Below are 57,671 nucleotides of genomic sequence, written 5' to 3' on the forward strand. Positions count from 1 at the left end.
CATAACAACTATAAGTAGCGTGAATACAACCATAAGTTTCTTCGTTTTTTTGATTCTGGAAATCTATCCGGATATCTTTGTCCTGTCGAAATAAGCAATAAGGAGACCCGATGATGTTAAACACTAAAATGATTGGCAATAGAATTGCCGATGCTAGAAAGAAAATAAATATCTCCCAGGCACAGCTTGGCCAACGCCTGTTCATCAGTCCGCAGGCAGTTGGAAAGTGGGAACGTGGAGAATCCATGCCAGACATCACCACTTTTAACCGTCTCGCAGAAATTCTAAATGTCGACCTTAACTATTTTTCGGACAGTTTACAGTCTGAGTCCCTTGAACTGAGCGCCACCGAACCTCTACTTGAACAATCCGATGAACTGAAATCCGTTAAGCAGGAAAAAAAACCTGCCTGGAATATGTCTTATGGAAACTGGGTGGATGCCGATTTTTCCGGCTTGAAAAATCTGAATGAGAAATTCAGTTCTTCCAATATGCAGCGCTGCAAGTTTACCGGTTCAGATTTATCAGGACTTTTGCTTAAAAGCAACAACCTGGATAGCTGTGACTTCTCCAATTCCGACATCAGTGGCAGCAACATCCAGACTTCCAGCCTGGACAACAATCTATTTAAGGGCAGTTCCCTGAAACAAGCCAGGTTTTTAAGAAGCCATGTCAGAAGCTGTGACTTTTCCGGTTCTGATATTAGCAGCAGCGATATTCAAAGTTCTCACCTGGGCAACAGCCTCTTTAAGGACAGTTCTCTGAAAGAGGCAGAATTTTTAAAAAGCCATATTAAAAGCTGTGATTTCTCCGGTGCTGATTTCAGCGGTGCGGGTTTTAAGTCCAGTGCCTTTCAGCAAAACACAGTAGCCAATGCAGTTTGGAACCGAAGTTCTTTCATTGATGTGCAAATTGACGACATCGTCTTTGAAGGCCTGTTGGAAGATTGTTATTTTGAAAACTGCGTCTTTAACTGGGTAAAGTTCCAGCATACAACGCTGACCAATACTTTCTTTAAAAACAACAGGTTTAAAAGGATAAAATTTATTGACTGTCAGGCAGACCGGATCACCTACGAATTTTTGAGAACTGGAAAAGCAGATTTAACCGGTATCACCTTGTTAACACCGTAGAGGAGCCCCACTATTTTTTGTGGCCTTGCTGATACTCCTCAAAAGCGGCCTTTGTTACCTTTTCTCCCAGGAGGTAATAGCTTTCGAAGAGAATACTTCCATCGGGTTTATACATGTGCGAAACGCCATGTCTTTTCCCGTTTTCATAGGTTGCATCCATACTCTTTCTGCCCAAAGCGTAAGAAGTTGACAAGCCGTTTTGCAAATCGTCCTTGTAATTGTTCTCTGTTATGATTTTACCATTATTAAAAACACGATAAGGACCATTTCGTAAATCATTTTCATAATAAGCCTCGGTACTTAGCTGATCCCCGGAATAAGTTAAAGACAGGCCATGTTTTTTACCTGCTTTATAGACCGATTTATTTAGGATCTTTTCCCCTTTATACATCTCGCTTAAGCCCTCTTGCCTGCCGTCTTTATATTCCTGACGCAACCAAACCTTATTCTCACTGTCGTAATTTTCTTTTAAACCGTTGCGTACTCCATTTTTATAATGAAGTTTACATTCCATTCTTCCTCCCGGGGAGTACCAGAAAGCTTCACCCGTGATCCATCCTTTTTGAATGGTGTATAAAGCAAAACCACCTTCGTCAAAAGGAACTTTATATTGTCCCTGCAAGAGTTTGCCATTTAAAGACAAGACCATTTCAGTGCTGTCCCTATGATAGGTTTTCAGCAAATGATCCCATTTAATTTCCTCCGGCAGCTGCGCAAAAAGAGAAGTTCCCAGGCAAAGAAAAATAAGGGTATAGCCGAGCTTTTTAATCATTTTCTGATGGATTTTCATGTTTGTATATTTACAGAACCAATAAGCCGAAATCTCTTAAATTATAAATTGGTTCTGAATACCAAAACAATTCAAAATGTTCCATGCTGCTTTCAAAATCAGCTTTAATATCCTGGAAGGTGTACACCTGGGGGTTGGAAACCGCTATTTTCTCTAAAATGGAACTGAGCCATTCCCCTTCATTTTTATTGGTCTGAATGTCGAAGCTTTCCTTTTTATCATGAAAAGTTAAAATCGTCATTTCCAGAGGCTTGTTCTTTTTGTACTTGGTAAAACTTTCTGCTTCCGGCTTCCCTCCCAGCCAAACCACTTTAGCCGTTGGTTTAGTATTGAATTTACTTTCTTCCCTGATTGCTTTTTCAATAAAATCAGGAGCAATCGTGGTCTTTGGAATCTTAAAATCAAACCAGTCCTGCAGTTTATAATCGAAGCAAATGCCATGCATAAAATTGAAAAGCGATTTCTTCAGGCCAAAACTAAATTTATTGTGATCTATTCCTGTTTTATCAATGTAATTGATGTCGTTATTGGCAAAGGTCCCAATGGCTTCGGTTTCTTTGACCACCCCGAATTTTTCCGGATACATGCCAACCGGACTGTGTGCGGTCATCGCAAACTGGTGCCAGAAGCCAGATTGAAGCACCCCTGCTTCAAACAATTGCCGTACCATTTCCAGGCTGTCTACCGTCTCCTGAATGGTCTGTGTCGGATAGCCGTACATCAGATAGGCATGAACCAGGACCCCTGCTTCGGTAAAGTTCCGGGTAACCTGGGCAACCTGTTCAACGGTTACGCCTTTATCGATTAGCTTTAACAGGCGATCTGACGCTACTTCTAAGCCGCCGGAAACGGCAATACAACCCGATGCTTTAAGCAGCAGGCATAAATCTCTGGTAAAGCTTTTCTCAAACCGGATATTTGTCCACCAGGTGACAGAAATTTTTCTTCTTAAAATTTCCAGGGCCACTTCCCGCATCAGAGCTGGTGGTGCTGCCTCGTCCACAAAATGAAAACCATTCTGACCCGTTTTTTCACTTAGGTCTTCAATCCGGTCTACAATCAGTTTAGCGGCAACAGGTTCATATACTCTGATATAGTCCAAAGAAATATCACAAAAGGTGCATTTCCCCCAGTAACAACCATGCGCCATGGTCAGCTTATTCCAGCGCCCATCGCTCCACATCCGGTGCATTGGGTTTACAATTTCTATGACTGAAATGTATTGTTCCAGTTTCAAATCGCTATAATCCGGCGTTCCTACATCAACCTGCTTATAATCGCTTCTTAAAGTGTCATTTTTATAAGCAACCTCTCCGTTTTCCAGTAAAAAAGTTCTTTTATACAGGTTAAATTCTCCGGCTTTTACGATCGAGTTATAGATCAGTTCCACAGGTAATTCCCCATCATCCAGAGAGATGTAATCGAAAAATTCAAAGACCCTTTTATCGGAAAGAGAACGTAGTTCTGTATTTGGAAAACCGCCACCCATGGAGGTCTTAATCCCAGGATACGTTTTTTTTACATATTGCGCGCATCGGAAAGCGGCATACAAATTCCCCGGAAAGGGAACCGAAATCAGGAACAACTTTGGCTGAACAACCGCAATTTTCGCTTCTAAAATTTCAACCAGGATCTTATCCATATAGGTATATTCCTGGTTTAAAGCTTCATAAAGCTCATCAAAAGAGTTTGCACTCCTGCCTAACCTTTCGGCATAACGGCTAAAGCCAAAATTCGGATCTATACATTCGATAATAAAGTCCGAAATGTCCTCCAGGTATAAAGTGGCCAGGTGTTTGGCCTTATCCTGCGTCCCCATGACACCAAATGCCCAATCCAGCTCTTCCAATTCCGCAAACCGCGATGCTTCCGGCAAAAAGTCCTCCTGACAGATCTGCAAAGCCAGAGTTGGGTTTTTGCCTTGCAAAAAGGCGATAACGGCATCAATAGTTTTGATGTATTCGTTTTTTAAAGCAAGAATCCGCTTCGCATTTAAACTCCTTTGCTGAGGACTTAATCCTTCAGCATGGCTGAACAGATTTTCCAGGCCCTTCCTGCAAAACAAGGCCAGAATGACCTCAATACCCAAATCAGCCTGCGTTGAAGAAATATCTTTGGTGTTCAAAAAACCTTTGATATAGGCAGTTGCAGGATACGGGGTATTCAGTTGGGTAAAAGGAGGCGTAACAAGGAAAAGATCTGTCTTCAAAATGGAATTGTATTTCCTGACAAAAATATCCATAATTATTTTAGTATCGGTCTTTCTCAAATGATAAAATTCACCTGCGCCCTAACGGACCAATAGTATTGACCTCAGAATTAATTGCATTGTTACAATTCAGACGATGGGGAATGCCATTCATATTCCTTTTTTTATGTCAGAAGGATTGGTCATTAAAGCAGGTCATCTTTACATCACTCTATTTCTCCCAAAAATGTCTGCCAGACCTCTTTTGAGTTCCCTCCAAATGTTTTAACATCTTTGGTCAGGTACACCCTTTGCGCCAAATTTAACGTTTTCCTTTTACCATCATTTAAAACCGCAACGGTATACGTGGTTTGCCAGCTGTCCGGCCCTACCTGCTGACTGGTAATTTCTCCCAGTTCAAACTTTAAAGAAGGGGTATTTGCTATTTCAAGCACAAACAATGCTAGTGACAGGCTATTTTTGCCATTTGAGACGATGTCCTGCATTAAAACCTCTTTATTTTTAAACAAGGAAAACACGTTTGCGCTGATCTCATTTTTCAGCTCTTTTGAAACGGAAACATCCGATAGCAGCTGCAGGTATTGATAGAAATCTTCGATTTTAGTTTTTGCATTTTCCTGATAAGCTGCCAATACCGGGGCAGAAAAATTAGCTTTTAATCCCCTGGTGTTTTTCGTCGTATGCGCCTGTTGCGCTGTAGCAAATAAGCCCCCAGACAACAATATGATCAATAGAATTATTTTGTTCACCTTATTATTGTTTAATTCTTATAAAATAAATCTCTCCCGTATCCCTGCGCTTAATTTCGATTATTTTCATTTGTTTCAAGCTGGCTGTTGGTACGATCAGTTTCCGGGAAAACTCTTTTTTGTTAAAATATTCAGCACCCAAATCATCTCTCAGCATGATGAGTACCTCCAGATCATCTGAAAGGATTTTGTTGAGCTGTGCTTTTCGGGTTTCCCAGTCTTTGATGTCCGACAGCATAAATGCCTTCAGCATCATTGCATAGTCATCTGGCTTTAAATCCACTGTTGCCGGAACTGTATCTTTAACTTTCGCGGCTGCAAAACTGATGACCTTCTTTTTATAAAAGGGACTGGTAATTTCTATGTTGTAATTTTTACCAGAGGAATTGTCGACATGAACCCTGCCATCTTTTACAGTTAAAACCTGCTTCGCCGTACCCTGAACTTTAAAAACCTTTACTTCATCGCTCTTCACCTTTTTATTGGTAAATTCATTTTTCAGCTCGATCGTTTGTTGTCCGGAAGCTGCTTTCTCATAAAATTTCAGGTACCAAACAGCAGCAAGTACCATAATGACCAGCAAAGCGATTCCGCAGATCATCTTAAAATTAACTTTAGCTGGAGGTATTTCTTCCTCAGGCTGCTTATCCCGAAACAAGAGCTCATCCCAGCTGGAAAGACCTACAAATATGGCAAGGATATCTAACATCCCTTTCCTGGGAATTTTCTCATTTACATCAGGTTTCAAATGGGTGTAAATCCATTTCTCACTGATAGATTGCTTGCATTCCTGTTCAATTAAGCCAATCAGATTTTGGATATCCTGCGAACTAAAGCTACTCCAGGTTCCCCGAAAAAAAGGATAGTGTTCCTGGTATTTCAAAAGCACCATTTCTTTCAATCGCTTAAAAGTATCTAGTTCGGTCATATATCGATAGCGTCAAAATTAGGGGAATGCAGCTATAAACCACAGCAAATGTGCTGTAAAAGCACTGTAAATTTACTTAAAATATTTACAGTAAACTGCCAGTTAGTTTGCTAAAGCTATGTTTAAACGCAAATGTAATATTGCCTCAGAAAATTAAACATACAGCAATGAGAACATTCATGTTAACAACCACAACATTGGTTACCGCATTTTTCAATTGTGCACTGGCACAACACAGTGGCAATGCCAACTATGGCAGCAACGATTACAAAAGCAAACGGATCAGCGCCATTCAAACCACAACCAGCAATCCTGAAGAAATGACCATTACCATTAAAGGCATTTACAACGAGAAGGCTACTTCGCAAATTGCCACATTTAGTGTTTTACAATTGGGCAAAACCGCCGAAGAGGCAACCGGTTTAATCCAGGAAAGAATTAAAAACGTGACAAATGAACTGAAGACGATAAATCAACAGATCAGTATAGCCATTGACATGATTTCTTTTGTACCAACCTATGGCTATACCGTAGAAAAAAAGATTTTTAATCCGAAAACGTACAACGAAACACCCAGCGGATTCGAATTGAGAAAGAACATCATCGTGAAATATAACAACAACAGTGATTTAGACCTGATCCTCGCAATTTGTAGTAAATATGAAATTTACGACCTCGTAAAGGTAAATTACATCAGCAGTAATTACGACCTGATTAGAACGCAAATGCAGAAAAGAGCATTGGAACAGCTTAAAGTGCAACTGGGCAGTTATTCGCTGATGATGAATACAGACCTGAACAAAAAAGAGAAAACGCTGCAGGAAGGATTCAGTACCTCCTATCCGATGGAAAATTATAGAAATTACCAGGCCTATGCTAAAGCAAGTATCAACCCGGGCCAGAAAGATGAAGTAAACGATCTTGCAAAAAACACCACTCAATATTATAACAGCGTAGTGCCAAACGAGCATCAGTTTATCTTCAATGCCGATGTGGTTGAACCAACCATCCAGCTCTTTTACGAACTTAGGGTTAACATCAAACTGAAAGAAGACCAATTGCCAAAAAACACCATTGTTAAGAACAACAGATACTATATTATTACCGCCAAAGGTGACATCAAACCCTTAAACTTATAATACAATCAATTCCCCTCAGCGGCCCCTGCAATCAACGGTTAGCAGGGGTTTTGCTTTCCTTTCAAATCAGATAATTTTGCTGTTCACCGCATAAGAGAGTGCTTCGACAATATTGTCTACCCCCAGACGCTCAAAGATTCGCCTTCTGTAGTATTTAACCGTATCAGGAGCGACAAATATTTTATCCGCAACCTCTTTGATCGTCAGCCCTTGTGCATACAACAGCAATATTTCCGTCTCCCTTTTTGTGAGTCTTGGTTTCTCCGACTTGCGCCAGATATGGCTTGTCAGATCCAGCTCCCAAATTTCATTAGTGCCCTGTTTATAGATACGAATATTGCCCGCATTTTTATGATGCGAAATAGAAACGACACACATCGCCTTCCACATCTTTCCCTCGCTGGTCAGAAACAAGGGGGTAAGTTTATGATTGATCAGCACAGGAATCCCATCTTTACGCACCAAATGGAAATCATAGGTGATGCTATACTGCTTTTTCTCTTCTGCCGGCAACTTTTCGAAAAAGTCAAATCCTGCATTATTGATCAGACTCAACAATTCCAAATCCTCTTGAAGTACATTCCTGAAATAGAACTCATAACCCAGTTTCAATACGGTCTGAGCAGAATATCCACCTAAAAACAATGGATTTTCTGAAACGTACTCAAAAGCCATCTTCTCATAATCAATCACATATACGCTTTCGTACGTTAACCGCGCAAAAGATTTTACGGCTTCTAAATAGTCCTTCTGAAGAAGGCGGTCTTCGTCTGAAATTTTCCCTACGTTATTCTTAGTAAGCAGGCTTGAATTGATGTTGTTCTTCATTTGCCAGGATGATCAGGAAGTAAATTTACACTAAAGTGTAGTCTTTGAGAATATTTTTGTTTTGACTTTTGCAAAAACCAATCCTTGTATGATGATGAACCCTGATCTGGTCATGACCACAACGAATTGCCTAAACTGCAAAAAGCCTGTCGATGGTAATTTTTGCTGCAATTGCGGTCAGCCGCTAAAGACTAAAAGAGTTGACAAACATTATATCCTGCACGAAATTCAGCACATCCTACATTTTGAAAAGGGCATCTTATATACCGTAAAAGAGCTACTCATCAGACCCGGGCAAAGCATAAAAGAATTCATTACAGCGAACAGAAGCCGGTTGGTAAAGCCAATTATATTTATCATCGTCTGCTCTTTAATATACAGCATGATCGATCATTTCTTTCATATTGAAGAAGGATACGTTGGCCATCAGTACACACAAAAAGGCGCAACAGCTTACATTTCCCACTGGATTCAAAATCATTATGGTTATGCAAATATCATCATGGGCCTGTTTATCGCCTTTTGGCTAAAACTGTTTTTCGGAAAGAGCGGCTATAATTTTTTCGAAATACTAATCCTCCTGTGTTTTGTGATGGGGATGGGAATGCTGGTATCTTCTGTTTTTGCAGTTTTCGAAGGATTGACCAAATTAAAAGTGAAGGCCATTTCGGACCTAACAAGCGTCCTCTATTGCGTATGGGCAATCGGACGGTTTTTCGATCAAAAGAAAGTAAAAAGCTATCTAAAAGTACTGCTTTGCTACCTGTTAGGAATGTCCGTTTTTATTATTTTAGCGAAGCTTTTGGGTTTCATCATTGACAGCGTCCCTGCTTACATTGGTTTGATCAATTACATTACATTTTAATAAAGGCAATACTGACCATTGCCTTTATCATCCTGATTTATTCAAGAGGTCAGTTCTTCAGCTTGCGTAAATCCCCCGTTAATTTCCGGCACCGAAATTCGGACTGTTTTTATCAAACCATAAACGCTGGCTGCTCAGGACCTGTAATTCCTTGTTTCCTGGTGTAAATCCCTGTTCTTGCTGTGCTTTAAGCCAGTTCTCATTGTTGGTACCCACTGGTGGTTCATCCAGGGCATACCTTCTTGGAATGGGCTCGTTCCAGGTATTTCTTGCGTAGTAGGCCGAATTATTTTTTGGATAACCCGTTCTTCTGCAAAAAGTAAAAGCTTCATTTGCCAAGCGGTAAAAATTAAGGTATTCCTGAATGTAAATTCTTTCCAGGTCGTTACTTCCGTTAAATTTAATGCCCGGCTGGTTCAGATAAGCCGCTATTTCGGCATCTCCGCTACCTTCAAATCCGGTCGTAGAAACGGCATTGACCGCGATCTTATTCATCGTTTTTATGGAAGAAGTGACCCCTTTCTTATACCAGTCTTCGGCAGTCCCTTTCGTGTCAAACCCGGCACCATAGCCCTTTTGAATAAATTCTGCGATATAAAAACAGGTTTCCGCATAAGTAACCATATAATCCAGCAGCTTTCCGGTGGTATTGCTGCCATAGCGTGGTGCAAAAAACTTCTTATTGATGGTGCTCATCAGTTTATAAGAAACCGATGCGTTTACCGGAAAAGGGTTCTTATAATAGGTGGCTACCGCAGGATCCGTAGTCCAGTCGGCGGGACCTCCCTGATACATGATCAAAGGATCATTTAAATTGATAAAAGAAGGAAGGGTTTTGCCGTTCGCAATGAGCACATCCTTAAAGTTGCCCAGCAGTTCATTCGGACTGAAATAAATTTTCAGGCGGGGATCATTGTTTGCTTTCAGAAAATTGACAATCGAGGATGTCCCAAATCTCGGACTTCTGTAATCGATGTCATTCCCGATAGGATTGTGCTCCGGTTTATCGTAAACAAATTGTGCCAGGTCATCATTATCAATTGGCCCTGCTGCATCTGTCATCACCTCTTTAAAAATCCTTTTGCTGATTTCTACATCCTGTTTCTCGTAACGCACGGCAATCCGGAGCTTCAGTGTATTCGCCAGTTTTGCCCAGCTGGACCAGTTATTCTTGTAGAAGAAGTCTGCAGAACCAAAATTTACCTGATCGCTCCCTCCTGCTTTTAAATCAGCCAATGCAGCATCGAGTTCCTTGAGCCAGGTATCGTACAATGTTTTCTGGTTATCGTACACAGGTTTAAAGTTGTTGTCCGTCCGGCCTTGTATCGCCTGAAGATAAGGGATCGAGCCATTCATATCCGTCACTTTCAAGCCGTGTAAAATCTGGACGATATACGTAACCGCGTTGATGTTTTTATAACGTTCTTTGTCCCCTTTCGTGGCTACCTCATTTCTGATTGCAAAAAGGTTCGGCAGAATGCCATTGTAATAGGTCCGGTAGCGGCTGTTTATATTGGTAGATAATTCATAGGGATCAGTGGTCAGGTGCTGGGTATAGCGCAGCAATTGCTCGAGATTTTCCCAAACCCATTCTGTACCCTGGTAACTTTCCAGGTTTTCTACAGAATAGCTGAACAGCGCATTGATATCCGGTTTGGTAACTACACTTGGATTGGTATTCGTTTCTGCAAAGTTCTTTTTACAGGAGACATTGCATAAAATAAAACCGGACAGTAAAACGATGACCAGTTTATTGGTGATATGATTGATGTGGTTCATAACCTTTTTTTTAGAATGATAAATTAAAATCCAGCTTTTAGTGTCAGGCCAAAATAGCGCGTCATAGGAGGCACAAAGCCATCTTCCCGGTTCACCGATGTCTTGGTGGTGCTGTTTGAGGCCGGGTTGATGTGGTTTGGCAAAGAGTTGTACAGATAGAAAAGATCTCTTCCAATGAGGCTGATGCCCAGATTATTTAGCTTCAGTTTAGCTGCAAAAGCCTGGGAAAACTGATAATTTAAAGCGACCTGCCTCAACGATACCCAGGAATTTTCTACCACCCAATAATCACCTACGGCAGTAGAGAAAGAACCCAAACGGTAATTGTATTGCGGCAAATGGGTAGGTTCAACGAAGCCTTTTTCATAGGCCTCCCGATAAGTCATTCCTCCTACATTCACAATGGATTTATCTGCCTGTGTAACCGTTTGTCCATTGTCAAAAACCCCATCCGGAATAATTCCGTCATCATAGGTTTTTCCATCATATTTACTTGTCCATACGATCCCTCCATGGTCTTTATCCCTGCCTTGCAGCGAGCTTTCAAAAATCCCCGTATGTGTGCCATAACGCTGAGAAGTGACCACCATGTCTCCGCCAACTTTGGCATCTACCAAAATATTCAGCGAGAAACCTTTATAACGGAAAGTATTGTCTATGCTGCTGCGGAATTTCGCGTTGATATCCCCCACATCCTGCCATTCGTTACTCCGTTGCGGAAAGGCTGCACGGGCATCAGAGCGCCAGGCCAAAACGGTTTTACCGTTATTAGGACTTGCAACCGGATTTCCATTGGCATCGGTAGCCTGAAAACTTTTGGAATGAATCTTAGTGCGGATGATCCCATAGGCACCACCAACTTTTGCAAATGGAATCTGGTCGTTGTTGGCATCCCCTTCATTCTGTAAAGCGTAATAATCGATATCACCATAAAGTGCGATGATCTTGTTCCGGTTGCGGGAATAGGTTAAGGTCGTGTTCCATTCAAAATTACCCGTTTTAACAGGAGTTCCTGTCAGGCTCAGCTCTATCCCTGAATTTTGAATATTCCCGGCATTTACCAAAATATTATTTACCCCCGTCTCCGGTGCGGCAGGGATATAAGTCCCCTGGTTTTTATTATTGTCGATATAATACGTGGCATCCAGCCCCAACCTGTTTTTAAAGAACTTCAGTTCTGCCCCGATCTCTTTACCTATTTTACGTAAAGGCTTGATATTTTTATCAATCGCGAAGCTCTGTCCGTTTGCATCAACCAGATAGGTAAGCATCGGGTTGTTATTTCCGCCAGCGGTAGAAAATCCGGTCAGGCGATATCCGGGATTGATTACAAAAGCATCAACATCACCACCCAGCACGGTTAAATTGCTCCTTAACTTACCAAAGCTAAACCATTGCGGCAGCTTAAATGTTTCCGAAAATATCCAGGATAAACTTACGGCCGGATAGCTAAAAAACGGATTTCCGGTTCCATTGGTGTAGACTAAAGCCGAGGACCAGTCGCCCCGATAAGTCGCCTGCAGGTACAATTGATTTTTATAGGAGAAGTCGGCACTGGCATAAATGGAATTGAATGTTTTTCTGGCCCCCGTCCCTCCTGTCGAAATTTGTGGTTTTCTCGAGTTGTCCAGGAAATAATTGGCCGGAAAAACCAATCCCCCATCTGTCTGCGCATCACTTAAAGTTTGGGTATATCCCTGAATTTCTCCCCCTACAAATCCGTTAAAGCTGAAATCCTTAGTGATTTCTTTATTAAACATGGCCATCATTTTCAAAAAATAGCTCTGTTTATTTTTTTGTATCAACTGATACCTGCCTCCGCTTACATTATCAGAACCCGTAAAATTATATCCCTGTCCTAATTCCTTACTTTCATTTTTAGTATTCAGGTTGATAAAATTACCTTCTGCCTGTACACTCACCCAGTCTTTAAGCTTTGCATTGATCGTTAACCGGCCCCGAACCATTTGTTCGTTCTGATAATAGTTATTTTCAAATAACCTGAACCAGTAATCCGCTCCCGGGACAAAATTGGTTTCTGCAGGATCATATACTTTAGGCACGCCACCCAGGCTGCTGGTATATTTTGCCTGTTGCATCCAGTATTTTGTGTCGTAATTTCTCGGAAAGATCCAGATATAATTATTCAGGCCCAGGTTAGGCGGATTTTCACCACGAAGTGCGGAATAATCCACGCCGGCATCCACATTAATTGCATCATTGATTTTATAGGTAGACCTCAGGGAAAACGCATTCTTATTCAGCTTATTTCTCAGGTTAAAGCCTTCCGACTGGTTGCGGGAATAGGAGAACCTAAAAGTTGCCTTTTCCGTACCTCCATCAATGGCAATATTTGTCAGGTATCCTTTACCCGTTTGAAAAGCATCCAGGTAATTATTGGGCACTGCCTTATAGGTAGTCATCGTGCCATCATAGTTCAACACCTGTTGGTTTGCAAAGCGCGGTCCCCAGTTTTCCAGTTCCCGGTTTTTCTGAGGATCAATATAGGGTTGTCCGCCCGCGTTTGTGGGAAAAACTTTAGTTTCCCAATCCTGACCGGTTTTATAGCCCGGATCTCTGGTATCTGTAAAGAAATTACCTACCGTACCCCCACCAAACTCATTTTGAAAATCCGGCCCTCTGTAGGGCTGCTGAATGTTGAAAGACTGGGATACTGAGATGCCCAGGCCCTTATTTAGTTTTCCTTTTTTAGTGGTGATCAAGACCACCCCATTTATTGCCCTCAGGCCATATAATGCAGCAGCGGAGGACCCCTTTAAGATAGATACACTCTCAAAATCGTCCATATTCAGGTTCTTAATGTCGTTCCCGAAATCCCTTGCCCCGGTTGAAACGTCGTTATCAATAATCACCCCGTCCACTACAAAAATAGGCTGATTGTTGGTGCCAAACGTAGAATTTCCCCTGATGAGGATTCTGGCGTTTCCAGCCAGGCCACCCGCACTTTGATCGATACTCACCCCTGTAGCCTTCCCCTGCAAAGCATTTATAGGATTAACTTCATTCGTACTGGAAAGGTCTGAGCCCTTGATCTCCGTAATGGCATAACCCAGGTTCCGCTTTTCCTTTTTTATCCCCAGGGCTGTCACCACCACTTCGCCTAAAGACTGGGCGTCTTCATTCAGTGTTACATTCAACGTAGCCGATGCCCCAACGATCACTTCTTTGGAGATTAAGCCCACGGAGCTGAAAATTAAAGTACTTCCTTGTTTAACATTAATAGAAAAAGCACCATTCGCGTCACTTGATGTGGCGTTCCTGCTGCCTTTTTCCGTGACGCTTACCCCTGGAACGGGTTGTCCGGACTGATCGGTTATTTTTCCTTTGATGGTGTTCTGAGCAAATGTAGAAAGTGCTAAGAAACAAAACAGCAAAACGCTGAGGCATTTAATGTACAGTGGTTTCATATGGTTTGGTTTAGGTTGAATTTTTTGGCGGTTTAAGCGCCCTTTCGTTGGTCTGGGTTTCTATTTCATAGGACGGAAATGTTTGGTTACTTTAATTTAGCTATTTATTTTCGAAAGTCTCCCTTAAATCGCTACACAATCGATAGCACATTTAAATGTTATTTATTTGAAAAAGACATCCAAAATCTGCTGAGGCCTCCTGCTATTGAGGTCTCAAATTGTATCTTAGCCGGAATAATATCTGTGTTAGCCCTATGAAAATGAAACTGTTTCTTCTACCTATGCTTTTAACCGCTACGCTGACCGCCAATGCTCAGAATCACAGCGTCTCAAAAAAAGTAAATATTTTTGGAGATACTGTGGAGACCTACAAGGGCCCGGATGGCAGGGTCAGCGCTATCGTTACCCATTCTACCGATTTTTTTGGGAACAAGAAAAAAACGGTCACAGGGCCAAATGGGGAGAAGATCAAATCCTCCAAAAAATCAACTGATATTTTCGGGAGCGAGACCGTAGAAATTTATGATGGAAAGGGACAGGCCACCACGAGAATAAAAACTTCCACAGATGTTTTCGGAAATGAAACGAAAAGCATCAGCGATGCCCGGGGAGCGCGTAAGAGTTCCATAAAAAACACTACCGACATTTTTGGGAACAAAACCCTGTTAATTCTCAATGCAAAGGGAGGAACAACCGCTAAGATAAAAACATCAACCGATACATTTGGCAGAGAAACGAAAGAGGTGACTGGTCCTAAGGGGGAGCGCATCGGTTCGGTCAGGAAATCCAAAGATATTTTCAACCATGAAAGCATCGCCATTCGCAATAGCAAAGGACAAACCATTGCGACGATAAAAACCACCACAGATATTTTTGGGAAGGAGAAGAAAAAATTTGTCCGTCAGGATGGAAAGAGCTTATCGTCCATGAAAACGCTGAATGACGTTTTTGGAAACAGCAACACTGATGAAGAGGAAGATCCGGAGTTGATGAAGTTAGTGCAGAAATTCCTGCTGGGCCTGGAAGACTATTAATTCCTGTTTCTTATTTTACAACATATTTGATCATACCGGCTTTAACCGCCAGCGGTTCATTTTTGTTCAGCGGTCGTAAAAAAGCCGTGTTCAGCTCATTACAAACTATTCCAAAAGCGATCTGTTTAAGTTCTCATTGTACTTTACAAGTTTGTAGTACAGCAGGGAAAGTGCAGGTGACTGGTCATGTCGGTGCAAAAAGCACTGATAATACTGAAATAATTATTTTAAAATTATAAAAATATAATATAATTTAGAAAATCGGTTCCTGCAGCATTTCCTGAAGCACAACTTCGCCTTCAGTTGAAAACTGCAAACTAAATTCAATGTCCCTTATAAAACAAAAATCATGACTGATATCAATTACCTGGCGATCAATAAACAATCCTGGAATAACAGAACGGATACCCATTTAAAATCAGCATTCTACGACCTTGATCATTTTTTAAAAGGAAAATCTTCGCTCAATGACATTGAGTTAAATCTATTGGGCAATATTGAAGGGAAATCAATTCTACATTTACAATGCCACTTTGGTCAGGATACCATTTCGTTAAGCAAACTTGGAGCGGAAGTTACCGGAGTTGACCTTTCAGATAAAGCCATTGAAAATGCAAAACGCATCGCCGGTCAGATGAACTCCAATGCCACTTTCATTTGTTGCGACATTTACGACCTGCCCAGGCATTTAGACCAAAAATTTGATATCGTTTTCACAAGTTATGGAACAATAACCTGGCTGCCTGATCTCCGGCAGTGGGGAAAACTCATCTCGAATTACCTGAAACCCGGGGGAAGGTTCATATTTGTGGAATTCCATCCCCTGGTATGGATGTTTGACGATAATTTCGAGACCATTGCCTACAATTACTTTAATTCAGGCCCGATTGTCGAAACCGAAAGCGGAACCTATGCAGACCGGAATGCCGAAATTACACAGGAGTATGTTTGCTGGAACCATAGCATGGCTGAGGTGATCACTGGTTTAATCACGAATGAACTTGAGATCAGCGATTTCCAGGAATTCGATTATTCACCATACAACTGTTTTAACAGGACCGTCGAGTTTGAACCTAAAAAATATAGAATCGAACATTTGGACGATAAAATACCGATGGTCTACGCCATTGAAGCCAGGAGGAAATGACGCTAAATTCTTTTCCCTATATACACAATGCACATTCATTAAACCACTGATCAATTCCGATAGGCCGCACTGCAAGCTGTAACCCTCCGTTCAGTTTAAAACACAGTGTCCACAATTGAACAATTGAATTTTAGCCAAAAACCACAACAACCTCATTAACAGCGATTTATTTCTGGCATTTCGCTTGAAATACAGGATCCAAATTATTAAAATATGGATCGTGAAATTTCACCCGAACAACAAGCCAGGCGCAGAACCAGGATATACCTCTTTGGCCTGATTATCCTGATTGCAATCGCTCTTGGCTTTATGCAATTTAAAAATATCGTCCAACCTTCCGTCAGGCGCAATGCGTTCAGCACCTCAATTGCGGAATCAGGTGTGATCGAAGCCACTGTTCCCGCATCGGGCATTATTACGCCGGAGTATGAAGTTACGATCAGCTCTCCGGTAAGTGCCAAAATTGAGCAGGTGATGTTTAATGCCGGTGAAAAAGTCCTTACCGGGCAATCTATTTTGCGGCTGAACAAAGAATCTTCCCTGCTCGCATTTGAAAAATTAAATGAGGAACAGCATGTAAACCGTAATAAAATAAACCAGTTGTCGCTTGGACTTCAAAAAAGCCTTGATGAATTAAAGACACAGTACGCCATTAAAGAAATGAAAATCAGCAGCCTGGAAACGGCACTGGCGCATGAACAATCGCTTTTGGGTATCGGCGGAAGTACCGACGAAAACGTAAAGCAGGCCCGATTGACATTGAAGGTTGCCCAAATGGAACTGACACAAATCAAAAACCAGATTGATAATCAGAAAGCCATCATGCAGGCCGATCTGAAAAGTCTGGGCTATGAAATCAACATTCGTGAAAAGGACATTAAAGGGATCAGTGACAAACTGAAAAATGCCGCTATTTTTTCACCAAGAAACGGTGTGATTACCTGGGTTAACAATAAAATCGGGGCAGAAATTACCGAAGGCGAAGAATTGGTACGTATTGCAGATCTAAGCAGTTTTAAAGTCGAGGCAAGTATTTCCGACACCTATGCCGATGAAGTAAAAGCAGGCAGGACTGCCATCGTAAGGATCAACAAAACCGACCTGCGCGGCAACATCAGTAACGTACAGCCGGCAGTGGAAAATGGCACCGTAAAGTTCTCTATCAGCTTGATCAACAAGAATTCAAAGCTGCTGCGCGCCAATTTAAAGGCCGACGTTTTTGTCATCACCTCCTATAAGGAGCACACCATAAGGGTAAAAAATGGCCCTGCCTTTAATGGCTCTGAAGAACAAAACGTGTTTGTACTGGAAGGTAAAAACGCCTTGTCACGTAAGGTCAAAATCGGGGAAAGCAATTCAGATTATATAGAGATCCGATCTGGTATTAAAGCCGGTGAAACCGTCATTATTTCGGAAATGCAGGATTTTATCCACCTCAAAAAAGTCAAGGTAAAATAATCAATGCTAAACAAAAATACAGCCATGTTCAAGTCAATATTATTCCTTGCCCAGATCCTTATACCTGCACTTGCGGAAAGCCAGACGCCCGGCGATACGGTAAAACTAAACCTGAATGATGTCATCCTGATTGCAAGGGAACATTCCACCGCCGCCGTACAGGCAACCACGATCCGCGAAAACCAGTATTGGCAATACAAAACCTTTAAATCGAATTATAGTCCGCAGTTAGTACTGGACGGGACATTGCCTCAGTATAGCAAGACCAATATCCCCGTCATACAGCCCGACGGAACAGTGGAGTTTAAGCCCGTGACCAACGACAATTCACAATTGAATTTAGGGCTGACACAAAATATCGGTTTAACAGGCGGACAATTGTTCCTGAAGTCTAATGTATTGCGGTTTTCAGATTTCGACCGCAGGCAAACCCGGTATAATGGAAATCCTTTTGTGATCGGTTTAAACCAACCCCTATTTGCCTTCAATGCCCTGGCCTGGGATAAGAAAATCGAACCCCTGCGCTATGAGGAATCATTGAAAAAATATAGAGAAGATATGGAAGTCGTTGGCCGGGATGCATCAGAACTATTCTTCAGCCTGCTTATTGCACAGATCAATAGAGATATCGCGGCCAAAAACCTGTCAAACAACGAAACCATTTATAAAATCGGAGAGGGAAAAGCATCCCTGGGAAGGTTATCAAAAGACGAGCTGCTGCGACTGAAGCTCGGTGTATTAAATGCAAGAAAAGCAGTGGCCCAGGCAAATGTAGATGCAGAAACCTCAGACCTTCAATTGAAATCCTTTATCGGCTTTTCTGCTGCAAACCATATTCAGCTAATCCTTCCCGAGAATTTGCTGAGCCTGGAAGTGGATAAAGAAATTGCGGTTAAGCAAGCAAAAGACAACCGTCAGAAAGCCATTGAATTTAAACGGGCCTTGCTGGAAGCGGATAAAGAGATCGCAAAAGCAAAGGGTGAAAATGGGTTAAAAGTGAACCTTTTCGGAAGCTTCGGCCTTACAAATGTGGCCAGCCAACTCCCGGGAATTTACAGCAGCCCAAAAGACCAGCAGGAAATACGTTTGGGCTTTCAAGTCCCTATCCTAGACTGGGGTCGCTCTGCTTCCAGAATTAAAACGGCACAATCAAACCGGAAACTCGTTGGGGCAAGGGTTAAACAGGCCCAAATAGACTTCGAACAGGAAATTTACACCACACTCAGACAACTGAATATGATCAAAGAACAAATGCAAACCAATGCAGAGGCAGACCTGACTGCGAATGAACGCTTTGAAATCGCAAAGAAAAGGTATTTTCTTAATGACCTGAGCATCACCGACCTGAACATCGCCCTGCAGGAAAAGGATCAGGCACGCCGGGACTATATCTTTTCATTGAAAAGCTTCTGGAATGCCTATTTCAATGTCCGGGTACTCACACTTTATGACTTTGTAACCCACAAAAAAATATGATCAGAAATCAAACAATCCTAAAAAACCGGGGCTTATGGAGCCCGCTCCTTACTTTAACCGGTAAAAACGAAAAATTAATGGTGACATTTAGACCGAATAACCTCACAAATCCCTAAACCCAACTGAGATGATACATTTATCGAACATAGAAAAAGTTTACCGTACCAAAACCATAGAAACGATTGCCCTTAACAATATAAACCTCAACATAAACAAAGGGGAATTTGTAGCCATTATGGGACCTTCGGGTTGCGGAAAAAGCACCTTATTGAACATCATGGGATTATTAGATGCCCCTACCCGGGGGTCTATTGTCATGGATGACCAGCAGGTAACTGCCCTGAGCCGCAAAAAGCTCGCGCTCTTCAGAAACCTGAAGCTCGGATTTATCTTTCAAAGTTATCACCTGATCAATGACCTTTCGGTGATAGACAACGTGGAACTTCCACTACTCTATCGTAAGGGGATTTCAGGTACTGAGCGACGAAAAAGAGCTTTGGAGGCACTCGAAAAAGTAGGCTTAAGTGCCCGGACCAAACATTACCCCAATCAGCTTTCAGGCGGACAGCGCCAGCGTGTAGCCATTGCCCGTGCCATTATCGGAAATCCCGAAATCATACTTGCAGATGAGCCTACCGGAAACCTAGACAGTGCGATGGGTGAAGAGGTCATGAACTTAATGCTCCATCTGAACAAAACGGATGGCACCACCATCGTCATGGTTACCCATGATGAGCTAATGGCTAAAAAAACGCAACGCGTCATCCACTTCTTTGACGGACAACAGGTAAGCTAACCAGTGCAAACTTAAATATCATGCTAAAAAACTATATAAAACTCACTTTTAAAGTAATGCTCCGCAAGAAGTATTATACCGCACTCACCCTGCTGGGAATCAGCCTGACCATTATGGTCATCACGGTATTTGCTTCCTTTATCGATCAGATTATCAGCGCCAATCCACCGGAAATCAACCGCGAAAGGACGTTGATCTTAGATAAGGTATCCCTCTATAAAGACGGGAAAAAGACAGATGCCATACCAAGCCTCAGCTTCCTTCAAAAAAACATCCGCAACCTGCAGAGTACCGAAACGATCTCCTATTTTACGAGCAGGGAGTTCATCTCCTTTCTCAACGGAAAAACCACCGGACATGTCCTGAAATTCACGGATGAGAACTTCTGGAAAATAACAGATTTTGAATTTACTGAAGGAAAAGCGTTCCACCTCAATGAAGTGAAAAATGGTGCCCGGGTAGCCGTGATCAGCGAAAAAACAAAGGCCTATTTCTTTAACGAACACGATGCATTGGGCAAAACATTCCCGATTCAAGGCCTCAGGTATACCGTAATTGGTGTTGTAAAATCAGCCTCCCCCTTCAGCAAAGTCTATTCGGATGTCTATGTTCCCTACACCACCGACATCAATATTCAACTGACAGATAAAGCGGTGGAAGGAACCTATAATGCCATGCTGCTGGCAAAAACAAATGATTTAAGAAAGGTACGTGCAGAGCTAAGGTCCCGAATGAACATAAAGAATACCGTTTCGGCTGTTGATTCTGTAAAAGTACATGCCTTTACTTCGCTGGAGCAATTCTCTAAAAGCAGTTCTTTTAATGATGATGAGCCTGAATATGGGAAAACTGCAATTGTGGTGGGCATTATACTCGTCCTTTTCATGTTGATTCCTGCAATTAGCCTGGTGAACATTAACGTAACCCGAATTGGTGAGCGTGCTGAGGAAATCGGCGTACGTAAATCCTTTGGTGCAACTTCCGGAAACCTGGTGAATCAGCTGGTTATTGAAAACATCATCATCACCTTAATCGGCGGATTGATAGGATTGGGTTTATCGGTATATGCCTCACAGTTATTGGTACATTTCATCAATACATTCGATCCTTTATTCAAAATGCCGACCGACAGCTTTATCATCAGCTGGCGGGTATTTGGTTTCTGTCTTTTCAGCTGCCTGTTGCTGGGGTTGATCTCAGGAGTTTACCCCGCCTGGAAAATGTCCCGTATGAATGTTATTTATGCCTTGAAAGGAGGAAACAACTTATGATTTTACATCTGTTTAAAATGATCATGAACCGGAAGAAACAGCATTTTTTCCTGTTACTTCAGCTGTTCGTGACCTTTATTGCCCTGTTCCTCTGTTTGGGATTGAACCTGAAAAAATTAAGCAATTATTTCCAGCCCTTAGGCTATCGTTATGAGGATGCCTGGCTGCTGGAGCTGGATTTTCAAAACATGCCGGCGGAAGAGAAATCAGCCTATAGCCAGCTGATCAAGGACAAGCTTCAATCCATTAAAGAAATAGAACTGGTCAGTGCCACAGCGGTGGTCCCCTTTCAACAATGGGGCAAAGAAGAAAAGATCAAATACAACAAACAAAGCAGCCTTGCCCTTGGATTTGAAGTAGATGAGCATTATTCCGGAGTCCTGGATCTGAAATTAGTGGAAGGAAGGTGGTTTAAGCCCAGTGATTATGCTTTAAACACCATTCCGGTGGTGCTGACTAAAGACCTTGCCGAACGGGATTTCAAGCAGGAAAGTCCCATTGGGAAAACGATATTAATCGCAGATCAACCGGCCCTGGTGGTCGGAATTTCGGAAACTTTCAGGGAAAATACAGCGGCAAATCTAAGTCCGGGATTTTTCTTCCCGATGCAAACACCTGCGACAAAATATCTTCTAAAATCAAAAAACACGGATAATTTCCAATTACTGGAAGACAAGATCAGGAAAGCAGTCGGCTCGGTTGGCACAACAGAAATTCTGATCAGGCAAAATATATCCTTAAGCCTGGTACAAAAATTCGCACAAAAATTGGACTACATTCAATTGGGCATCACGCTAATTGTATTTTCATTTTTGCTGATCAATGTATTCCTTGGAATTTCAGGGGTATTCAGTTATAACCTGTCTAAACGTAAAGCAGAAATCGGCTTACGCGTGATCATGGGTGCCAGTCCTGCTGATATATTGAAGCAATTTCTTGGGGAATCCATGGTTCTTACTACCTTAGGCATTTTACCGGGCGTGCTGATCGTTACCCAGTTGTTAATTATGCAATATTTAGAACCCTATACCAACGGATATTATGGCGCCATCAGTATTGGCTGTTCTGCCTTATTTATATATATATTGATGTTAAGCTGTGCCTTCTATCCAAGTTTAAAAGCAGCAAGGCTTAATCCATCTGATGCTTTACATGAAGAATAACCCCTTTAAATATTTAATATGATTCTTATTATTGATGACGATATAGCGGTGTGTGCTTCATTGAGTCTCCTGTTAAAACAAAACGGCTTCAAATCCATAAAGGCCAACGGCCCGGAAGAGGCCCTGAAATATCTTAAAGAAAAACCGATAGATGCGGTACTGCTGGACATGAACTTTTCCATGGAAACCACGGGAGAAGATGGCCTGGCAATGCTCCAACAAATAAAAAAATCAAACCCGATGCTGCCCGTCATTTTAATGACGGGCTGGGGTTCGATCAAATTAGCCGTTGAAGGAATGAAATCGGGGGCCAGGGATTTCATCAATAAACCCTGGGATAACGACTATTTAATCCATGCCTTAAAGACCACCCTGGATTTATCTGCGGAACAGGAAACACCTGCCACTTTAACCAGAAAAAAGCTGGATGAAAAATATGGTTTTGAGAACATCGTGGGCGAGGACCCCCAGCTTTTGGAAGTCCTGCAGACCATTGCAAGAGTTAGCCGTACGGATGCTTCTGTATTGATCATCGGCGAAAGTGGAACCGGAAAAGAACTTGTAGCTGAAGCCATTCACGAAAACAGCCCCCGCAAACACAAAGCATTTGTAAAGGTAAACCTGGGAGGAATTTCTTCCAGTTTATTTGAAAGTGAGATGTTTGGACACAAACGCGGTGCTTTCACCGATGCACGCAACGATAGGATCGGCCGGTTTGAACTGGCCGATAAAGGCACCATATTTCTGGATGAAATAGGTGATTTGGACTTAAACAGCCAGGTGAAATTGTTGCGGGTATTACAAGACCGTAAATACGAAGTGCTCGGCGACAGCCGGACACGGGCAGTTGATCTTCGTGTGGTTTGTGCAACCAATCGTGATTTACGGGAAATGATAGCAGGTAATAAGTTCCGGGAGGATTTGTATTACCGCATCAACCTGATCATCATCCGCCTCCCTCCGCTTAGAGAACGGGCGGATGACATTCCGGTTCTGGCAAACTACTTCCTTAAAAACCTCAAAGAAATTTACAACAGGCCTAAGTTACAGATTGATAAAAAAACGCTGAACTGGTTAAAGTCGCTCCCCCTTCCCGGCAATATCCGCGAACTTAAAAACCTGATTGAACGCAGCGTCTTACTCAGCGAAGCTGACCTGCTGGAAATCAAAGACTTTGAGCAGCACCTGGAGGAACAGAGATTGTCAAATACCCCTTTAACCCTTCCCGCTGTAGGGACGTTATCCATCGACGAAATGGAACTGTCAATGATCAGGAATGCCATGAATTTCTATCAGAACAACATCAGCAAAGTCGCCAAAACACTTGGTTTGAGTAGAGGAACATTATACCGGAAACTGGAAAAATATAATATCCCTTATGAAACTCAAAACTAAAGTTTTACTATTGGCAATTGCCATTCATGCGATATTCATCTACATTCTCAGCGGGCTCTATGCGGTAAACAGAAACGCATTCCTGATCGGTGAGGCTTCGATTTTCATCTCCCTGATCCTGAGCTATCTGTTGTACCGTTCAATAAGCCGTCCTTTTGACACCATTTCTTCCGGGATCGCCTCTTTAAAGGATAAAGATTTCAGCGCTAAATTGAACAATACCGGTCATCCGGAAATGGATGAATTGATTTACGTCTACAACCTGATGATCGAACAGTTGAGAAACGAGCGTTTATTACAGGTGGAGAAAAGCTCATTCCTGGAAAAATTAATTGAGGCCTCCCCTTCCGGAATTATCATATTCGGGTTCGATGGCCTTATTGCATCAGTAAATCCTGCAGCAGAAGAAATCATCGGCATACAGCGAAATTCTATCCTCGGAAAACCATTAAACCAAATTAGCAGCAGGCTGTCAGCGGCGCTGTCCCTGTTGGAAACCAATACTCCTAAAGTAATTAACCTGGACGGGATAAAATCTTACAAGTGCCATAAGGCTACATTTACAGACCGGGGGTATACCAGAACGTTTATAACGATAGAAGAGCTAACCGCTGAAATCTATACCAGAGAGAAAAATGCTTATGAAAAGGTAATTAAAATGATGTCGCACGAGGTGAACAATTCAATAGGCGCCATCAATTCTCTCTTAAACAGCTGCTTAAACTACAAACACCAATTGAACGATGAGGACCAGGAAGACTACGCAACGGCTTTGGATATTTCCATAAACCGCAACAAGGGGCTCAGTGATTTGATGTCGAATTTTGCAAGGGTAATCCGGGTTCCTGAACCTACCCGGCATCAGGTTGAATTGGTTTCACTGCTCCGTTCGGTGGCTTTGCTGATGGAGCCGGAAGCCCGGAAAAAAGAAGTCAGCTGGCAATGGGAAACGGATGCGTCATTTGAAACATTTGCAGATGATCAGCAACTGGAACAGGTATTTATCAATATTCTAAAAAATGCGATTGAAGCAGTAAATTCATCGGGAACCATAAGGATTCAAACCTCCTCCTCTGCTAAAACCATTTCTATTTCCAATACCGGCCCCGGAATTTCAAATGAGGTTAGTCAGCAGCTCTTCTCTCCCTTTTTTAGCACTAAAAAAAATGGACAGGGGATTGGCCTGATGTTAACCAGGGAAATCCTTTATAACCATAATTTCAAATTTTCTTTGCAAAACAGCGATGAATGGACTGAGTTTAAAATGACCCTGTAAAAAGGACATCCCCAGGGCCTTAGAAAAAACTGCTCAATTTTTCAAAAATGCTCTTGCCTCGATTTTGCTAAAGCTTTTCTTTTCCTCATCCCATAAATAAGCCTTATAATTTAGCCTGGCAGATTCCGCCTCTTCTTTACAAACTGCAGAAATGAACAACCTGCTGTCTGGCCTCATCAATGCGGCATCTTCCATAAAAAAACAGGAATTTTCTTCTCCCAATGGCAGGTCATAAATTTGCCCGTCCCTTACATCTACCATAAAACCTAAAACGCAGCCTGCGCCACAGCCGAAAACAACAGCGATGTAATGACCCGCAAAATTAACTTCTCCATCTTTGTAGCCCTCAATAATCCTCGTTCTGAAGTTCCTTGCCTCCGGATAGCTTTTCCAATCAATTTCAGCCTTAACCGGACTTGGTATCAACTCTGCCCCATACTTCTTAAAATCGATGCTATCCGCAGCACGGGAGCTGTTTTCCCCGCTGATTTCCGGAGCCGGGTTTTCTGTAACCGGACTTTCCGCAGCAGCCGGTTTTACGGTATCGGCTACCACCACAGCAATTTCCGCAGTATCGGCTTTAACCGCATTGCTTTTAGTGGTTGACGTTTTATCTCTGCAGGCATTGGCAAGGCCGATGACCAGGAACAGCAGCGGTAGTATTTTTTTCATCAGCATATAATTGTCTTTTAATGGTTATGAAGCGATCACGACCTCGTTATTATTCATTATTTTACTGTATTCATGAGCTCGCATCCGAGGTTTATTTCGTTGTGTAATCTGTAAGATCATGCTGGTTTCATGGGTTTAATCAAGTTTTACATTTTCCTTTAGAAAGTTAAAATACTTCTCTTCTTCCGTTTCAAAGAGCTCCTCTCCTTCCAGCATATAGGCCCGAAGCAGGAATTCTTGGGCATCACTGAACGCATTAAGTTCGAAGAACAGTTCCCCTAAACGCAACATGACAAATGGATTTTCGTACGCATTGGTTTCTATATTTCCTTTGGCATTTAAAAAATGGGCTTGTGATTGTTCAAATTCATTTAGCATAAAATAGCCATCCCCGATGGAAGTTTCCAGCCAGAAGCTTTCTCCGTATAAATTCTGAGGACCGGGAACCAATGCCAAAGCTTCAGACCAGACATCGATAGCCTCCCGAAATTTCTCCTCCTCAAATAAATCGCTGCCCTGCTCACTTAACACTTCAATACGTTCAGTCAGTTCCTCCGAAAGTTCTGCAGGTTCCGTTCTGAGTACAGGAAAAGGCAATGAGGCGGTTTCTTTCTGAAACAGGTTCAGGATCTCCTCATTGTCGTTCAATTTCTTTTTAGCCATGTCGAAATAAAAAGCAGGCTTATCGCTGAAATCTCTTTTCGTAGCGCCATATTTTATCGCCTGATAAAAGGCTTCCTTTGCCAGATCCGGTTTACCGAGAAACAGCAGGGTTTCTCCCTGTAACACATAAGGAGTGGTATGATAGATCTTGTAACCGCAAGTCTCCAGGTCCAGGATCCAGTCTTTAACCTCCTGAAGTGCTTCCTCATATTTGCCTGTTGCATTTAAAACAGGAATCAGTTCAGACAATACCATATGTGATACAGAAGTATTGTACCTGGATTCCGGCAGCTTTCCCCAAGCCAGCCTTATTTTCTCTAAAGATGCTTCGATCCTGCCTTCATCGAGTAATTCAGAAGCCCCATCCATCAAATCAAAAACTTCATTTTCCAGTTCATTGGGGATACTCATGGCAACGCGTATGTCGTTCTTCATACTTCAGTTCAAATTTTAATCATGTAGTCAGTATATTAAAACTAAAAATTTCATAAGGAGGAAACATTTTAGTTGAAATGCAGACAATATCGACCAAAAATTTATTAAAAAAATATTTTCAGTAGATTTATCAGATAAATTTAGAAAACCTGATCTGAAAGAATGGCAACAAAAATATTGATTCTGCCCGGACTGGGCGGTTCAGGAGAAAAGCACTGGCAAAGTTTTTGGTCAAGGGAGCTTGATCATACCCTCCGGCTCGAACAGGACAATTGGGAGGAACCTGAACTCGGTAAATGGCTGGAAAGGTTAAATGAGTTCCTGTTAAAAACAGAGGGCCCGCTTATCCTTGCGGCCCATAGCCTTTCTGTGTCATTGGTTGCGCATTGGGCAGGCAAATACCATCATCCCCATATCAAAGGAGCCTTGCTCGTTGCTCCGGCAGATGTAGATTCTCCGGAACATACGCCTGAGGTGATCAGGAACTTTGCGCCAATGCCGGCTACAAAACTTCCCTTTCCCTCCATCGTGGTGGCCAGCGAGGACGACCCTTTCGTGAGTGTAGACAGGGCCCGTTATTTTGCCGCTCAATGGGGCAGTGAATTTATAAACATCGGCCCCAAAGGCCATATCAATTCAGATTCAAATCTGGGAATCTGGGAAGAAGGACAAGAGATTTTACAGCGATTAAACCCATAAAAATGCCCCCAAATTCAACCGAATTTTGGGGGCATTGCCCGAACTTACCGGGACAATTTATGCAAAGCGCTTTTGCAGGTTGCAGCTGTTATTGCCAGCCTCCGCCTAAGTCCCTGTAAAAATGAACTACAGCATTCAGCTGTTCTTTTTTAGTTTCTATCAGTTCGAGTTTAGATTCCAATGCATCTCTTTGCGTCATCAGCACTTCAAAATAATTCACCCGGGCAGATTTGAACAAATCGTTCGAAACAACGATCGATCTGTCCAGGGCTTCTACCTGCTGTGATTTCAGGCCATATCCTTTTTCCAGGTTACTGATTTTGGACAGCTGGTTAGAAACCTCCAGATAGGCATTCAGAATTGTACGTTCATAATTGTACATCGCCTGAAGCTGTCTTGAATTGGCACTATTGAACTCTGCCTTGATCGCATTCCTGTTAATCAGCGGTCCGGCGACATCTCCTGCCAGCGAATAAAGCACCGATTCCGGAAACTTTAAAAAGTAGGACGGCTTAAATGCCTGTAACCCTACCGCCGCCGAAATGTCCAGCGAAGGATAGAACTCTGTCCTTGCCACCTTCACATCCAGCTTTGCGGCTGTCAGTTCCAGTTCTGCCTGTTTGATATCCGGACGGTTGGCCAGCAATTGCGAAGGAATCCCTGAATGGACAGCCGAAGGCAGCAAACTTAAAAAGTTTCCTTTATCCCTTTTGATTTCCTGCGGATAGCGGCCGAGTAAAAAGTTAATCCTGTTCTCTGTTTCTTTTATCTTTTGAAGAATCTCAAATTCCATGCTTTTTGAGGTCAGCACTTCTGCCTGAAATTTCTGAACGGCCAATTCTGTAGCACGGGCAGCCTCTTTCTGCACTTTGACAATCTCCAATGCATTTTTTTGCAATGCGATGTTCTGTTTTACAATTTCCAGCTGATTATCCTGAGCCAGCAGCTCGTAATAGGAATCTGCAACCTCTGCAATCAGGTTAGTGACCACGAAATTCTTGCCCTCTACAGTTGATAAATACCTGCTGATCGCTGCCTTTTTGGAGTTGCGGAGTTTCTTCCAGATGTCTACCTCCCAATTGGCATGGATGGCCAAAGAATAATCCATCAGCGGATCGGGCATTGCCTTACCCGGAACAATTTCCGTACTGGCATCACCTGCCCCCTGACTGGTATACCTACCAACTTTTTCTACACCCAGGCCTGCTCCTATACCAACATGGGGCAGCAAATCACCCTTTTTCACCCGGACATCATTCTTTGCGATTTCGATCTCCTGCAAAGTGATCATCAGCTCCTGATTGTTCTTCAGGGCGGTATCGATCAACTCCACCAGGTTCTGATCCTTAAAGAAGCTGCGCCATGGCATGGCCGACATATTTGTGGTATCCGAGCCTTTATCGTAGCGCTCTGGAACGGTTAATTTTGCCGTTGGCGTCACAATCGACGGAACCTTACAGCCCGCCATCGCAAGAACCACCGCAAGGCATGTGCTCAATGCAAACATGCACCGGTTTAAATTCAGTTTATACATTGTGATCAATTTCTTCTGTTAATGGGTTTTCTTCTTCATTTTTAACGAGTTTGTGTTTCTCTGCAATCCTGCCGAATATATAGTACAATCCGGGGATGATCAGCACACCGCAAACCGTTCCTAAAAGCATTCCTCCCGCAGCAGCAGAGCCGATAGTCCGGTTTCCTATTTTACCCGGGCCGGAAGCAAATACCAATGGGATCAACCCCGCAATAAAGGCAAAGGAAGTCATCAGGATCGGACGGAAACGGACTGCCGCACCTTCCAGCGCCGCCTGAAGTACCGTTGCTCCTGCGCGATGTTTCTGAACCGCAAACTCGACGATCAGTACCGCGTTCTTCCCTAGTAAACCAATCAGCATCACAAAAGCCACCTGGGCATAGATGTTGTTTTCCAGACCGCATATTTTCAGCAGCAGGAAAGCTCCAAAGATTCCACATGGAAGGGAAAGAATCACTGACAATGGCAGAATGAAACTTTCGTACTGTGCTGCCAGAATCAGGTACACAAATCCAAGACAGATCAGGAAGATGTAGATCGCCTCATTACCACGGGATACCTCATCTTTGGAAATACCCGCCCAATCGATGCTAAATCCTCTCGGCAGGGTCTTTTCCGCCACTTCATTGATCGCATTAATCGCTGCACCACTACTGTAGCCAGGACCGGAAGAACCGCTGATTTCCGAGGCGTTATACATGTTGTGCCTCGTGATTTCAGAAAGTCCATACACCTTTTCCATCTTCATGAAAGCCGAAAAGGGAACCATTTCGTCCCGGCTGTTTTTCACATACAGCTTCAGGATATCCTCCGGTAATGCACGGTACTGAGGCAAGGCCTGTACCATCACCTTATACTGACGGTCGTACTTGATAAAATTGGTTTCGTAATTACTTCCCACCAAAGTAGAGAGCGTGTTCATCGCATTTTCAATGGTCACTCCTTTTTGCTGGGCGAGGTCATTGTCCACCCTTAACATATATTGAGGGAAGCCTGCACTGTAAAAGGTGAATACTGAGGAAAGTTCAGGGCGTTTGCTCAGTTCTTTTACAAAGTCCTTGCTCACTGTTTCCATTTTCTTGAAGTCGCCAGATCCCGCTTTGTCCAGTAAACGAAGCTCAAAACCTCCGGCGGCTCCATATCCCGGTACTGCCGGCGGCTGGAAAAATTCGATCGTCGCACCGGAAATCTCTGAAGATTTTTCTTCCAGCTCTGCCATTACTTCCTGTACAGAATGCTTACGGTCTTCCCAGCTTTTCAGGTTGATCAGACAGGTTCCGGAGTTGGCACTCGTTCCTTCCGTCAGGATCTCATAACCGGCAAGGGCCGAAACAGATTGCACCCCTTCTACTTTTTCAGCGATCTTCTGCAGGCGTTCTGCAATTTCATTGGTTCTTTCCAGTGAAGATCCCGGAGGCGTCTGGATAATCGCGTAGAACATCCCCTGATCCTCGTTTGGAATAAATCCGGAAGGAAGACTGTTATTCAGGAAATACGTTCCCACACAGAAAGCGATCAGCACACCGAAAGTCACCATTCTACGGCTGACAATCATTCCAAGCGTTTTTTGATACCTTCCTGAAAGCTTGTCGAAGCCATTGTTGAAACCGTCCATGAACTTATCCAGCTTGTTTTTCTTTTGCGATTTCCCATGGTTCTTCAATAAGATCGCGCACAATGCCGGAGTAAGTGTCAATGCCACAATACCGGAAAGAATAATGGCCGTTGCCATGGTAATGGAGAACTGCCGGTAAAATATACCCACCGGCCCGGACATAAAGGCCACCGGAATAAACACTGCCGCCATCAAAAAGGTAATGGCAATAATGGCTCCGCTGATCTCATGCATTACTTTTTTGGTTGCTTTTCTCGCAGAAATATGCAGCTCATGCATTTTGGCATGCACCGCTTCGATGACGACAATCGCATCATCGACCACGACCCCGATCGCCAGTACCAGGGCAAACAGCGTCACGAGGTTAATCGTAATTCCGAAAAACTGCATAAAGAAAAAGGTTCCGATCAGGGATACCGGAACGGCAATCGCAGGAATCAGTGTAGAACGCCAGTCGCCAAGAAAGAGGAATACTACCAATCCAACGAGGATAAAGGCTTCGACCAAAGTGTGGATTACCTTTTCAATAGAGGCATCCAGGAATTTGGACACATCATAACTGATCTCATAATCTACTCCTTTTGGAAAAGAGCTTTTCTTGATCTCTTCCATTTTGGCCTTGATGTCTTTAATAACCTGACTGGCATTACTTCCATAAGACTGTTTCACCGTAATTGCCGCCGAAGACCTGCCGTTCAGGTTAGAATAAATGTCGTACATGGAACTCCCAAACTCGATATTCGCCACATCTTTCAGGCGAAGGATCTCTCCTTTTGGAGTAGAACGCAAAATGATATTCTCGTACCCTTCTTTGGTGGTAAAACGTCCAGGATATTTCAATACATACTCAAAGGATTGAGATCTTTTTCCGGAACTTTCACCAGTTTTACCAGGTGAAGCTTCTAAACTTTGTTGATTTAATGCTTCCAAAACCTCATCTGCAGAGATTTTATAAGCCAGCATTCTATCCGGCTTTAACCAGATGCGCATGGCATATTCCCGGTTACCCAGGATATCGGCCACACCAACCCCATCTACCCGCTTCAATTCTGAAAGCACATTGATATCCGCAAAGTTGAACAGAAACTTCTGATCCATCTTCGGATCTTTGCTGTACAGGTTGATGTACATTAACATATTCGATTCTTCGCGGGTGATCTTTACCCCTTCACGCACTACCAATGGTGGTAGTTTATTGACTACCGAAGCCACCCGGTTCTGAATGTTTACTGATGCCTGATTCGGATCTGTGCCCAGGTTAAAAACCACCTGAATGGAAGCTTCCCCATCATTACCTGCATCAGAGGCCATGTATTTCATTCCAGGAACACCATTAATGGCACGTTCCAAAGGGATAATTACCGATTTGATCATGAGCTCACCGTTTGCTCCCGGATATTCTGCGGTGATGTTCACCTTAGGCGGTGAGATCGATGGAAATTGTGTAACCGGAAGGTGGCTCAATGCCAGCACACCCAGAAACACAATAATGAGCGATATTACTATAGAAAGGACTGGCCTTTGTATAAACTTATTAAACATTTGTTTATATTTTTAATGATAGAAACCAAACTGGACAGCTATTCTGCTTTTAAACGCAGACGGGAAAGAACTTCTTTAGGTGCAAGGTGTTCGCTCCTGATTTTTTCATCGTCCTTTACCTTTTGAACCCCTTCCAGCAAGATGCTGTCGGTTTCAGAAAGTCCGCTGGCAACAACATACATATCAGGCATTTCTGCAGCGACAGTAATGTTTCTGGAATGTACCACATTGTCTTTTCCGACCACAAATACATACATCTTATCCTGAATCTCATAAGTTGCTTTCTGAGGGATGATCAATGCATTTCTGAGCGGAACCACCATTTGTATTTTCCCGGTTTCTCCATTTTTTAACAACTTGTTTGCATTGGGAAAACGTGCACGGAAAGCGATGTTACCGGTTTCGCTATCGAATTCACTTTCTACCACTTCTACATTTCCTTTGTCTTTCAACAATTCGTTATTGGCCAGCAACAGGCTCACCTTATTGTCGGCACGGTTCTTTATATTGGTTTGATATTCCAAGTATTCCGGCTCTGATACATTAAAATAGGCAAATACCTGGCTGTTGTCGGACAGGCTGGTCAGCAATGCACCTTCATCAACAAGGCTTCCTAATTTCAAGGGAATCCTGTCTATGGTTCCATCAAAAGGAGCCCTGATTTCGGTAAATGACAGATGGAGTTTAGCCAGGGCAACTTCTGCTTTCGCCTGGTCCACTTTGGCCTGAGCCATGGCCTGTTCATTTTTAGATACTACATTTTTATCCGCCAGTAGTTTGACGTTTCTGAGTTCAATCTCTTCTGCTTTCACTTCGGCCTGCGCTTTCCGCAATTCTGCTTCATAAACTTTAGGCATGATCTTAAACAGCAGCTGACCAGCTTTTACAGACTGGCCTTCATCCACATAAATGTTTTGCAGGTATCCTTTTTCCTGTGCCCGGATTTCAATGTTGCGAACAGAGCGGATCTGCGAAACATACTCCTTGGTAAAGGAAGTATCCGTCTTTAAAGGATTGGTGGTGGTAAACTTGCTGTCTTCTTTTTTCTCCTCTTTTTTTGAGGTACAGCTGGCAAGGTTCAACAAGGCAATAGCAGCCGTGAACACGATTGTTTTCTTCATGATATTTAATGGGAAATTAAGCGAATAAATTCCTGAAATTCAATGACTGATCAACGAAGCCTCAGGACATAACTAATCGTCGGTCTCCGGGCCATAAAGCCAGGGATGATCACAAACCAGAAACCGATGGATGAAAATCCTCAGATCCTTAAAACTCTTTGTTTGATGTAAATGGGAGATGTATCGCCACAGAAAGGTGGGAATGTTTTGAAATGATGGTGGTAGTCTTCTAAAATTAAAGCCGGGAAAAAGCTAAGGTACCACCTGTCGCATAAAAGATAATTGCGGTGTGTAAGCCCCTGCTGAAGGTCATCACCATTGGTGTGTTCTTCATCTAAATCACCTTCTTCAGATACCGAGAGATCCAGGTCTGCAGTTGCAAAGTTTGTGGGTTCGCTTTTGGCAAGCCGGTGATGGGAACAATGACTAACAGGAGGCATAGAATGATGTACTGTACCCGCATGAATATCAGCCCCCCTGCTAAGCAGATGGGAAAACAGAAATACAAAAAACACAACTACTCTCATTCGGCCGCAAAAATAATCAAAGTATTGAAAGAAAAAAATCCAGACAATAAATTGATTAAAAGATTAGAGATGAATGACATAAATTGTTCCCTATCAGGGCTATTTGTTTGGTCTTGAACTGGCTTGTGGTTGATGTTTTCCTTCAAGAATATCGATTACACTTTTCTTTAAATCATCATACTTGAAATCATCATTAAATCCAAAACCACAGGTCGCATGTACCTCCCCCTTTTGCTCACAAAACAGGTACTTAGGCCCAGCAATTTCAATTGATGAAGGTGAGTACTCTGTTTGTATCTTGTAATCAATTTCATCATTCTTATTGACCACATAGAATAAATGTTTGATATATTTCTGTTTTGAGCCTCAATTTTTTATTAATTTCAATAATTATTTAACCTCTTGGCAGCTGGAAATACCCAAATCCATTGTCGATTTCATTAACATCATATGCAAAATTGGAATACAGACTTTTTTGAAATGCTTTATGCTAAACTTTCTGCTTCATTGATTGAAGATTCCCGTACACACCTGTTCGCGATATCCGGTCCCGGAAAATTTCTCCCTTCCGGCCTAAAGCCTTTGGAGAAAGGGGAAGATGCCGCAATACTTTCCTCTATGTTTGAGCAGGTCCCTGCTTTCAGCTGGCTTGAAAAGCAGGAAGGGAGGAAAATCTCCGAAGTGTACACTTCAGTTTTGAACCATAAGGAAAGTCCGGTCATCAGCGGACGACCGGAACAAATGGCCAGATTAAGAGAAGCAGAACAACAATACGAGGACAGTTTTGAGGAATATCAGTTTTACAAATACGCTTATGAAGCTGTTCTTTTGGAATACCTGAGTGCCAAAGCAACTCAGGAAAACGGAGGAGCAAAAATATCAAGAAATTTGCTGATCAAACGAGAGCAGGCCATGAACAAGTGGATTGCAAAGGGACATAAAGGCCGGATGGAGCTCTGCTTAGCCATCATACAGGAGTACCAGCCTTTATATTCCACCAATTTTTGGAAAAAGGCAGGAGAACGGTTTCAGGAGTGGCAGCAGACCACCAGTACAGGAGCTGTTTTTCAGTTAACAGAGTTCTACCCCGGCTACAAGTATTGGTTTGAGAATTCCGGATGGAGCGGTTTCAGCTTTGACCAGCAAGACCTTGATCATCAGCCAAAATCCAGATTAGCGGGTTTAACGGGAGATCTGGATCCTTCCTTCGGTATGTTCAACCTTTCCAATACCCAAGGGGACCGCAACCAGCTATCCTTTTTAAAAATGGGGGAAACCGCAGTAAAGGTAGAATGTCAACTCATGGAGGTCCACATCGAAAGAAACTGGCTCAACCCACTGGTTCTTACCAACAAGGCCTGGCGCATGGGCAAAAATTCCCCGGTACCGGATCTGTCGCTGTCAAGTGGGGCCGATATAGAACAAGGTATTCTGCCACATGGAGAAATGACTTTATTGCCCCTCTCTGCCATCATTTGCCGGAACTTAAGGGTTAGTGGCCGCTTTACCGACCTGGCACCTAAACTCAATGAAGAAATTGAACGTCATGAACTTAGTGTTGGTTTTGGCCCTTTTGCCATCGCTGGTAAGCGCTATGGACAAGATCAAAGGCTAAGAGGGACAATTACAGATCAGGTTATTGAAGTGCCTGATGAACAAATCATTGGGGTCATTTGCGAGATTCTCCCAAAAATGCCTAACCCAAATCCTGAACTGCCCTGGAAAAAATAGAAAAAAACAAACATGACAGAGATTAGCCTAAACAACAAGCTTTACAATATACAGGAATTGCGAAATATTATGCCGCAACTCCTGGACTGGGATCTCCAACCAGTAACAGGGAGAGCTATATATACAAAAATAGAGCGTTATGCTCATCTTGAAATAAAATTATACCCATCAGATTCCTACGATAACCGGGTCATATGGAACACAGACCAAACCTATTTCCCCTATGACATCGGTATCAGTAAGGCCATTGAAGAATATCTTCTATTTTTCAGTAATTATTTGTCGGCCTTAAAGGGCAATAACATTAAACTGATTTTTGAAATCACCGATGGGACTTTTCACCTGGTAGACTCCGACAGCAGAACCTATGGTTATGCTGCGCTATATGCCCTGATCGATTGTTTTGACAAATCCTATAACAGCATCAATGAATTTAAAATTGAGCGGATAGCCAGAATAAAGGCTGAGGCTCCCGCATATTTCAAATCAGCAGGTATGCATTTCACAATAGAAGAGTTATTTCAATCATTAGAAAACATAGCCTTGACCAGTAGCGTAAAGGAGCTCGTCAGTCACATCTCTGATGAAGAACTCAGCCTTTATCTGGAACAATACAGTCAAAATCGCTTGAACGCCCGGATAAAGCCAAAACTATCAGAAGAGAAAATCACCTGGTTTAATAAGTATAAAGTGTTGTCGCGGTATGGCCACTTGTCTCAGATCGGTTTCTGGCATATCGCCATTGCCCGGCGAAACGGATACTTTTTCTCGCGCTACTTTGGAATATCTAACAACCCTGAATTAAAGAAATATATGGACATGCATAAACCCTCACATCCATCCGGACAATAATAAATTTCAACTATGAACCTGACCGCACAAATTGCAAAACACTTCAGAGAAGTTCATTTCGGAGGAAACTGGACTTGCTCCAACCTAAAGGACAACATGGCCGATGTAACCTGGCAAGAGGCGATCACGCCGGTTCAAAGCCTGAATACCATTGCCGCGCTCGTTTATCATGTGAATTATTATGTAAGCGCCGTCCTGAAAGTATTACAGGGAGCACAACTCGATGCTAAAGATGAATACAGCTTTAACCATCCTCCCATCGGTTCGGAGGAAGACTGGGAAGCATTGAAAAACAAAGCCCTGACCGATGCAGAAAAGTTCGCAGATTTGATTGAACAACTACCGGAACAACGGCTTTGGGAATATTTTGAGGAAGAGAAATACGGGATTTACTACAGAAATATCCATGGAATTATAGAACATACTCACTACCATTTGGGGCAGATTACCCTGATCAAAAAAATGCTGAGGGCCTAACTGGCCCTCCTATTCAAACTTCATCATTTACGTTTCATCATTTTATAAGAAAAGCCTTTGTCATTTGCCCCCAGGACTTCCACAAAAATGGTCGTATCGTTCAATTTGGTGTATTGGACCTTTTTAGGGAAATCGTGCGAAAGGTTTTCAAATGAGTACTTGTTTTTCAGGCTTTTGTTCAGTTCAAAGTCAATGGTTTTCCCATTGTTCTGATCCGGCACTCTGGCCTGATAAACAATTTTCCCGGAACCCGCCTTTATAGAAAAATATTCAGTAACGACTTTTTGTCCGCCTTTCATTTTATACCCATTTCCTTCCAGCAGGGAATCGTTGATTACTTTCCAGCTTTCATAGTTTTCTTTATTTTCCGTTTTCCAGGTACCCGCTAAAAAGCCAAGCCCGTTTAATCTGTCTTTTGCGATAAAAGAACTGAAGGTAAGGAATATACCTAAGGTGATTAATGTTTTCATGCTGTAAAATTGCGACAATATAAAGGTTCAAAATTGTAAAATTGCGACAAGCTAATCTCTTCCTGAAAATAATGACGACATCTTAAGGTTCCCTCCATAAAACTTTTTGGGGCTCATTCCTGTAAACTCCTTAAAGTCCTTAATAAAATGTGCCTGATCATAGTACGCTCCCTGGTAGGCAATATTGGTGAGACTTGTAAACCCGGGTTCTGCCATCATTTTTAATACCGATTGCAACCTGATGATTTTAGAAAGCTGCTTAGGGCTCAGCCCTACTGCCAATGAAAATTTCCGTTCCAACTGCCTTCGGTTAACTTTTAAGTTTCCGGTCAGCTCATCCACCGAAAGTTGCCCTCTTAACAGCATCATTGCTGCTACACTTGATCTGACCAGCTGATGAACAGATTCAGGGGTAATGAGTTTATGCTGCAAAAACCGCGATACCAATTGAATGCGTTCTTCCGTGTTTAATGCATTTAAGATTTCCTTTTCCAGAGCGATGCCGTCCTCCGCAAACAGCTCCTGTAAAGGAACTGCCCTGTTTTCCATATCGCCGACAGGAAATGTCGCAAAAGCAGAAAAGCCTTCAGGTAAAAAACGAACGGCAAAGACGCCCGTTTCGCCCGTTGGTTCGATCTCCAGGGGCCGTGTGACCTGCCCGAACACAAAACACCTGGGCTGAAGAACAGGACTTCCTTCGGGAGTGTATTGCTGATAAAGATGACCATAGTGAAAGATCATCTCCATACAACCATCGGGTACAATACGTTGCTTTTCAGGATTGGGCTCCTTTGGAGCGTCCAATGTCCAGTAACACCTCACATAGTTTGACAATCCGGAGCTTGGCGGATAGGTTTTGTAGTCCATAACAACATACAAGATACGCGGTAATTTCTATATTTTTGCAGTTATAGAAGACAGAAAACCGGAATTTTTGATTGGCTCGCTCCAGGAATTAGAGGAGGAAATTTATCTTGTTCGCACCTATAAACTGAGAATGGCGGTATACTTCATTATAAACAACTCGAAAGCGTAGATACTAACCTGCATTGATCACATTTAAAATCTCATACCGCTCATGTAATTGTGATTGCAGCGCCCAAGTGTTACCGCAGCCCGGACAAGCTCTGGCCAGGTCAGCCTCTTTATATTTTAAGTAATTATGCAGGTAATAATAAGTCGGTGTGTTCGTCAGACTTTCCAATGTCCTGCAAATTTTCAATCCCTGTCTTGTCAATGTCGATTTTAAATTTTCCATTTGGTTTAAAGCCCAACGTTCGCCGACATAACAATTCATTTGTAAACTATCGCAGGAAATATAATCACTTTCCCAGCTTAGAATAGGCATATAACCATGATCAGCATACTTAGGAAGCCGGTACAAAGGCACGGACTCCTGACAAGTCCCACAGCATATGGGAGATTGAATCGTAATGTAGTTTGTAATTAAAATATAAAAATCACTCTTTTTACATTTGCAAGCCGACTTATAATCTGCTGAAGTTTTCCCGACCGTTTTGATTTGAATTTTAGCCGCACACAGCTGTTCTATTTTGTCAATTTGCCGCTCGGTATAAAAGTTATTGTATTTCCGGTCGAAGGAGTCCTTTTCCAGTGTAAATGGAAGGCAAATAATTTTACGCCCAGCAATGTATTGCGATTCGATCCTCCCCTGACTTTGTCCATTACCACGATAATAGCTGGTCAGCAAATTCATCTCTTCAAAGATCTCGTCTTTGTCCGCCTTACTCTTTATTTCGATCTGAATTTTCTGAATATACATGTATGTTTCTATTGGTTAAGGCTTACCTGGCCTATTCAAATATTCCTGATGGCCAAAGCTAATGATTCTGGTTGTTTTCCATTTTCCATCCCACAGTCGCCAAAGCATCAAAAATTTCGCTTCGCTGCTCAACTGCTCCTTCTTCCCTTTTTCTGTTGCATAAAAACGATGGATCCCGGTTGCCACTGCACCGTAACCATTAATCGGGCTTACCTCCAGACTCCCGGCAACCAGTTCTCTTCTCAGCTTCCGTTCGCTTCTAAATGTTTCTTCAAAAGCATCCATATTTTGTTTATAGTCTGTTAAGCCACCAGAATCATGATAAAATTCTATGTCTTTAGAGAACAATACTTTTAAGGTGTCCAGTGCACGTGTATTAAATGCATTAAACAACACACTGTCCATGTGCGCAATGTTGGCATATAATGTTCCTGATGCAGGTTTAGCCACCTGTCCTTTTGTAGTTACGGAGAGGAAACAAATGAGAAATGTTAGTTTCAAAAAGTAAAAGCTTGATATTTTCATACCAGGTGAATGGCCAAGTTTATGCCAAAGGCGAAAATAGCATTAATACCCTACAATTCAGCCATCTAAATAACCCCGAATGTTCAATAACGAACAGGCTTTGCACACTATTGAACAGTACCAGGCCGCGTCTTAAGCATTTCTATACGCAGCATTATCAGGCCTTAAACCAATCTTAGGAAAATTCTGTATAAATTCAGCCTCAGAAAAGAACTGATATGGAAACCGATCCGACCGAAATTAAGAAGAAAGAGGGCTTTAACGGGCAAAGGGCAATTCTGTTGCCCAGGTCCATTATTTCAAAAAGCTGTGTTTCCAACCCTTTGTTGTCCGGAATCTATCTTACAGATATCGGATTCTATCCAAAAGCCGAATTTCATTACCGGGAACGCCAGCAGGGTATTGACCAGTATATCCTGATTTATTGTACCGCCGGAAAGGGAGAAGTTCAGATAGAAAAAACGCCCTATCCCCTTCTTGCTGGGAATTTCATCGTCATTCCCGCAGAAAAAGCACATGCTTATGCCTCCGATAAGAACAACCCATGGACAATTTACTGGGCACATTTCAAAGGGCACCTCGTCAAACCACTGATTGCCTTATTGCTCAAACGCCAGAAAAATTACAAAGGTTTTGTACAGTTTAATGAATCGAGAATCAAGCTGTTTGACGACATCTATTTGAACCTGGAGCGGGGCTACAGCACAGATAACCTTTGTTATGTAAACACGAGTTTCCAGCATTTTTTATCTTCCTTTATTTTCGATGATAAGTTTAACCATTCCTCAAAAAAGGTGATGGTAAATCCGATAGACCTCTCTATTGAATACATGCAAAAAAACCTGCATGCTACCTTTACTTTAGCAGAGGTCGCTAAATCCGTTAATTTATCATCATCGCATTTCTCCGCCCTCTTTAAAGAACAAACCGGATTTGCACCCATTAAATACTTCAATCAGATTAAAGTACAAAAGGCTTGTCAATATCTGCAATTTACAGACCTCCGTGTTAAAGAAATTGCGGCAGCACTGGGAATTGACGATCAATATTATTTTTCCAGAATGTTCTCTAAAATAATGGGTGTTGCTCCTCAAGATTATAAGATCAAAAGAGAAACACTCCGGGAAAGCAAGTTTTTATAGAAAACAGGAGGCAAAGAAAAAGGCAAGGAATTCACCTTGCCTTTTTCTGATCTTTATTTAAAAAATATAATTCTTACTTGCTAAAAGCAGAAAATGCATTGCTAAAATCTGCGATTAAATCGTCGATATCTTCAATTCCAACGGATAACCTGATCATCGAATCAGGGATGCCCATTTCATCGCGTTTTTCCTGGCCCAATTCAAAGAAAATGGTTTGTGCCACCGGAATAGCCAGCGTACGTGTATCTCCAAGATTGCTTGATTTAATCACGAGTTTTAGTTCGTTCAAAAATGCCAGACAATCTACGCCGTCTACCAGGGTAAAACTCATTAATCCTCCAAAGCGGTGGAATAAGCTCGAAGCCAGAGCATGCTGAGGGTGACTTTTCAATCCAGGATAGTAAACATGGCTCACCAGGGGATGATTTTCAAGAAACTCAGACAGCACTGCGGCATTTCCACAGGCGCGATCCAGTCTGAGGGCGATCGTTTCCGACCCCACAGAGATGCTGTGCGCAGCTTCCGGGGCAAGTGTTCCTCCCCCATCTCTTAAACCTCTTTTTCTGATTTGTGTGATGCCCTGCATTTCCGGACGGATTTGCTCGCGTATAATTGGGGCAATATTAGGGAAACCAAGCCAGTCGAATAAACCAGTATCAGTTACACTGCCACCCAATGCATTTCCATGACCTCCGATATATTTGGTCAGTGAATTGATCACCAAACTTGCTTTTACCGTTACCGGGCGAAACAAATAAGGAGAAGTCATGGTATTGTCCACTACATAAATCAGTTTTTTTTCTGCGCAAAAGTCGCCGATTGCAGCAAGGTCCGATACCTGTGTGGCCGGATTTGCAATGGTTTCTACAAACACCATTCTGGTATTCTCACGATAAGCTTTTTTGATCTCTTCTGCATCGGTTGAGTCTACGAAAGAAATTTCCAGCCCCATATCTATATAAGTCTGCATCACGCTTCTGGTGTTCCCAAAAAGGTAGGAACTTGCAATGATATGGTCAGAAGCTTTCATTAATGCGAGTATAGTAGAAGAAATCGCAGCCATTCCTGTAGAAAAAGAAACAGTGGCAATTCCTTGCTCCATTTGTGATACTTTTTGTTCCAGCGCAGCGGTTGTCGGATTCCCCTGACGGGAATAAGCGTATCCTTTGGCTTTATTCTGAAAAACATCTACCAGGCCCTGTACATCATCGTATCCCCAGGTTACGGCGTTATGAACTGGCTGATGTATGGCTCCGAATTCTGGTTTCAAAAGTCGGTCTGAATGAAGAATGGTTGTAGTAAATCCTTTTGTATTGCTCATCTCAATTGATTAAAGAGGCGAACTTCTGCATTTTATTTTAAAAAAAAGACGATTTGGCTTTATTTAGCTTCCTTTTTTTGCTGACCAATGTAAGCACGTCTCGCCTCGAAATCAGACTGTTCAACGGGGAGCAGCACTTCCCTGAATAATTCCGTCAATTCCTCCGAATGTTCCGCAGACCTTTGGAGGGCAAGATTAAAATGGCTGAACCGCGTCCAGAGTAAGGCTTTCAACCTCGTTTTGTTTTCATCATACATCCTCATTTCCACCACAAGGTTTCTGGTATCAAAAGAGATCAGTTGTGTTTCAATACTGATGCTTTCCATCGCCGTGGCCGGCCTGAAATAGCCGATCTGCTGGGAAGAGACCACCCAACTCAGCTTTTGGCTCCCCATCATGCCAAATACGTCCAGGCCATAATCCTCCAGTAACTGGTCTTCCCGGGCGTTAATGAAATAATCCAGGTACTTTGCATTGTTTAAATGATTGAAGGGATCACAATCCTGAAACCTTACTTTTCTGTTGCTCGATAGTATTTTTTTCATCTGTATATTTTTGTTTTTAAAGGGTTATCTTTCATTGATTTCAATCGCATACCGTTCGGTATGTTAACATATAAAAAATTTTAACTGCTCATTTTTTCTCTCAAAAGGCTTTCTATCAGGTCCATCATATTGGTTAAATAGCTGCCGTCTTTATGCGTAACTGCCATAAAAACACCGCCCTCGATCATACAATAAATGTTCTTTCCAAATGCGACTGCGTCTATATCCTGTTTTATTCCACCTTCGGCTATGCCCGACATGAGGAGTTCGATGATTCCTGTCTCCAGTTTAATGATGAGGGCCTTAACGGCTTCAAACAATTCGGGATTATTGTTATTTGCATCCGTTCCCATGTTCAGTACCGGGCATCCCCCCTCCTTTTCTACCAGCTCATAATATCCACGGTAATAACTGATCATCGTCTGAAGCTTTTCCAGGGCAGTATTACATTCCTGCATTTTTACAGTAAGCGGATTGATCATCCGTTTTACATTTATCCTGAAGGCCTGAATGGCGAGATCCTGTTTATTCCTGAAATGAAAATAGAGCGCTCCTTTAGTCAGCCCGCTTGCCTCGGTCAGGTCGCTGAGCGTGGTTCCCGAATAACCTTTTTTATTGAATATCGGGGCTACCTTTTCAAGTATCAACGCATGTGTTATGGTAGAATCTCTTTGCAATGGGTCAATGGTTTGACTCAAAGATAATAAAAATACCGATCGGTATGTTGTTATTTTAAAAAAAACGCCGCAGCCATGAACAATTGGTTTACAATCCCTTAACTCGAAAAAAACAGATCTATTCCCGTAACAATTTCCAGCGGCAATCGTCAGATATTCAAGACCAGACCAAATGATAAACCCAAACAAAAGGACAGCGAGAATAGCAGGTTTGCTATACCTGATCGTAGTATTGAGCGGTATTTTCAGCCTGATGTATGTTCCGGGGAAACTCATCGTTACGGGAGATGGATCAGCAACGGTTAAAAATATCATTGCCGCTGAAACCCTATTCCGACTTGGGATCCTCAGTAGCTTCATTTGCTATACGGCCTTTTTACTATTGCCTTTGGTCCTCTGTCAATTACTGAAACCGGTTCATAAAACCGCTGCAATCCTCATGGTGGTACTGGCGATCGTTAGTGTACCCATCTCTTTTGTCAATATGTTTCAGAAACTTGCAGTACTGACCCTGATCAGCAAAGCTGAATACCTTCAGATATTTGACATGGGCCAGCTGCAGGCACAGGTATTGTTACACCTGGACTATTACAATAACGGGATCAAAGTGCTTACCATCTTCTGGGGGCTTTGGTTACTTCCCTTTGGCTACCTCGTTTTCAAATCCGGATTTCTTCCAAAAATTCTAGGCATCCTCCTGATGATCGGATGTTTTGGCTACCTGATCAATTTTACCGGGAACTTTCTTTTTACAGGTTATCGGGAAACGGGCATTTCCCGCTGGGTTAGTCTCCCGGCCAGCATTGCGGAAATTGGAACATGCCTCTGGCTTTTAATTATCGGCATTCATTCTAAAAACCTAAAAACCGACAAATGAAAACAAACAATGGTACATTGGAAAACTTCCACATCAATATCCGGATTAAATTAGCGGCATTATGGATTGTAGTCATGTTTTGTTACCTCTATGGCGACTTCTTCACATTATTTGTTCCCGGACGGATTCAGGGCCTGATCAGTGGAAATTCAGGGATTGGCCCGGTCAGCCCTCTAAAGCTGTTGATGTTCGCCGTACTCATGACCCTTCCCTCTTTGATGGTGTTAATGTCATTGATGGCCAGACCGGCAGTTAGCCGTTGGGCAAACCTCAGTATGGGGGTATTTTTTACGGTCATCATGATTTTGGTAGTAAGCAGTTCCCTTACGACGTGGATGATATTTTATACTTTTTTAGGATTAATTGAAATTATAATGACTTCCTTAGTGATCTGGTACGCCTGGCGCTGGCCAAAACATTAAAACCTCATCCATTGACAAATACACTTATCTTAATCATTTTAGCCGTTCTTTTGCTCATTGCCCTGCTTTCTGTTTTCGCTTATAAAAAAATACGGCTCAGCACCTCAGAAAGAGACAACCTTAGAAATCCCCAATTGCCAAAGGCTGTAACCGGTGAACATTCCATGCGTTTGGAATGTATGGACATCAGGAACCTTTATTTATGGATGACAACTGTATGCTGGACGTTGATATTGATCATGTCCACCTTTGCCATTGCAGGATCAGGCACCCTGTCGTTCGGTCCGGGAGTAAAAGCTGTACTCAGTTATTTAACCGGCTTTGATGTCGTAAAATTCAGTCCGCTGATTTTCCCCGTCATCCTCCTGTACATCATCTACAGCAGAAAACAACTCGTCTGGAAAAAGGGCCTTTTGATCTCTTTAAAACCTGCTGGCATTCTCAGCTTTGAGGTCAAAAGACTCTACAAATCAGCCACCTATATCTATCTGCGTTCAGCACATCAAACCTGGGTACTCGCACCGGCAACGCAGGAAGAGTCGAAAAAGTTCAGAAACCCGATCATTATGCGTGAACAGGTGGCGCTTAACGAAATAGAAATCGAGAAACTCAGGCAAAACCTATTGCAATCCGGTGCGGAAGAGCGCAAGTTTAGCCTGATTCCCCGATACCTGACTTTTGCACTCCTCAGCCTGCTGATCTTTATGATCTTAGTCATGGGAATCTATACCTGAAGATCGAGATCAATGAAATCTACCGCATTGACCTGTTTCAAAAAATATTCATCATGAGAAACCAGCAGCAATGTCCCCTGGTATTCATTCACCGCATTGGTTAAAATCTCTATGTTTTTAAGGTCCAGGTTATTGGTCGGTTCATCCAGAACGATGATATCCGGGGCCTGGTTGCTAATGGTCAGGGAACACAGCATCAACCGCATTTTCTCTCCACCACTGAGTGCTTTACAAGGCTTGTCCCAATCCTCTTTGGTAAACAGGAACCGGTTTAAGCGAATCTTGATTTCATGTTCCTGCAGTGCTCCTGAATTGTACTGCTGTGCCTGTTCATACACCTGCAGTCCGGGATCAATCAGCGCATAATCCTGGTCCATATAAATGCTTTGAACATCAGCCCGTTCTATGCTTCCCGAATGGGGTTCCAGCTGTCCTAAAATCATCTTTATCAAGGTAGTTTTGCCGGAGCCGTTGCCTCCCCTGACCGCCAGTCGTTCGCCACTTTTGATTTGAAAGTTCAGGCCCTGTTTCCAGAGCAGCTGATCATGATATCCAAAATTCAGGTCCTTTGCCTCGACCAGTATTTTCCCTTTATGAAGCGCGGAGCTATCAAAATCCATTTTCATTTTGTCTATACCGGGCAGCTCTTTCCTTAGCTGTGTCAGTTCTTCTGAAATTGCTGTTGTTTTTTCTGCATGAACCCCCTTCATCCTTGAAGTACTTTTCTCCGCATTGTTTCTAAGGGTATTCATAAAAATAGTGGGCACACCTGCCTTCTCTTGCTTTTTCTTTCCGCGGGCATCCAACTTATGCTGACGTTCCAGCGCTTCTTTTTCTGTTTCTTTAGCTTTTCGAAACACCTTTTCCTTATTTTTCAAGGCCTGGGTCAAAGCTTCGCTTTCCAGGGTCTTTTGTGTGGCATAAAAATCATAATTGCCGCCATAAACCGTAATCCCACCTTTGTCCAGCTCAAAAACCACATCCAGCAGGTTGAGTAAGGTTCGGTCATGGCTCACCACCAGCAAAGTCTTTCTGCTGGCAACCAGATCTTCATAAAGGATCTGTCTGCTGCGTGTATCTAAATGATTGCTGGGCTCATCCAATAAAATGATTTCCGGCTGGTGAATGCGGATTCCTGCCAGAAAAACCTTTGTTTTTTGTCCTCCGCTAAGGCTCTCCATTTTCTGGCCGAGCGATACCTCCTCCAGTTTCCAATGTGCAAAAGCTGATTTGCAACGCTCTTCAATTGCCCAGTCGTCATCCAGCAAAGCCAGGTTTTCTTCGGTCACCTGTCCATCCAGAATTTCTTTTAAGGACTGAAGTTTACCTTCGATCTGCAGGGCCTGAGCAACCGTATAGTCGTTAAACTGGCCAAAAATCTGGGGCACATAGTATGGTTTGGAATCTGTTTTGACCAGACCTTTTGAGCTGATTAAGTTTCCTGCAATAACGTTCAGAAGGCTGGATTTCCCTACGCCGTTATTGCCTGTTAAGGCGATTTTATCGTGTTTATTGATGACGAGGTTTAAATCAGCAAACAACAAATCCCTATTGGGATGTAAATAAGTAATGTCTTGAAGAATAATCATAATTCCTTTCTTTTAATTTGAATAATTACAGAAGCCCGGGGTCTGGGTTCTATTTATTTTTCTGAAAGAAATTAGATTCTACATGCGCTGAGTATATTTTTTATTGCCCCGCAAAGATAAAAAATATCAGGCAAATCCCGCGATTATTTTATCATTGCTGATCATTATCCTATCCGGAAGATGGATACTCTGTTACCTCTTGCTCTGTTACAGCTTTCTATAATAGATTAATACAAATAATGGAATAAATATAATGACAGCGATAATCAGGGGTTTCCAGATTGGTTTTTTCCTGAATTTCCTGTCGTTACCGATAAACCTCCCCCAAAAGAATTCATACATCATTAATACCCCAAAAGCAGCCATGATATAAGTATAGGGCCCACTCAGATTTATATATTCTGAGATAGACAGTGTAAACAGGCTGTACAACAATCCAAATAAAACCACCGGCCATCTGGGTTTCCCCAGATCTTTGCAATTTGCGGCCAGCATAAAAGAACCAAAAAATACGGAGAACAAAATAGAGAAAATATAAATCGCCGTTTTTGAGTAGTACATTGGCACATCCAAATCCAGCACCACATTTTGCTTCCAGGCAGGCAGGTTTTCCTTTTCTTTGTTAGTCTTATTGGCTTCCAGCTGATTTTCAATATCGGCCAATAAACCTTCCGGCAGGATTACTTTTCTATTCTGCAACTCTGCTAAGGCCAACCTTACCGCTTCTTCCGTGTGTTTTCTAACATTTTGCACGTAGAACATTAGCTCATGATCTGTCTTGGCAGAGAGGATTTTTTTGAGGGCGCTCATCGGTTAATTTAAACAACCAAAGTAAGTCAATAATTTCAAAAACCACCCATACTAAAAAACGAGAAGCGGTCTGAGTTCTCATACCACTTCTCGTTTTTTTAATGTTATTTAGCCTATTTCATTTTGTTAAAAACGTATCGCGCTATTTTCCATGCTCCATTTTCTCTTTGTAAAACGAACAGTTCCCTGTTTTCTTCTTCTCCCTTAACACCGGTAGCATGAATCAGCTGCGTTCCTCTTGAAATTGTTCTGGCAAAGGCATAGTTCTCATTGATCAGCACGGTTTCATCAATCTGAAATTTGATATTTAACTGCAGGTTTTTGAACACAAATTCGTAAGCTCCTTTTAATTGTTCCTGACCGATAGCGGAAGGGCCTCCCTGTGGCATAAATACGCCATCTGTAGTATATAAAGGCAATACCTTGCTGACATCCGATCCATTTAAGGCATCCTGGTAATTAATAAGTAATTTTTCGATTGCTGTTTTTACTGTTTCCATTTTGATAGATTTTTTAGTGTTGTTATTGAATTGCTTTTTATGCTGAGCCTTAATATTGGCCAAACCTGTTGTCATCAGCAGGCTGAGCAATAAAATTGATTTCTTAATCATTTGATTTGTGATTTACAGGGTCATGACGATTTTACCATTCGTCTTATTGCTGTCCATTAGCTGATGTGCTGCCACAATCTGACCGAAGGCAAAGGTGGCGGTTCTTCGTTTTTTTTTAATGGGATTGCTTTCATTTTATGTTGCTTTTTTGATGATTAATGACAACACAAAGATGGGGCAGCTCAAGCGGACTGGCCTATAAGCTATCACAAGAAAGAACCTTAACCTAGATTAAGGGTAACTCATTTAGAAACGAGATCTTTTCTTATTTTACTTAGAAATTCGGGGGTAATTCCAAGATAGGAAGCTATTTGCGTATTGGGAAGCCTTTGGGATAGCTCCGGGTATTGCTCCAAAAACGCGAGGTAGCGCTCCGTAGCATTCACACAAAAGGATTGAAGCAGCCGGTTTTGAAGCTCCACAAATTTATCTTCAATGATCACTCTAAAGTTGCGGTCAAACTTGGGACTATTGACATACAGGAAAAGGAGGTCAGGTCTTTTAATTTGAAGAATGTGCCCCGGCTCGATCGCTTCGATATAGAGTTCACTTGGTTTCTCGGCATGAAAACTTCCGATATCTGTGGCCCAATCGTTCTCCGTTACAAATTGAATGTTATGCTCCCCTCCTTTCTCATCTACTTTATAGATTTTAAAGCAACCGGAAACCACAAAATTATAATGCTGACAAACATCACCTTCCTGCAGAATAAATTGTCGCCGTTTTACTTTCCTTTCAACCACCCTGGGGAGCAGCATAGCGATATCCTCTGCATCCATCGGTAAGTAATCGTTAAAATGCGCAATTAAAGGAGCGATATAAGAAGGAACAGGATTAGGGATGCTCATGTTTTTATTAAGGTTATTTATCAGTTTTTTCCCGTTCAATATAATTTTCAACGATTTTCAGAAAATCATCCTTTGACAGAAAGCGCTTGAAAAAATCGGCTAAAGATCCTTCATTTGTCAGCTCAGAAAAGAAAACTTCATGATCCGTTCCAAAAACGGTTGGGTTTTCCTGGTTCCGGTCAGACAAACAAATATAATATTGATCCGGAAAACCATAACTGGAGGTAATCACCATAAAGTCGGGCCTGGGATCTGTAGAAATTTTAAGAATTTCCGTTAAATCGACCTCCTCCTCATCAATAAACAGATCGTTCCACTCCTCAAAGTCGAAAGTTCCTTCAGAAAATGGGGTAAACAGGAAATTCCTGAAAAATGCCTGCCCATAAGGAATTTCATGATCAGAGAAAAAATGCTCCATCAGTTTTTTATAGAAATCCTGCTTGTTGTCTTTATACAGCTGTTTGTTTTCCTCATAAAACTGGTCGGCACCAAACAGTTCATCTCTATAATGATCAGGATACAGGGGATGCTTAAATGTGATTGCCGCTAAATCTTCCTGTAGGGAAATCCCTTTCACATGGTCTGTATTTCCGCCTAAACGTTTAATTTGATTAAGAATTTCTTCTTTCATATGTCATCTTTGATGGGATTATTTGCCCTGTTATTTAGCCATTCTTTTACCAGTCCATCGGTGTTCAATAACCTTGCCTGAATTTCATTGTGTGCTTCGGGAGGCTTTACTTCCAGGTTAATAAATTAACTTTCTTTTCCATTTCCGGAAAAACTCTGTTCATCTAACGTTTTTAAAGCTTTGATCATTGTATTTCTGTGCAACCCGGCGGTACTTTTTCCGTTTTCTTCCTGCTGATCTGCAATGTCCGGTATCATTTTATCTTCTTCTATCGATTCGGGAATCACCGTTTTTGCTTCCACTTCCGTGTTCAGGATCGGTTCCCCATCCTCAAGTTGGATCCGGCCTAAATACTGGCTGTCGGATTGGACAGAACGGTCTTTAGCCACTAGGCCAATGTACAGATCAACTTCTTTTCCCTGCAAGTCTTTTGAAATCCGCAACATAGCAGTCCCTGCGCTTCTGAAATTGCCCGGGCATTCATAGCAGGACTTCTGACCTTTAAGGTTGATGGCCAAAAGCAGCACCTGATCATATCCCGAGCTTTGGGGAACATTTTCCGGGCTTCCGGGAGCACTTTCCGGGTCCCAATGAAAGCTCAGCAGCTCCGCACTTTCCTGCAGGACAACCGGCGTAGTTAAACCAGGAAAGGCACCACCACTGATCTTAAAGTGTGCGGAGCAGTTTTCTCCGGTAAACTCCGCATCCATTCTTTGCCATAGAGCGTATAACCAACCACAGGACCAATTTTCCCGCTAAAACCACCCAATAAACCTTTTGTAATTCTTACCATAATACCTGATTTAATTTATGTTATACCAGCACAACAACTCCTTTCGGGTTAAATCAGTTCCAACCAGCTGTTTACCCATAGTTTAGCCGCTGTTTACAAGCTCCCGAGCGTGTATGCAGCGTGTATAGACCCTGGATCCACCGGATATGGAGCTTGTTGCGCCGGGATCTGTTACCTGCAAGATACGGAACAGACTTCTGGATAAGGTTATACTATTTTGCATGGATACCCACCAAAATTTGCTATAAAATCAACTATTGGAAGCCATTTAGGCTGGTCTGCCCAAAGAAAAAGACTCAGTTCAGCTGAGCCTTGTAATATTCAAAATGTTCGGACCGCTGGGAATTTTCTTTCCTGCTGACGAGGGCTTTGATGAGGAAAGAGTGGTCATCAATCCAACGGACCTGATCTACGCTCCATTTGTCGGTCTTGAAATATTGATATTCTGTAAGTAATTTCGAAGGCACTTTCCTGTCGTTTACTTTCAGGATGGCAATCGTACAATTGTTTACGTTGTAGACCTCATTGTAAAAGTAAAGCAGGTACCTGCTATTGACCGAAGGAACAGGAGTTTCGACCGCCGCATCGCCTATAGACACAATGGTATACCTGTAATTGCTAAGGCTGTCCAGCAAAATCAGGTCACTAAAACCCAGGTGTTCCGAAGTAGCATTACTGCTCAGCACATACATCTTCAATTTCGGAAAATAACCAAAAAATCCGAACCCTTTAAAACCATCACCGCTGGCCTGGGGATCGTATTTTTTGAACCAGTATTGCTTTCCTTTTGCCCTGATCTGAAACTGTGATTTCGTTTCTTTCAATTTAAGTTTTACCAGGGTTTTACCAGGTTTATGCTGCTCATATTCTGCAGCGCTGGTTTTCTGCAGGCGGATTTCCGGCAGTTTTTCATAAGTCTCTATATAGCCAATACTGACCTTGTTCCTTTCCTGTGAAAAGGATGCAAAGGAGGCGAAGAGCAGCAGGATCAGCAGGTGTACCCGGTTCATATCACATCCGGAATTTATGACAGCGAAAGATACAGCTGAACCAACTCTTCCCATTCCTTTTCAAGACTTTGATCAGGTGCAGACTTTCCTGCCCGCTGATACCAATAGTCTGCATTCCAGAGATCTCCTTCTTTCCGGTGCAGATAAGCATGGACATGTGCGGAGGCCCGGTCATTCAGATGGTCAATCAGGTCATGGGCAGTTTTCCAATCGCCCTTTCCATCATGCCACAAAGCCAGAAGTGGAGGAGAGAGTTGCTCAGGCATTTCTCCGCTGATTATGGTGTTTTTAAAATGATCCTTATCTATTCTCATATTTAGCAGCGCTGATCAGAATTAAACGTGCTGGTCAAGAAGAATAACATTCCCATCCGGATCGGTTACCATAAAGCTGGCGGGACCGGAAGAATTTTCATCGGCTTCTCCTTCTATCCTGAGTCCTTTGCTTTTCAGGGATTTCTGGATTTCTCTTATATCATCAAAACCAGGTACATTGCCCGCATTTTCATCCCATCCGGGATTGAAAGTCAAAATATTGTTTTCAAACATCCCCTGAAACAAACCCACCAATGCATTCCCATTCTTCATAATGAGGTAGTTCTTTTCCAGCTGACCTGCAAAAGCAGTAAAGCCCAGGTTTTCATAAAATGCTTTGGAAGCACTGAGGTCTTTAACGCTCAGGCTGATTGAAAATGCCCCTAGTTTCATAGTTTTTTATCTTTTGGTTGCTGCTAAATAACGATTAATATTTCTCAAATGGAAATGAGCGAAAGACATCATCCCTGGTAATGAATTTTGGATTTCCTCCGGTAAACTGCTTGAAATCCCGGATCATGTGCATCTGATCAAAATATCCGCAATGATTTGCCAGCTGACTCCAGGGCAATTCCGGATGTTTTTCCCTCAGTTTATACAGGTTGGAAAAACGCACCAGTTTCCCAAAGGACTTGGGAGAAATTCCCAATCTCAATTTACAGACCCGCTCAAATTGCTTTAAACTCAGACAGGATAAGGCCGCCGTATCCTCTATCGTTTGGTTCCCTCCCTGTTCAATCATTAAATTAAGTGCATGGTCTACCGGTAATAAGAACCTGGAAGCCTTTAAGCGCTCTTTTAAATATCCCTGAATAATCTGGTTCTGGGATTCGGCGCTGGCTGCTTCTGCTAAACGTTCCATTAAAAGGTTGATGGAACTACCGATAAATGTTTTGGCATCAACACAGCGGTTGATCATTTCCTCCTGGGGCACATTAAAGAAACTATACAAACCAAAAGGCTTGAACTGTACATTCACAATACAACAGTTTCCATCCATGAGAATCGAAGTGGGCATGGTATGTAAACCTGTAAATACCGCATCAGGCCTCCTTACATATTCGCCCTGCTCAAAAAATTCAGGTTTACCAACCAGGATGAAACACAGGTACTGATAACAGTCCGGAACCAGGTTCATTTCTTTCAAATCACTGGATGCTGAATCCAGCTCAGTGATGATAATTTTCTTAACGTAATCTTTTAATAATGAGTCTGGTTCATAAAATTTCAATCCCATGACAGCGTGCTTTTCTGAGGAACAACTCATAGGGAAATTTGTTTGATGTGCTTCAATAATGGCAAATCGGATAAACGACGATTTTGTACTATTTCTACCCCTGCCCGAGGTTTAAATTTAAAATGGATAAAGCACATTTCTAAATCATCCTTTACACCTACCACTATGATCACATTGCAAAAATCTTTCCGTTATCAGGGAAATCCCGATGAATTTGATAAAATACAGATCAAATTGACTTACCCCATTTTTGAATACCAGGAGAGCGAATCAGAAGGAAAGTTCGCACGTCAGCAGGTTTCTTCTGATGCGACCACATTTACACAGGAACTGGGTCAGGAGACTTACCGTGCAAAATTCCCTGCCTCAGCCATTACCGGTCAACCGGAAGGTTTAAAATTCTTCTCTTTTTACACCCGGCAATGCATGTCTTCAAAGCAGGATGATCTGGAAGGATTAAGCATTTCCCTGAATTATCTGCTGCTTTCCGAAAGCAATCTGCCTTTGAAACAAGATACCCTGGATGCCCTGTATTTCATCAGAAGAAATTTACCAAAATCAACTGAAGAACTGCTTCCTGTTCATGAAAAACAAGGAAAAATCACCATTTTCGACAACAACTTTGAAAACAGCATCATCCTCATTAACAAACAAATGTATACCCAGCTGCTGTTTCAATTTAAAGAAATAGCACATGTGGAACCGGATCTGGTATGGCTCAACATTGTACAAAAATTCGTCAGTGCCACGAATCCCGATCTCAGTGCCGCTTTAACCTTCAGTGATCAGGCCACGATGGTGCTGATGGAGATCGTTCGGGCCGAAAACATTGAAGACATAGAAGGCACGGCGCAGTTTGTTCAGAAGTACATGGAAAGGTTATTTGATTTTCCGGTTGTCCTGGAAGCAATAGAAACCATAGCAGTGGCGGGAAACTTCCGGGTAATCCCTGCTGACCATACAGAGATCAGTCAGGAGGACCTGTTTTTTTACAATTTATCTTTAGAATATGCCACGGTAGATAACATTGGGGGACCGCAAAGTTTGCATTACGACTGGTCTTCTCCTTACACGGAGCTGAGTGACAATACTGCTGCTTTCTCCTTCGCAGAGCAGCGGCTGATCGTGCCGGGCAGCGTCTCCGGATCAATCCACATCCGGGTAAAAGGCTTTGACGGCGCCACGCTATGGTCCCAAAGTTTCAAACCCAATGACGCCGCTTTAAGGGAGTTGTTTATTGAAGTGCACCTCTCCCGCCCTAATGTGATCAAGGCAGGAAGCGCCTATGCGAAATCCGATAAAGGAAAAAAACTGAGGGGACAGCTGGTGGGGCTGACTAAAAAATGTCCTTTTAAGGAGGTAACGGTTATCATTCAGGCGAAAAAAGAAGGAGATGAAAACTGGCGTGTGGTGGCTGCAGGTACGACAGACAGTTCGGGAAATTTTTCCCTGCCCTATCCTTTCGGTTCTTATATCCTTGCTCAGGCCCTCCTTTCCATCAGTCCGCACCACCCTGCTGATGTTCCTGTTGATATCGACAATCAGGAAGAACAGACAATTTCAGACGATTTTCTTTATCTTTTGGTAACGGAGCCGGAATGCGAAGACAACACACATGAAGGAGAGGAAGATTGCGATTGTCATACCCCTAAAAAAGCGGCCAGGCTTCCGGATCAGGCAGACCTGATCAATTCGAGTGAGTATACACAGGACATTGGCGGAGGCTGCGTCAATTTATCTACTCCAAACCGGACCTTAAGGGAGTACAGCTACCAGGGAATTGTGCGGACTTCCGATCCTGATGTCGCCAATTATACTTTAAAAAAATACGTCAACCTCTCACTTGGCTTTCTATTGCCACCCGTTTTTGGACCTGTAAGCCCCATCAAAGTCAGCTTTGAGCTGGTTGGTGGTGCAGAAAAAATCAAACGCAGTGCTGTTGATCTGAACAATCCGATCAGGTGGCAGGACGCACCTGATGCGAAAGAAAATTTAACCTTATATCAGTCGGTGACAATCGCAACAGGCCATGTTTTACATTACCGTTCTGAATTCAGGGCCGATGGATATTCTTTGGGCAACCTGCTGTATTCCCTCCCCCTGGCTCCCGGTCAGAAAAAACAAATTGTCGTGATGGATTCCCAGCATTCTCTTCAAGGCACCGAGCAGCAATCCATCCGTCAGGGAGAAAATCTGGCATCAAACTTAGTGAACGAGCGGGATGTTGCCGACCAGCTGAGTGGCAGTTTCAATGAAGCGATCCAGGGCCGGAGCTCAGGAAATACCAGCGGAATGAGTGGCGGATTAGGGATCGGGCTTAATATTGGAATTTTATCAGGTGCTTTAGGTGTTTCCGGAGGCGCTGCCAATTCTAATTCTTCCGCTTCACAAAACAGCTCCCGGAATACCGCCCAGTTTTTTGGGGAGAAGCTTCGTCAATCGATTATGCAGAATGCAGACAGCTACCGGCAGTTAAATGCAACCCTGATTACCACCGTAAAGGAAGGTCAGCATTACGCCGCTGTAACTGAAGTTGTGGCCAATCACAACCATTGTCATGCGCTGACGATGATGTATTTTGAAGTGCTCAGGCATTATGCCATTTTTCAGGAACTCGTTAGTGTGGAAGAATGTGTCTTTGTGCCTTTACTCATGACCAATTTTACGGTAGACAATATCTTTAAATGGGCAGATGTTTTGTCTGGCCATCTCCTGCCCCTGCAGTCCAATACCTATTTGTCTTCTTTCTCTATTTTTCGCCTGAACAAACAACATCCACTCTTAAAAGGCTTTGACGCGAACGAAAGGATCAAAAGCAATTATGCAAATGTAGATTTCCCTACAGGCAGGTACTGCGATGAAATCATTAGTTCGGTTTCAGGAACAATGACCATCAGGGTCAACCTGCCCCGTCCTAAAACAAGGTTCGACCGCATTTTATCCCTGCCGGTCATTAAAAAAACAGTATATGAAAAGGGGGGTGTTGATATCGGCGGAACGATAAATGACAATATAAAAAGTGCAACAATGGCCGTTCTTACCGGAGGGCTGTCCTCACTTTTTGGAGATGGCCCCAGCGTATCTTATACCACCATTTCCCATGAGGTACTCACCAGAGGTCAAATATTTGATAATTTTATGTCTCTGGACGGAAATTATGAAAGTGTACCGCCTGCACGCTGCATTCGCGTCCATAACTTCGAACCCCTCACCATTTTTGCAGGTAATGTGAGCAAAACAATTGATTTCTTTGAGGGGATGCCCGATGATAAAAAGCTCTGGGATGCATATGCTAAAATCCTCAACATCAGCACCTCAGAATTACTGAGCAAATTCTTTCAAAATGTAATCGGCGACTGGGACAAGGTCTTTTTTGATGACATCGCGCCGCTGATCATCAAAAACCTTCTGAATGAAAATACAGTAACCCTGAAACCTATGGGCAATCTGGACCTGACCAGTGTGAATAATTATTCCGGGAGAGAGCAGCTGTTAAAGTACAATTTCAATGCTTCAACCGCTCTTAGCCGCAAAGAGATCACAGAATTAAACGCGACTTATACCTTCAACAAAAGCCTCAGTATTGCCGAAAAAGACACCTTGTTGAAGCAGGTCAAACTGAATGTGGAAAGCCTGCTCGTCAATTACAATACCGACCATTACCATGGCCGGATTTTTAACGGGTATGTAGGCAATGATTTATTTGACAATGCAAAGATTCCTGCGCCTATGAATTCCGACGAGAAGCGGAGCCCGCGGAAGGAAGATATTTTTGTGGTCACCAAACTCATTGAACACCTGAACAGCAACCTCGAGCATTATAACAAATCGCTTTGGTATGCGCTTGATGCTGACCGCAGGTATATGCTTTTGGATGGCTTTAACATTCAGATTTTTAATGATTTTGGGGTTCCTATTGGCTTCAGAAGCCTGGCATCGGTGGTCAAGAACCAATTGATTACCATCACCGGAAATTCCATGGTCTTTCCGGTAGCTGCAGGCTATAAAGTGAGTCAGTCTTACATCACCGAAGTCAATGAGGCACACCGTAAAGTAGAAGTCTCCCTCTTTGATCATTATAAACCTTTAACGCCGATCCCGCCCTATCGCATTAGTGTTCCCTCCAAAGGGGTTTTTCTGGAAGCGATTCAGGGGGCCTGCGATGCCTGCGAAAAAATCAAGGAAAACTCCGCTCAGGACTGGACTAAGTTTACCGCTGATGAACCGACTTCATTCACACCGGTCAGTCCGCCTGTTCCAACAATTACCGATTGGAAAGCAGCCTTTAAAGATTTTGCCAGCCCAATGATTAATATTCAAAATGCACCCGCAGCACCAAATCCCGGTGCCGGTTTGGCTGGCCTCTCCGAATTATTAGGTAAAGCGGGCGTATTTAAAGACATTACCGGATTAGATGTCAACCTGCAAAATGTGATCAAAACTTACCTGTCGAACCAGGAAAATGCAAAAGCTTTTGCGGAGATGGCCAAAGGGATGGCCGCTCAGGAACACAATACCCAGCACTCCGATAAGATTATGGATACCCTGAAAACCGCTAAAGATACAGGAGCCATCAATCAGGAGGACTATGGAAAACTCG

At 42.6% G+C, this 57,671-nt stretch carries 53 protein-coding genes (1 of these 53 only partly in view); 21 read left to right on the top strand and 32 right to left on the bottom strand.

The annotated features are described in order from the left end of the window. Nucleotides 1-128 precede the first annotated feature (128 nt). The gene (locus DBR43_RS15255) at nucleotides 129-1,133 is read left to right on the top strand and encodes a pentapeptide repeat-containing protein (protein ID WP_233602985.1); all 1,005 of its coding nucleotides are present in this window, start codon (nucleotides 129-131) and stop codon (nucleotides 1,131-1,133) included. A 10-nt stretch (nucleotides 1,134-1,143) separates the two neighbouring features. On the opposite strand, the gene DBR43_RS15260 is transcribed toward DBR43_RS15255, so the two are convergent. The 4 genes from DBR43_RS15260 to DBR43_RS15275 all read right to left on the bottom strand — a co-directional run bounded on the left by DBR43_RS15260 (nucleotide 1,144) and on the right by DBR43_RS15275 (nucleotide 5,809). Next, a complete protein-coding gene (locus DBR43_RS15260) occupies nucleotides 1,144-1,923 on the bottom strand; it encodes a toxin-antitoxin system YwqK family antitoxin (protein ID WP_233602986.1) in 780 nt (259 codons plus the stop codon). 10 nt (nucleotides 1,924-1,933) lie between these two features. Next, nucleotides 1,934-4,165, bottom strand: coding sequence for a B12-binding domain-containing radical SAM protein (locus tag DBR43_RS15265; RefSeq protein WP_199757062.1), 2,232 nt, complete (start codon nucleotides 4,163-4,165; stop codon nucleotides 1,934-1,936). A gap of 173 nt (nucleotides 4,166-4,338) precedes the next feature. Beyond that, nucleotides 4,339-4,881 carry a hypothetical protein gene (locus DBR43_RS15270; RefSeq protein ID WP_124582295.1) on the bottom strand — a complete coding sequence of 181 codons (543 nt, stop codon included), beginning with the start codon at nucleotides 4,879-4,881 and terminating at the stop codon, nucleotides 4,339-4,341. A gap of 4 nt (nucleotides 4,882-4,885) precedes the next feature. Beyond that, entirely contained in the window at nucleotides 4,886-5,809 is a 924-nt protein-coding gene (locus tag DBR43_RS15275; protein WP_124582297.1) for a hypothetical protein, read from the bottom strand. A 167-nt stretch (nucleotides 5,810-5,976) separates the two neighbouring features. On the opposite strand from DBR43_RS15275, the gene DBR43_RS15280 reads away from it, so the two are divergent. Then, complete coding sequence (locus tag DBR43_RS15280) at nucleotides 5,977-6,948, top strand: SIMPL domain-containing protein (RefSeq protein ID WP_124582299.1); 972 nt, start codon at nucleotides 5,977-5,979, stop codon at nucleotides 6,946-6,948. Nucleotides 6,949-7,014: 66 nt separating this feature from the next. On the opposite strand, the gene DBR43_RS15285 is transcribed toward DBR43_RS15280, so the two are convergent. After that, entirely contained in the window at nucleotides 7,015-7,776 is a 762-nt protein-coding gene (locus tag DBR43_RS15285) for a response regulator transcription factor (RefSeq protein ID WP_124582301.1), read from the bottom strand. A gap of 88 nt (nucleotides 7,777-7,864) precedes the next feature. Between DBR43_RS15285 and DBR43_RS15290 the strand changes: the two genes are divergently transcribed. Beyond that, nucleotides 7,865-8,641, top strand: coding sequence for a DUF3667 domain-containing protein (locus DBR43_RS15290; protein WP_233602987.1), 777 nt, complete (start codon nucleotides 7,865-7,867; stop codon nucleotides 8,639-8,641). Between the two features lie 78 nt (nucleotides 8,642-8,719). On the opposite strand, the gene DBR43_RS15295 is transcribed toward DBR43_RS15290, so the two are convergent. Continuing rightward, entirely contained in the window at nucleotides 8,720-10,420 is a 1,701-nt protein-coding gene (locus DBR43_RS15295) for a SusD/RagB family nutrient-binding outer membrane lipoprotein (protein WP_124582303.1), read from the bottom strand. A 23-nt stretch (nucleotides 10,421-10,443) separates the two neighbouring features. Beyond that, nucleotides 10,444-13,848 (bottom strand): SusC/RagA family TonB-linked outer membrane protein, encoded by a 3,405-nt coding sequence (locus DBR43_RS15300; RefSeq protein ID WP_124582305.1) that lies wholly within the window; start codon nucleotides 13,846-13,848, stop codon nucleotides 10,444-10,446. Between the two features lie 260 nt (nucleotides 13,849-14,108). On the opposite strand from DBR43_RS15300, the gene DBR43_RS15305 reads away from it, so the two are divergent. From DBR43_RS15305 to DBR43_RS15345, 9 genes are all read left to right on the top strand, one after another. Next, nucleotides 14,109-14,882 carry a hypothetical protein gene (locus DBR43_RS15305; protein ID WP_124582307.1) on the top strand — a complete coding sequence of 258 codons (774 nt, stop codon included), beginning with the start codon at nucleotides 14,109-14,111 and terminating at the stop codon, nucleotides 14,880-14,882. Between the two features lie 349 nt (nucleotides 14,883-15,231). Continuing rightward, entirely contained in the window at nucleotides 15,232-16,029 is a 798-nt protein-coding gene (locus DBR43_RS15310) for a class I SAM-dependent methyltransferase (RefSeq protein WP_233602988.1), read from the top strand. A gap of 213 nt (nucleotides 16,030-16,242) precedes the next feature. Next, nucleotides 16,243-17,487 (top strand): efflux RND transporter periplasmic adaptor subunit, encoded by a 1,245-nt coding sequence (locus tag DBR43_RS15315; RefSeq protein ID WP_124582311.1) that lies wholly within the window; start codon nucleotides 16,243-16,245, stop codon nucleotides 17,485-17,487. A 24-nt stretch (nucleotides 17,488-17,511) separates the two neighbouring features. After that, complete coding sequence (locus DBR43_RS15320; protein WP_124582313.1) at nucleotides 17,512-18,963, top strand: TolC family protein; 1,452 nt, start codon at nucleotides 17,512-17,514, stop codon at nucleotides 18,961-18,963. Nucleotides 18,964-19,090: 127 nt separating this feature from the next. Next, nucleotides 19,091-19,759 carry an ABC transporter ATP-binding protein gene (locus tag DBR43_RS15325; RefSeq protein WP_124582315.1) on the top strand — a complete coding sequence of 223 codons (669 nt, stop codon included), beginning with the start codon at nucleotides 19,091-19,093 and terminating at the stop codon, nucleotides 19,757-19,759. A 20-nt stretch (nucleotides 19,760-19,779) separates the two neighbouring features. Continuing rightward, nucleotides 19,780-21,030, top strand: coding sequence for an ABC transporter permease (locus DBR43_RS15330; RefSeq protein ID WP_124582317.1), 1,251 nt, complete (start codon nucleotides 19,780-19,782; stop codon nucleotides 21,028-21,030). 23 nt (nucleotides 21,031-21,053) lie between these two features. Next, on the top strand, nucleotides 21,054-22,193 hold the full coding sequence (locus DBR43_RS15335) for an ABC transporter permease (RefSeq protein ID WP_158622504.1): 1,140 nt from the start codon (nucleotides 21,054-21,056) through the stop codon (nucleotides 22,191-22,193). Between the two features lie 18 nt (nucleotides 22,194-22,211). After that, nucleotides 22,212-23,588, top strand: a complete 1,377-nt coding sequence (locus tag DBR43_RS15340; protein ID WP_124582321.1) for a sigma-54-dependent transcriptional regulator — start codon at nucleotides 22,212-22,214, stop codon at nucleotides 23,586-23,588. Further along, nucleotides 23,572-24,864: a sensor histidine kinase gene (locus tag DBR43_RS15345; protein WP_124582323.1), complete on the top strand. Its 1,293-nt coding sequence runs from the start codon at nucleotides 23,572-23,574 to the stop codon at nucleotides 24,862-24,864. Before DBR43_RS15340 ends, DBR43_RS15345 begins: the two co-directional genes overlap by 17 nt. A 33-nt stretch (nucleotides 24,865-24,897) precedes the next feature. Here DBR43_RS15345 and DBR43_RS15350 read toward each other — a convergent pair whose 3' ends face one another. Then, nucleotides 24,898-25,536 carry a hypothetical protein gene (locus DBR43_RS15350; protein ID WP_124582325.1) on the bottom strand — a complete coding sequence of 213 codons (639 nt, stop codon included), beginning with the start codon at nucleotides 25,534-25,536 and terminating at the stop codon, nucleotides 24,898-24,900. Between the two features lie 135 nt (nucleotides 25,537-25,671). Continuing rightward, a complete protein-coding gene (locus tag DBR43_RS15355) occupies nucleotides 25,672-26,634 on the bottom strand; it encodes a tetratricopeptide repeat protein (RefSeq protein ID WP_124582327.1) in 963 nt (320 codons plus the stop codon). Nucleotides 26,635-26,796: 162 nt separating this feature from the next. On the opposite strand from DBR43_RS15355, the gene DBR43_RS15360 reads away from it, so the two are divergent. Continuing rightward, nucleotides 26,797-27,333 carry an RBBP9/YdeN family alpha/beta hydrolase gene (locus DBR43_RS15360; protein ID WP_124582329.1) on the top strand — a complete coding sequence of 179 codons (537 nt, stop codon included), beginning with the start codon at nucleotides 26,797-26,799 and terminating at the stop codon, nucleotides 27,331-27,333. A gap of 88 nt (nucleotides 27,334-27,421) precedes the next feature. Here DBR43_RS15360 and DBR43_RS15365 read toward each other — a convergent pair whose 3' ends face one another. The 5 genes from DBR43_RS15365 to DBR43_RS15385 form a co-directional block, all read right to left on the bottom strand. Then, nucleotides 27,422-28,867: a TolC family protein gene (locus tag DBR43_RS15365; RefSeq protein ID WP_124582331.1), complete on the bottom strand. Its 1,446-nt coding sequence runs from the start codon at nucleotides 28,865-28,867 to the stop codon at nucleotides 27,422-27,424. Further along, nucleotides 28,860-32,024, bottom strand: a complete 3,165-nt coding sequence (locus DBR43_RS15370; protein WP_124582333.1) for an efflux RND transporter permease subunit — start codon at nucleotides 32,022-32,024, stop codon at nucleotides 28,860-28,862. The genes DBR43_RS15365 and DBR43_RS15370 overlap by 8 nt, the downstream gene beginning before the upstream one ends. A gap of 38 nt (nucleotides 32,025-32,062) precedes the next feature. Next, on the bottom strand, nucleotides 32,063-33,145 hold the full coding sequence (locus DBR43_RS15375; RefSeq protein ID WP_124582335.1) for an efflux RND transporter periplasmic adaptor subunit: 1,083 nt from the start codon (nucleotides 33,143-33,145) through the stop codon (nucleotides 32,063-32,065). A gap of 140 nt (nucleotides 33,146-33,285) precedes the next feature. Then, complete coding sequence (locus DBR43_RS15380) at nucleotides 33,286-33,672, bottom strand: hypothetical protein (RefSeq protein ID WP_124582337.1); 387 nt, start codon at nucleotides 33,670-33,672, stop codon at nucleotides 33,286-33,288. 99 nt (nucleotides 33,673-33,771) lie between these two features. After that, nucleotides 33,772-34,002, bottom strand: coding sequence for a hypothetical protein (locus tag DBR43_RS15385; protein WP_124582339.1), 231 nt, complete (start codon nucleotides 34,000-34,002; stop codon nucleotides 33,772-33,774). A 120-nt stretch (nucleotides 34,003-34,122) separates the two neighbouring features. On the opposite strand from DBR43_RS15385, the gene DBR43_RS15390 reads away from it, so the two are divergent. From DBR43_RS15390 to DBR43_RS15400, 3 genes are read left to right on the top strand one after another with little or no spacing between them, the layout of a single operon-like run. Continuing rightward, on the top strand, nucleotides 34,123-35,403 hold the full coding sequence (locus DBR43_RS15390) for a hypothetical protein (protein ID WP_124582341.1): 1,281 nt from the start codon (nucleotides 34,123-34,125) through the stop codon (nucleotides 35,401-35,403). 12 nt (nucleotides 35,404-35,415) lie between these two features. Then, a complete protein-coding gene (locus DBR43_RS15395) occupies nucleotides 35,416-36,255 on the top strand; it encodes a hypothetical protein (protein WP_124582342.1) in 840 nt (279 codons plus the stop codon). 12 nt (nucleotides 36,256-36,267) lie between these two features. Further along, complete coding sequence (locus DBR43_RS15400) at nucleotides 36,268-36,732, top strand: DinB family protein (RefSeq protein ID WP_124582344.1); 465 nt, start codon at nucleotides 36,268-36,270, stop codon at nucleotides 36,730-36,732. Nucleotides 36,733-36,755: 23 nt separating this feature from the next. Here the strand turns inward: DBR43_RS15400 and DBR43_RS15405 are convergent, their stop codons facing one another. From DBR43_RS15405 to DBR43_RS15420, 4 genes are all read right to left on the bottom strand, one after another. Further along, nucleotides 36,756-37,202 (bottom strand): DUF6265 family protein, encoded by a 447-nt coding sequence (locus DBR43_RS15405; protein ID WP_124582346.1) that lies wholly within the window; start codon nucleotides 37,200-37,202, stop codon nucleotides 36,756-36,758. Nucleotides 37,203-37,253: 51 nt separating this feature from the next. Then, a complete protein-coding gene (locus tag DBR43_RS15410) occupies nucleotides 37,254-38,069 on the bottom strand; it encodes a helix-turn-helix transcriptional regulator (RefSeq protein ID WP_124582348.1) in 816 nt (271 codons plus the stop codon). Nucleotides 38,070-38,241: 172 nt separating this feature from the next. Continuing rightward, a complete protein-coding gene (locus tag DBR43_RS15415) occupies nucleotides 38,242-38,985 on the bottom strand; it encodes a DUF2310 family Zn-ribbon-containing protein (protein WP_124582350.1) in 744 nt (247 codons plus the stop codon). Nucleotides 38,986-39,000: 15 nt separating this feature from the next. Then, nucleotides 39,001-39,486: a nuclear transport factor 2 family protein gene (locus DBR43_RS15420; RefSeq protein WP_158622506.1), complete on the bottom strand. Its 486-nt coding sequence runs from the start codon at nucleotides 39,484-39,486 to the stop codon at nucleotides 39,001-39,003. 242 nt (nucleotides 39,487-39,728) lie between these two features. Here DBR43_RS15420 and DBR43_RS15425 point away from each other — a divergent pair, with 242 nt between their 5' ends. Next, a complete protein-coding gene (locus tag DBR43_RS15425; protein ID WP_124582353.1) occupies nucleotides 39,729-40,652 on the top strand; it encodes an AraC family transcriptional regulator in 924 nt (307 codons plus the stop codon). A gap of 73 nt (nucleotides 40,653-40,725) precedes the next feature. Here the strand turns inward: DBR43_RS15425 and DBR43_RS15430 are convergent, their stop codons facing one another. The 3 genes from DBR43_RS15430 to DBR43_RS15440 form a co-directional block, all read right to left on the bottom strand. After that, entirely contained in the window at nucleotides 40,726-41,973 is a 1,248-nt protein-coding gene (locus tag DBR43_RS15430) for a cystathionine gamma-synthase family protein (protein WP_124582355.1), read from the bottom strand. Nucleotides 41,974-42,032: 59 nt separating this feature from the next. Further along, a complete protein-coding gene (locus tag DBR43_RS15435; RefSeq protein WP_124582356.1) occupies nucleotides 42,033-42,518 on the bottom strand; it encodes an acyl-CoA thioesterase in 486 nt (161 codons plus the stop codon). 80 nt (nucleotides 42,519-42,598) lie between these two features. Next, complete coding sequence (locus tag DBR43_RS15440) at nucleotides 42,599-43,195, bottom strand: TetR/AcrR family transcriptional regulator (protein WP_158622507.1); 597 nt, start codon at nucleotides 43,193-43,195, stop codon at nucleotides 42,599-42,601. A gap of 172 nt (nucleotides 43,196-43,367) precedes the next feature. Between DBR43_RS15440 and DBR43_RS15445 the strand changes: the two genes are divergently transcribed. Genes DBR43_RS15445 through DBR43_RS15455 form a run of 3 tightly spaced genes read left to right on the top strand, consistent with a single transcriptional unit; the run spans nucleotide 43,368 to nucleotide 45,228 of the window. Continuing rightward, a complete protein-coding gene (locus DBR43_RS15445) occupies nucleotides 43,368-44,072 on the top strand; it encodes a DUF4386 domain-containing protein (protein WP_124582360.1) in 705 nt (234 codons plus the stop codon). Next, nucleotides 44,069-44,494: a DUF6326 family protein gene (locus DBR43_RS15450; RefSeq protein WP_124582362.1), complete on the top strand. Its 426-nt coding sequence runs from the start codon at nucleotides 44,069-44,071 to the stop codon at nucleotides 44,492-44,494. Before DBR43_RS15445 ends, DBR43_RS15450 begins: the two co-directional genes overlap by 4 nt. A gap of 11 nt (nucleotides 44,495-44,505) precedes the next feature. After that, nucleotides 44,506-45,228, top strand: a complete 723-nt coding sequence (locus tag DBR43_RS15455) for a hypothetical protein (protein WP_124582364.1) — start codon at nucleotides 44,506-44,508, stop codon at nucleotides 45,226-45,228. On the opposite strand, the gene DBR43_RS15460 is transcribed toward DBR43_RS15455, so the two are convergent. The 11 genes from DBR43_RS15460 to DBR43_RS15505 form a co-directional block, all read right to left on the bottom strand. Continuing rightward, nucleotides 45,219-46,817, bottom strand: a complete 1,599-nt coding sequence (locus DBR43_RS15460) for an ABC-F family ATP-binding cassette domain-containing protein (RefSeq protein WP_124582366.1) — start codon at nucleotides 46,815-46,817, stop codon at nucleotides 45,219-45,221. The genes DBR43_RS15455 and DBR43_RS15460 overlap by 10 nt on opposite strands. A 207-nt stretch (nucleotides 46,818-47,024) precedes the next feature. Continuing rightward, nucleotides 47,025-47,627, bottom strand: coding sequence for a hypothetical protein (locus DBR43_RS15465; RefSeq protein WP_124582368.1), 603 nt, complete (start codon nucleotides 47,625-47,627; stop codon nucleotides 47,025-47,027). A gap of 113 nt (nucleotides 47,628-47,740) precedes the next feature. After that, a complete protein-coding gene (locus DBR43_RS15470) occupies nucleotides 47,741-48,238 on the bottom strand; it encodes a YybH family protein (protein WP_124582370.1) in 498 nt (165 codons plus the stop codon). Nucleotides 48,239-48,480: 242 nt separating this feature from the next. Further along, nucleotides 48,481-49,086, bottom strand: coding sequence for a Crp/Fnr family transcriptional regulator (locus DBR43_RS15475; RefSeq protein ID WP_124582373.1), 606 nt, complete (start codon nucleotides 49,084-49,086; stop codon nucleotides 48,481-48,483). A 13-nt stretch (nucleotides 49,087-49,099) separates the two neighbouring features. Further along, nucleotides 49,100-49,717 carry a hypothetical protein gene (locus DBR43_RS15480; RefSeq protein ID WP_124582376.1) on the bottom strand — a complete coding sequence of 206 codons (618 nt, stop codon included), beginning with the start codon at nucleotides 49,715-49,717 and terminating at the stop codon, nucleotides 49,100-49,102. Between the two features lie 125 nt (nucleotides 49,718-49,842). Next, nucleotides 49,843-50,427, bottom strand: a complete 585-nt coding sequence (locus tag DBR43_RS15485) for a DUF6266 family protein (protein ID WP_124582378.1) — start codon at nucleotides 50,425-50,427, stop codon at nucleotides 49,843-49,845. After that, nucleotides 50,355-50,510 (bottom strand): hypothetical protein, encoded by a 156-nt coding sequence (locus DBR43_RS32945; RefSeq protein ID WP_158622508.1) that lies wholly within the window; start codon nucleotides 50,508-50,510, stop codon nucleotides 50,355-50,357. The genes DBR43_RS15485 and DBR43_RS32945 overlap by 73 nt, the downstream gene beginning before the upstream one ends. Nucleotides 50,511-50,806: 296 nt before the next feature. Then, nucleotides 50,807-51,520, bottom strand: coding sequence for a hypothetical protein (locus DBR43_RS15490; protein WP_124582380.1), 714 nt, complete (start codon nucleotides 51,518-51,520; stop codon nucleotides 50,807-50,809). Between the two features lie 14 nt (nucleotides 51,521-51,534). After that, complete coding sequence (locus DBR43_RS15495; protein ID WP_124582382.1) at nucleotides 51,535-51,834, bottom strand: hypothetical protein; 300 nt, start codon at nucleotides 51,832-51,834, stop codon at nucleotides 51,535-51,537. A gap of 21 nt (nucleotides 51,835-51,855) precedes the next feature. Further along, nucleotides 51,856-52,227, bottom strand: coding sequence for a VOC family protein (locus tag DBR43_RS15500; protein ID WP_124582384.1), 372 nt, complete (start codon nucleotides 52,225-52,227; stop codon nucleotides 51,856-51,858). A 34-nt stretch (nucleotides 52,228-52,261) separates the two neighbouring features. After that, nucleotides 52,262-53,071: a helix-turn-helix domain-containing protein gene (locus DBR43_RS15505; protein WP_158622509.1), complete on the bottom strand. Its 810-nt coding sequence runs from the start codon at nucleotides 53,069-53,071 to the stop codon at nucleotides 52,262-52,264. 165 nt (nucleotides 53,072-53,236) lie between these two features. Here DBR43_RS15505 and DBR43_RS15510 point away from each other — a divergent pair, with 165 nt between their 5' ends. Further along, a protein-coding gene (locus DBR43_RS15510; protein WP_124582388.1) for a hypothetical protein crosses the window boundary here: on the top strand, nucleotides 53,237-57,671 show its 5' portion. 1,475 nt of this gene lie beyond the right edge of the window; the window shows 4,435 of its 5,910 coding nt (coding positions 1-4,435); it begins with the start codon at nucleotides 53,237-53,239; its stop codon lies beyond the right edge, outside the window.

Origin of the sequence: Pedobacter sp. KBW06, assembly GCF_003852525.1 — a bacterium.
Classification (GTDB): Bacteria; Bacteroidota; Bacteroidia; order Sphingobacteriales; family Sphingobacteriaceae; genus Pedobacter.

Bases quoted from the DNA above. Each gene is read 5' to 3' on its own strand.
- DBR43_RS15255 (WP_233602985.1), top strand. From the start codon at position 129: ATGATTGGCAATAGAATTGCCGATGCTAGAAAGAAAATAAATATCTCC.
- DBR43_RS15260 (WP_233602986.1), bottom strand. From the start codon at position 1,923: ATGAAAATCCATCAGAAAATGATTAAAAAGCTCGGCTATACCCTTATT.
- DBR43_RS15265 (WP_199757062.1), bottom strand. From the start codon at position 4,165: ATGGATATTTTTGTCAGGAAATACAATTCCATTTTGAAGACAGATCTT.
- DBR43_RS15275 (WP_124582297.1), bottom strand. From the start codon at position 5,809: ATGACCGAACTAGATACTTTTAAGCGATTGAAAGAAATGGTGCTTTTG.
- DBR43_RS15280 (WP_124582299.1), top strand. From the start codon at position 5,977: ATGAGAACATTCATGTTAACAACCACAACATTGGTTACCGCATTTTTC.
- DBR43_RS15285 (WP_124582301.1), bottom strand. From the start codon at position 7,776: ATGAAGAACAACATCAATTCAAGCCTGCTTACTAAGAATAACGTAGGG.
- DBR43_RS15290 (WP_233602987.1), top strand. From the start codon at position 7,865: ATGATGATGAACCCTGATCTGGTCATGACCACAACGAATTGCCTAAAC.
- DBR43_RS15295 (WP_124582303.1), bottom strand. From the start codon at position 10,420: ATGAACCACATCAATCATATCACCAATAAACTGGTCATCGTTTTACTG.
- DBR43_RS15300 (WP_124582305.1), bottom strand. From the start codon at position 13,848: ATGAAACCACTGTACATTAAATGCCTCAGCGTTTTGCTGTTTTGTTTC.
- DBR43_RS15305 (WP_124582307.1), top strand. From the start codon at position 14,109: ATGAAACTGTTTCTTCTACCTATGCTTTTAACCGCTACGCTGACCGCC.
- DBR43_RS15310 (WP_233602988.1), top strand. From the start codon at position 15,232: ATGACTGATATCAATTACCTGGCGATCAATAAACAATCCTGGAATAAC.
- DBR43_RS15315 (WP_124582311.1), top strand. From the start codon at position 16,243: ATGGATCGTGAAATTTCACCCGAACAACAAGCCAGGCGCAGAACCAGG.
- DBR43_RS15320 (WP_124582313.1), top strand. From the start codon at position 17,512: ATGTTCAAGTCAATATTATTCCTTGCCCAGATCCTTATACCTGCACTT.
- DBR43_RS15325 (WP_124582315.1), top strand. From the start codon at position 19,091: ATGATACATTTATCGAACATAGAAAAAGTTTACCGTACCAAAACCATA.
- DBR43_RS15330 (WP_124582317.1), top strand. From the start codon at position 19,780: ATGCTAAAAAACTATATAAAACTCACTTTTAAAGTAATGCTCCGCAAG.
- DBR43_RS15335 (WP_158622504.1), top strand. From the start codon at position 21,054: ATGAACCGGAAGAAACAGCATTTTTTCCTGTTACTTCAGCTGTTCGTG.
- DBR43_RS15340 (WP_124582321.1), top strand. From the start codon at position 22,212: ATGATTCTTATTATTGATGACGATATAGCGGTGTGTGCTTCATTGAGT.
- DBR43_RS15345 (WP_124582323.1), top strand. From the start codon at position 23,572: ATGAAACTCAAAACTAAAGTTTTACTATTGGCAATTGCCATTCATGCG.
- DBR43_RS15350 (WP_124582325.1), bottom strand. From the start codon at position 25,536: ATGAAAAAAATACTACCGCTGCTGTTCCTGGTCATCGGCCTTGCCAAT.
- DBR43_RS15355 (WP_124582327.1), bottom strand. From the start codon at position 26,634: ATGAAGAACGACATACGCGTTGCCATGAGTATCCCCAATGAACTGGAA.
- DBR43_RS15360 (WP_124582329.1), top strand. From the start codon at position 26,797: ATGGCAACAAAAATATTGATTCTGCCCGGACTGGGCGGTTCAGGAGAA.
- DBR43_RS15365 (WP_124582331.1), bottom strand. From the start codon at position 28,867: ATGTATAAACTGAATTTAAACCGGTGCATGTTTGCATTGAGCACATGC.
- DBR43_RS15370 (WP_124582333.1), bottom strand. From the start codon at position 32,024: ATGTTTAATAAGTTTATACAAAGGCCAGTCCTTTCTATAGTAATATCG.
- DBR43_RS15375 (WP_124582335.1), bottom strand. From the start codon at position 33,145: ATGAAGAAAACAATCGTGTTCACGGCTGCTATTGCCTTGTTGAACCTT.
- DBR43_RS15380 (WP_124582337.1), bottom strand. From the start codon at position 33,672: ATGAGAGTAGTTGTGTTTTTTGTATTTCTGTTTTCCCATCTGCTTAGC.
- DBR43_RS15390 (WP_124582341.1), top strand. From the start codon at position 34,123: ATGCAAAATTGGAATACAGACTTTTTTGAAATGCTTTATGCTAAACTT.
- DBR43_RS15395 (WP_124582342.1), top strand. From the start codon at position 35,416: ATGACAGAGATTAGCCTAAACAACAAGCTTTACAATATACAGGAATTG.
- DBR43_RS15400 (WP_124582344.1), top strand. From the start codon at position 36,268: ATGAACCTGACCGCACAAATTGCAAAACACTTCAGAGAAGTTCATTTC.
- DBR43_RS15405 (WP_124582346.1), bottom strand. From the start codon at position 37,202: ATGAAAACATTAATCACCTTAGGTATATTCCTTACCTTCAGTTCTTTT.
- DBR43_RS15410 (WP_124582348.1), bottom strand. From the start codon at position 38,069: ATGGACTACAAAACCTATCCGCCAAGCTCCGGATTGTCAAACTATGTG.
- DBR43_RS15415 (WP_124582350.1), bottom strand. From the start codon at position 38,985: ATGTATATTCAGAAAATTCAGATCGAAATAAAGAGTAAGGCGGACAAA.
- DBR43_RS15425 (WP_124582353.1), top strand. From the start codon at position 39,729: ATGGAAACCGATCCGACCGAAATTAAGAAGAAAGAGGGCTTTAACGGG.
- DBR43_RS15430 (WP_124582355.1), bottom strand. From the start codon at position 41,973: ATGAGCAATACAAAAGGATTTACTACAACCATTCTTCATTCAGACCGA.
- DBR43_RS15435 (WP_124582356.1), bottom strand. From the start codon at position 42,518: ATGAAAAAAATACTATCGAGCAACAGAAAAGTAAGGTTTCAGGATTGT.
- DBR43_RS15445 (WP_124582360.1), top strand. From the start codon at position 43,368: ATGATAAACCCAAACAAAAGGACAGCGAGAATAGCAGGTTTGCTATAC.
- DBR43_RS15450 (WP_124582362.1), top strand. From the start codon at position 44,069: ATGAAAACAAACAATGGTACATTGGAAAACTTCCACATCAATATCCGG.
- DBR43_RS15460 (WP_124582366.1), bottom strand. From the start codon at position 46,817: ATGATTATTCTTCAAGACATTACTTATTTACATCCCAATAGGGATTTG.
- DBR43_RS15465 (WP_124582368.1), bottom strand. From the start codon at position 47,627: ATGAGCGCCCTCAAAAAAATCCTCTCTGCCAAGACAGATCATGAGCTA.
- DBR43_RS15470 (WP_124582370.1), bottom strand. From the start codon at position 48,238: ATGATTAAGAAATCAATTTTATTGCTCAGCCTGCTGATGACAACAGGT.
- DBR43_RS15475 (WP_124582373.1), bottom strand. From the start codon at position 49,086: ATGAGCATCCCTAATCCTGTTCCTTCTTATATCGCTCCTTTAATTGCG.
- DBR43_RS15480 (WP_124582376.1), bottom strand. From the start codon at position 49,717: ATGAAAGAAGAAATTCTTAATCAAATTAAACGTTTAGGCGGAAATACA.
- DBR43_RS15485 (WP_124582378.1), bottom strand. From the start codon at position 50,427: ATGGATGCGGAGTTTACCGGAGAAAACTGCTCCGCACACTTTAAGATC.
- DBR43_RS32945 (WP_158622508.1), bottom strand. From the start codon at position 50,510: ATGGTAAGAATTACAAAAGGTTTATTGGGTGGTTTTAGCGGGAAAATT.
- DBR43_RS15490 (WP_124582380.1), bottom strand. From the start codon at position 51,520: ATGAACCGGGTACACCTGCTGATCCTGCTGCTCTTCGCCTCCTTTGCA.
- DBR43_RS15495 (WP_124582382.1), bottom strand. From the start codon at position 51,834: ATGAGAATAGATAAGGATCATTTTAAAAACACCATAATCAGCGGAGAA.
- DBR43_RS15500 (WP_124582384.1), bottom strand. From the start codon at position 52,227: ATGAAACTAGGGGCATTTTCAATCAGCCTGAGCGTTAAAGACCTCAGT.
- DBR43_RS15505 (WP_158622509.1), bottom strand. From the start codon at position 53,071: ATGGGATTGAAATTTTATGAACCAGACTCATTATTAAAAGATTACGTT.